The sequence below is a fragment of the Aquimonas sp. genome (assembly GCF_044377145.1).
GTDB lineage: Bacteria > Pseudomonadota > Gammaproteobacteria > Xanthomonadales > Xanthomonadaceae > Aquimonas.
On record NZ_JBILJQ010000009.1, the window covers coordinates 56,024 to 103,435 of the forward strand.

Below are 47,412 nucleotides of genomic sequence, written 5' to 3' on the forward strand. Positions count from 1 at the left end.
CCGCGTGAGCAAGACAACCAGCGGCGGCCGGGTCGACGGCGCGGACGGCTGTCTGCTGCAGGGTGATCACGATGATCCGCCCGGCTTTGGCAATGACTACTCAGGCATCGGCTGCCATTTCTGCCACCGCGTCGAGCCCAAGGGCCCCGCAGGCGAGCCGAACTTTCTTGAGAGTGGCGACATCTGGATCGACGATCTGGCCTGCGCGACCGGTAGTGGCCCCTGCCGCGCCGGCCCCTACGACTACAGCGACGGCACCAGCCCGCCACCGCACGCGTGGAAGAAGTCCGAGCACATTTCAAGCAGCGAGATGTGCGGCAGCTGCCACAACGTCACCTCGCCTCTCAACAATGGCGTTCCGGTGCGCACCCTGATTTCTCCAGCCGGCATAGACACCGGAATCGCGTTCCCGATTGAACGCACCTACACGGAGTGGCTGAAGAGCGACTACGGCACGGCCCTGTTCGCAGACGGTCTCGAGGCGGTGCCGGTGCAGAATCAGCCCGGCGTGAACGTGAAGCGCCAGCAGACCTGCCAGGACTGTCACATGGAGATCGCTCGCAGCGAAGACCCGCAAGAGCAATTCCTCGGCTGCTTCTTCGGGCCCAACCGCAACGGCAAGCTGTCGATCCACAACTTCTCCGGGGCAAATACCTGGGTTCCGAAGATTCTCAAGGGCGAGTTCCCCAGTCTGGGTCTGGATGAGGCCTTCGATCAGGCGGTGCAGTGGTCGACCGAGCTGCTGACCGAGCGCACCGCAACCATCGTGACGCGCGCGACGCGCAGCGGCGACGGTCAGGCCTTGGCCATCGAGGTTGAGGTCACCAATCTTTCAGGCCACAAGCTGCCAACCGGATACTCGGAAGGGCGGCGGATGTGGATCGAGCTTGAAGTGCGCGATGCTGGCGGCGCCGTGATATACAGCAATGGCGCGTGGAATCCGGCAACCGGTGAGCTGCAGCGCGACGCGCAGACCCGCGTCTACGAGATCAAGCAGGGCATCTGGGACCCGCAATCGGGTCAGTGCAAGATCACCGATGCGCAGGGCAGGGCGGTTTTCCATTTCGTCCGCAACAACTGCGTCGCCAAGGACAATCGCATCCCACCGCTGGGCTTCACCGGCGGCGGCGACATCGAGGTTGCGCCGGTTGCTGCCGTGTACCCGCCCGAGCGGCCGGGCTCGAATCGGCTGCGAAATGTCGATGTGGTCAGCGTGACCGCGCCGATTGCAGGCGCACAGGGCGCGCTGACCATTCGGTCGCGCCTGCATTATCAGACCGCCAGCAAGGAGTACATCGAGTTCTTGAGAGATCAGGCCGTGGAGCGCGGATTCCCGGCAGAGAACACTCTGTGTGCCGATGGCCCGGGGCGACCGTTCGACGTCGGCCCGCAAGCCCAGAGCCGCGGTGCCTATCTGTATTCGCTGTGGTCGAACCCCAGCTACGGCCGCTCGCCGCCGGTGATGGTGGACAGCGCGCAGGTCGTGCTGCCCTGACTTCTGCGCAGATGTTTCTCTCAACGTGACGCGGAGCACGTCATCTGCCGCGAAGTCGCTACATTGTGAAAGGCTGAAGACCATTTGAATCGAGGGATGCGATGCGCCAGTTGAAGTTCGTGTTGGGTTTGGTGGTCGCGCTGGGCGTGCCAGCTGCGCATGCTGTGGAAGATGTGAAGCCTGTGGCAGAGGCAAGCCAGCAATGGACAGTCTGGGGCGGCGAGCTGCGCTTCAACTGGAACCGGGACCTGATGTCCGACCTCGGTTTCCAGGTGGGCGCCGCTAGCCAGCGATTGGCTGTTGGCGACACTCCGCATATCGAGCGCGTTGCGTTGCGTGAAGCCGCCGGGCTTGAAATCCGGGTACGGAATTCGTTTGATTTCGCAGGCTTCGCTGGCGGACGGCTGCAGGCGCGTGGCGGCTTCGTTCTCGATTCCGCCAAGCTCACTATCGACCTGCGTGAGCTCGTGCTGCGTCCGGCCAAGGACAGTGCGCTTGGGCTGGACCTGATCGGCGCGGACGGCGAGGCCTGGTTCTACATCGATCGGCTGATGTACAAGCTGGAGGGCGGCGATTCTCCCCAGCTCAGCGTTCGCGCAATGGATCTTCGGATCAGCCCGCAGTTGGCAGCGCGCCTGGGTGATGCGCAGCTGGCCGGTTGGGTGGTTGCCGGTCTGGAAATGTACTCGCGTGTCGCAACGCCAGGCGCCGTCGTGGCCGCGCCGCAGGGCAGCAGCAAGTGGCACGGCACCGCCGCCCCGAACGGTGGGGTCTACGAGGCCGACGTGTTCATGCAGAGCTTCACCATGCAGTACACGCGCAAGCAGGCTGCCGCGGACGGCCCCGGCGGTCAAAATGGCGGCCTGGTGGTTTTCACGCCGAGCTCGACCCTGCGCAACAACCGCGGCACCGGCAACCTGGATGAGGCCAATCTCGCCAACCCGCTGCTCGCCACCGTCCCCGGCGACCCGCTGGGCACCAGTAGCGCGCGCTATGCGGCCGACGTTCCCTGGTACACCAAGTTCACAGGCAACTTCGCCCCGTACTCGAACGATCAGCATCCCTACTTGATTTGGAATCTGTATCGCGTGGACGCCACCGGGCGGATCGAGCAGGTGGGGCGTTCAGGCGTCAAGCACGCTTGGCTGACCACCAATAGCCCCTGCGACATCAACCCCGGCGACAACCACGTGCTCGGCCGCGGTTGTGTCGACACGTACGGCACCGGCAACAACGACAACATCAATGATCTGGGTCCGCGCGGTGAGATCATCCCTGCAAGCGGGATCTGGGGACGGTGCGGGTCGGTCCACGACAGAAATTGTGATGGCGCGCGCGACAACGGTTCCCCGTGTTCCAACGTTGCCGGTAGCGATTGCGCGACGTTCGCCTTTCGCCTGCCGGTGCGCGAAGAGTTCATCGATACCACGACCAACGCCGGCGCGACGTACTTTGCCGAGTCCTGGTACCTCGTTCGCGATGACATCAACATCCTCAACACGATGCAGTCGAGCCCGGTCAGCTTCAACTGGACGGGTAGCGCCTGGGCCATCAACAACTCGAATCCCCTGCGACTGGGTCCCGCCCTCGGTCGCTGGGTCGCGCCCGGCACTGCTCAGCCCAACGAACGCAGCGTCGACGTCAAGACAGCCGAGGGAAATCTGCGCGTAGCGCTGCGGGTGAACGACCTCGGCAATGGCCAGTACCGCTACGACTATGCTGTGATGAACCTCGACTTCGCGCGTGCTGTGACCGAGGGCGCCGAGCCCAATCTGCGGGTGTTGCGCAATAACGGCTTCAACCGATTTGAGTTGTCGTTCCCGGCTGCGGCGAATCTGGTGTCCACCGAGTTCGCTGACGGCGATGGCGATGCCAACAACAACTGGGCCGCCACTCGCGTGGGTTCAAGCATTGTGTGGGCGGCGACTGGCACCTCGACCGCGCCGGTCAACCCGCTGAACTGGGGCACGATGTTCCGGTTCTCGGTGACCACCACTGAGGCGCCGCAGTCAGGCAGCAGTGCGCTGGGTGTTGCCGAAGTGGGTTCGCCTGCGTCCGTTAGCGTCCTTGGCCTGCTGGTACCCGGTGTAACCAGCACCAGCCCCGACAGCGTGTTCTCGGACGGGTTCGAAACGCCGTAAAGGCGCGACACCCTGTGCTCAACGCAGGAGTCTGGCCTCGATGGCTGGGCTCCTGCGGGGCGTTGTCGACATGGTTGGGAGATCGATTGATCTCGGCGCGCCGCATGCTCAATCACGAAAACCCCGAGACGACAAAAGCCCGACCTTGACCAGGCCGGGCTGTCACGCACGAGCGCGAAAGCAGATCACTCAATTTCTGATGAAGTGCGGTCAGACCGTTAGCAGCCAAGCTTTTCGCAAGCTGACCGATGTCAACCGGCCTCAACTGGAGCTGGATCGGGGGAGTTACTTCATGCGGTAGGTGATGCGACCTTTGGTGAGGTCGTAGGGGGTCATTTCGACCTTCACCTTGTCACCGGTCAGGATGCGGATGTAGTTCTTGCGCATGCGACCCGAGATGTGGGCGGTGACCACGTGGCCGTTCTCAAGCTTCACGCGGAAAACAGTGTTGGGAAGTGTCTCCAACACAGTGCCTTCCATCTCGATGGAATCATCTTTGGACATTCGAACTCGTCGGTAGGGGGGCGGCTGCTGCCGCGGACAAGGGGCGCATTCTGCCACGTAGGCCCGCTGCGGAGAAGCTCGGCAGTTTCAGTCGCTGCCGAGCGCACTGCAGGCAAGCTCGCCGAAGTGTTCAAGCCAACTGCCGGCGCCCTTGCCGCCGGTGGTCAGAGACTGCAGGGCAGACAGAAACTGAGGGCGCGGAATCGGCGCGAAACCCAGCGAGGCGAGATGTTCCGACTCGACCTGGCCATCCAGCAGCGGCATGTCCCAGGCCTGCAGGCGCTGGCACAGGGACGCGATGACAAACTTCGAGGCACCACTGCGCAGGCTGAACATCGATTCGCCGAAGAACGTTTGACCCACGCAGATGCCGTACAGGCCGCCGATCAACTGACCGTCTTCCCAGGCTTCGATCGAATGTGCGTGCCCGCGTTGATGCAGGTCGATATAGGCGCGACGCATTGCAGGCACGATCCAGGTGCCACGCTGGCCGCGCCGGGGCAGCCGCGCGCAGTGCTCGATCACGCTGGCGAAGTCGCGGTCTGCGGTCGCTGTCCAGCGCTGCTTGCGCAGCTCACGGCGGAAGCGGCGGCTCAGGTGCAGGGCATCGGTAGCGATAACCATGCGTGGGTCCGGGCACCACCACAGCGGCGGCTCGCCGGGCGAGAACCATGGAAAGATGCCCTGCGCATACGCGCGCAGCAGGCGCTCGGGTTCGAGCCCGCCGCCCCAGGCCAATAGGCCGTTCGGATCACGCCACGCGCTCTCTGCAGGCGGGAACGGTGAGTCTTCCGAGGCCCCCAGTTCGGGCAGGCGCAGTCTCACGCAGCGGCCTCGTCGTTGCGGTATGGGCTGTGCGAAAGCAGCTCTGCGCGGTATCTCAACTGCCATTCGCGCTCACGCACGAGCGCATCGGCCACCGCGTCGTGAAACGCGGGTAGGGGCAGGTGATGGCTGGAATGGGTGACGGCTGGCAGAAAGCCGCGCGCCAGTTTGTGCTCGCCTTGTGCGCCCGGTTCGAAGCACTGCAGACCCTCGCGCAGACAGTACTCGATGCCCTGGTAGTAGCAGCACTCGAAGTGCAGGCCGGGAATGTCCTCGAAACATCCCCAGTAGCGCCCGTACAGAGTGTTGCTGGAGCGCAGGCACACAGCTGCAGCGATGACGTCACCCGCGCGCTCGGCCAGGACCAGCACCAGACCGCGTCCGAGCCGGGTGGCCAAGTGCTGGAAGAAGCCCAGATTCAGTGCCGGATGGTTGCCCTTCTGATCGAACGTACGCGCGTACAGCTGATGCGCCGTGGCGATCTCGGCGTGGCTCGCTTCGTCGCCGTGGACGATCCGCAGCGAGACCCCGGCTGCGGCGACCTGTGCGCGCTCCTGACGGATGTTCTTGCGCTTCTTGGCCTGCAGCGTGGCAAGGAAGGCATCGAAGCTCGCGTGCCCCGCGTTGTTCCAGTGGAACTGCAGATCGGAGCGCGCCAGCCAAGCCGGTGACGCGACTTCATCCGCGCGATGGAAGTTGATGTGCGCGCTCGACAGCGAGTAGCGTCGGCAGAAATCCTGCAGCGCCTTCAGCAGGACCGCGCGAAGTTCGTTGCGACCGGCAACCAGCAGCCGCGGCCCGCTCACCGGCGAATAGGGCACCGCCACCAGCAGTTTCGGGAAGTAGTCCATACCTGCGCGGTGGTAGGCGTCGGCCCAGGCGTGGTCGAACACGAACTCGCCGTGTGAGTTGGTTTTGAGATAGGCCGGCGCCGCCGCCACCAGCTCACCGGTCGTGGACTCGATCAGCAGGTGGTTTGGCGTCCATCCGTAACGGGGGTCCAGGCAGCCAGTCTGCTCCAGACCGCTCAGGAAGGCATGCGAGGTGAACGGGTCATCCTCACCGCGCAGTGCATCCCAGGCCGCGGGGTCGACGGCGGCGAGTTCGGTGACGAAGCGGATCTGCAGCGCCATGTGGGTCATGCCTTGGAAAACGCGCCACGAGCCTGTCCAAGCGGCCGTCAGTGGACAGTGAGCGGGCGCAGGTGCGGCCGCTCACGCATCTTCAGTGCGCTTCGGCGTCGAGAAATTTTTCCGCGTCCAGCGCCGCCATGCAGCCGAAGCCGGCGGACGTGATCGCCTGCCGATAGACCTGATCGGCGACATCGCCCGCAGCGAACACACCCGGCACCGAGGTCGCCGTCGCGCCGCCTTCGATACCGCTCTTGATCACCAGGTAGCCGTTCTTCATGTCGAGCTGGCCATCGAACAGCTGGGTGTTGGGTGCGTGACCGATAGCCACGAACACGCCGGTCAGGGCCAGATCGCGTGCCACGCCGGTATCGCGGCTTTTGATGCGCAGACCTGTGATGCCGCTGTTGTCGCCCAGGAACTCTTCAACCTCGTGGTTCCAGACGATCTCGACCTTGCCCGCCTTCTCCTTGGCGAACAGCTTGTCCTGCAGGATCTTCTCGGCGCGGAACTTGTCACGGCGATGCACCACCGTGACCTTGCGGCAGATGTTCGACAGGTACAGGGCTTCCTCAACGGCCGTGTTGCCGCCGCCGATCACCGCGACATCCTGATCGCGGAAGAAGAAGCCATCGCAGGTCGCGCAGGCCGACACGCCGCGTCCCTTGAAGGCGTCCTCAGACGGCAGGCCCAGGTACTTGGCGGTGGCGCCGGTGGAGATGATCAGCGCATCGCAGGTGTAGACGCCGCTGTCACCGGTCAGGGTGAAGGGGCGCTTGGAGAGGTCGGCGACGTTGATGTGGTCGAACACGATCTCGGTTTCAAAGCGCTCCGCATGCGCCTGCATACGTGCCATCAGATCGGGGCCGAGCAGACCATGCGCATCACCGGGCCAGTTGTCGACTTCGGTGGTGGTCATCAATTGGCCGCCCTGCTGCAGCCCCGTGACCAGAACCGGTTTGAGGTTGGCGCGCGCCGCGTATACGGCGGCGGTGTAGCCCGCAGGCCCGGAGCCGAGAATCAGCAGCTCACAGTGGCGGGTGGGCAGGGTGCGTGCGGTCATCGGAGATCTCCGCCGCGTCGGCGGCTTTGGCTGGTAGGGGACGTCTTGCAAGTCGGCAAGGATGGGGGCTGGGCTCGGAGCGTTCAAGCCGCGGAGCGCGGGAAAGGCGACCGGCGCATGCTTGCGCAGCATCCCGTACGGCGGACGAAGCCCGTGTAGAATCAGCGCTCAAGCGTAGGTTGATAAAGGACTTTCGAGCCCGTGGCGCGTGCTAAAGACGAGAATCGAAAGCCGGTGATTGCCGAAACCCGCGGCGGCCTGTGGCGCGAGGCGCTGGTGCTCGCGCTGGCCCCTGTGCTCCTGTATCTGCTGGCTTGCCTGTGGACCTGGAGCCCGCAGGACCCGGGCTGGTCGCGGATCGGCGAAGTGACCGGTGAAATCCGTAACTTCGGCGGTCTGGCCGGGGCCAAGTTCTCCGACATGGTGCTGTCGTTCTTTGGCCTGACCGCCTATGCGCTGCCGATCCTGATGGGGCTGGTTGCGGTGGTCGCCCTGCGTTCGAAAGCGGCTGACGAAGAAACTCCGCTGACGCCCGCCCTGCGCCTGATCGGTGTGGTGTTGTTCCTGGTATCCAGCGCTGCGGTTGCGGCGCTCAACTACGGCGCGTTCGCGAGCGAGCTGCCGATGGGCGCGGGCGGTGTGCTCGGCGGTCTGATCAGCACCTGGCTCACTCGCGGAATCGGCCTGCTCGGCGCCAGCCTTCTGCTGCTGACCCTGCTGCTGATCTCGATAACCTTGGCCACCGGACTGTCCTGGCTGGCACTGATGGATCGGCTGGGCAGTGCGGTGCTCTGGCTCGCCGAGCGTGGGCGCAAGCAGGTCGCCGCCGCGGGTGAGTACCGCGTGGCGCGTGCCGCAGTCGCTGAGCGCGAGGAAGTGCGTCGCGAGGACAAGGTCAAGCGCGCCAAGCGTGAGCCGGTGAAGATCGAACCGCAGCTGCCGGCGCCGGAGCGCAGCGAGCGCGCTCAGCGCGAGCAGCAGATTCCGTTGTTCACGGTTTCAGTCGGTGAGAACGGCGTGCTGCCGCCGCTGTCCTTGCTTGACGACCCCAAGCCGCAGCCGAAGGGCTATTCCGACGAGGCGTTGTCGACACTGTCGCGGCAGATCGAGTTCAAGCTCAAGGATTTCCGCATCGAGGTCAATGTGGTCGGCGTGTATCCCGGCCCGGTGATCACCCGGTTCGAAATGGAGCCCGCGCCGGGCATCAAGGGCAGCCAGATTTCGAGCCTGGACAAGGACATCGCGCGCGGCCTGTCGGTGAAGTCGGTGCGCGTGGTCGACGTGATTCCGGGCAAGTCGGTGATCGGCATGGAGATCCCCAATGCCAATCGCGAGATCATCTACCTGTCCGAGATCCTGCGTTCGCGCGAGTACGACAAGCTGGCCTCGCCCTTGGCGCTGGCGCTGGGCAAGGACATCGGTGGCCGGCCGACCGTGGTCGACCTCGGTCGCATGCCGCATCTGCTGGTCGCCGGCACCACCGGCTCCGGCAAGTCGGTAGCGTTGAATGCGATGGTGTTGAGCCTGCTGTACAAGGCCACCGCCAACGAAGTGCGGATGCTGATGATCGACCCGAAGATGCTGGAGCTTTCGGTGTACGAAGGCATCCCGCACCTGTTGGCGCCGGTGGTGACCGACATGAAGGAGGCCGCCAACGGCCTGCGCTGGTGCGTGGCCGAGATGGAGCGGCGCTATCGGCTGATGTCCGCGGTCGGCGTGCGCAACCTCGCCGGTTTCAACAAGAAGGTGCGCGACGCGGTCGAAGCCGGCCAGCCGCTGATGGACCCGCTGTTCAAGCCGAATCCCGAGCTTGGCGAGGCGCCGCGGGCGCTGGAGACCTTGCCCTACATCGTCGTGATCATCGACGAGTTCGCCGACATGATGATGATTGTCGGCAAGAAGGTCGAAGAGCTCATCGCCCGCCTGGCGCAGAAGGCGCGTGCCGCCGGCATCCACCTGATTCTCGCCACTCAGCGCCCATCGGTTGATGTGATCACCGGCTTGATCAAGGCCAACATCCCGACGCGCATCGCGTTCCAGGTCAGCTCCAAGATCGACTCGCGCACGATTCTCGATCAGTCCGGTGCTGAAACCCTGCTCGGACACGGCGACATGCTCTACTTGCCGCCCGGTACCGCCATGCCCGATCGCGTGCACGGCGCCTTTGTCAGCGATGAGGAAGTGCATCGCGTGGTCGACCACCTGCGCAAGATCAGCGGCGGCCCGGACTACCTCGAGGGCGTGCTCGATGAAGTCCAGACCATGGGGGACGGCGTGGTGGTCGGCGCCACCGGTTTGCCGGAGGACTTCAAGTCGAATGATCCCGAGGCGGACGCGCTGTACGACCAGGCCGTGCAGATCGTCATCGAAACCCGCCGCGCTTCGATCTCCGGCGTGCAGCGGCGACTGAAGATCGGCTACAACCGCGCCGCGCGCCTGATCGAGGCGATGGAAGCGGCCGGCATCGTCAGCTCGCCCGAGCACAACGGCGACCGCAGCGTGCTGATGCCCAATCGCAACGCCGACTGACGCCCCGTGCATTCGTTCGCCTCCGTCCTGTCCGCGGCAGCAGGACGGACGGCCGCGATTAAGCGCGGCGCACTCACACTCGGCGCGCCCTACCTGACCCGGAATTCCTCATGCGTCTGCTGATCGTCTGCACGCTGCTGCTGTCCAGCCTCACTGTCTCCGCGGCGGATGCCGATGACCTGCTCAACGATTTCACGCGTGACCTCAAGGGGCTTCGTGGCCAGTTCAGCCAGCAGGTGTTTGACCCCAACGGCGGCCTGAGCGAAACCTCCAGCGGCGCGATCGCGCTGGCGGTGCCGCGCCAGCTGCGCTGGGAATATGTCGAGCCTTTCCCGCAGCTGATCGTGGCTGACGGCGAACACCTTTTCATCTTCGACCCGGACCTGGAGCAGGTCACGGTGCGGCGTCAGGTGTACGAAGAACAGCAAAGCCCGCTGCTGGCATTGGTCGACCCCGAAGAGCGCGAACGTCAGTTCAAGCTGAAAGGCGCCGGCCAGCGCGACGGTCTCGACTGGATTGAGCTGGAGGCCAAGCAGGAGGAGGCGCCGATTCGCAACGCCCTGCTGGGCCTGTCAGGCGATCAGCTGCTGCGCATGCAGTTCACCGATTCGCTCGGCCAGCGCACCGATATCCGCTTCAGCGACTGGCAGCGCAACCCTGACTTCCAGCCTGGCGCTTTCCGCTTCGAGATTCCTGCCGGCGTCGACGTGGTGGGCGACTACACGCCTTCAGCTGAAGTGCTGCCGCTCGGCGATTGAAGTGCGCGAAGGCGACGGATCAAAACATGAGGCCCGCGCGATGCGGGCCTCATGTTTGCAACGGAGTTAGGAGGCGGGCTCGGAATCCCGAATCCCTATTTCCGGCTCTTCAGAACCGCCCCTCGAACAACTCGCGCCCGATCAGCATCCGGCGGATTTCGTTCGTTCCAGCGCCGATCTCGTAGAGCTTGGCATCGCGCAGCAGGCGGCCGGCAGGGTAGTCATTGATGTAGCCGTTGCCGCCCAGCGTCTGGATGGCTTCCAGTGTCACCTTCACCGCCGCCTCGGAGGCATGCAGCAGGCAGCTTGCCGCATCCACGCGTGAGCGCACGCCGCGGTCGTACTCGCGTGCCACCGAGTAGGCGAACGCGCGCGAGGACTGCACGGCTGTATACATGTCAGCGATCTTGGCCTGCATGATGCCGAAGCGGCCAATCGGTGAATCGAACTGGCGGCGCTCGCGCACATAGGGCAGCACGATATCCATGGCCGCCTGCATCAGGCCGATCGGGCCGCCGGACAGCACCAGACGCTCGCTGTTCAAGCCCGACATCAGCACACGCACGCCGAGGTTGACCTCGCCGAGAACGTTCGCGGCCGGAATTTCGCAGTTCTCGAACACCAGCTCGCAGGTGTTGCTGCCGCGCATGCCGAGCTTGTCGAGCTTCTGCGCGGTGGAGAAACCCGGCATGCCCTTCTCGACCAGGAAGGCGGTCATCGTGCGCGAGCCTTCCGACTTGTCTGCCGTTCGCATGTAGACGATCAGCACATCGGCATCGGGGCCGTTGGTGATCCACATCTTGCTGCCGTTGGCGACCCAGGTGTCGCCTTGAAGCACCGCGCGACAGGCCATCGAGCCGACCACGTCGGAGCCGGCACCGGGCTCGCTCATGGCAAGTGCACCGATGAATTCGCCGCTGCAGAGCTTCGGGATGAAGCGTTCGCGCTGCTCCGGCGTGCCGTGGTTGTACAGGTTCTGCACGCACAGATTGCTGTGTGCGCCGTAGGAGAGGCCGACCGACCCGGAGGCGCGGGAGATTTCCTCCATCGCCACCAGGTGAGCGAGATAGCCCATGCCGGAACCGCCCATCTCGGGCGGCAGGGTGATGCCGAGCAGGCCCATTTCACCGAGCTTCTGCCACAGGTCCATCGGGAAGGCGTTGTCGCTGTCGATATCGGCTGCGCGCGGGGCGATCTCGGCGGCGGCGAAACGGGCCACCGCGTCGCGCAGGCTGTCGATGTCTTCGCCGAGTTCAAAGGCTCGCATGGGCAGGTTCCTGTAGGGCAGGGCGGTGCGCAGAGCGCACCGGATCAAGGGGTTTGCAGGGTCGCGAGCATGCAGCAATGCGCATGCTCGCGACGTCATGAAGCAGCCGCTCAGCCCGCGCGCATGCGGCCCAGGAAGCGCGGCGCGGAGTTGCCCATGTGCGGTAGCTTGACCTTGCCGATGGTGTGAATGCGTTCCTCAGCCATGCGGTCGGCAGCCTTGTAGGTCGGCATGTTGTCGCGCGCGCTGATCTCGAAAATGCGGCCGAGGTTGTAATAGATCGTACGCATCATGCGCATGGCGCGCTCGCGGTTGTAGCCGTCGATCTCCAACGACACGTTCATCAGGCCACCGGCATTGACCGCGTAGTCCGGCGCATACAGCACGCCACGACGGTGCAGTTCATCGCCGATGGCATCGTTCGCAAGCTGGTTGTTGGCGGCGCCGCAGATGATCTGCGCCTTGATCCGATCCAGGGTCTTTTCGTTGATCGTGCCGCCCAGCGCGGTGGGCGAGAACACGTCGGCGGGGACGTCGTAGATTTCATCAAGCCCCACGGCCTCGCAACCGAACTCGTCGACCGCGCGCTGCACGGCTTTCTGGTTGATGTCGGTGACGAACACCTTGGCGCCGCGCTCGCGCAGCAGCTTGACGAACTCCATACCAACGTGGCCCACGCCCTGCACGGCGTAGCTGAACTTCTCGACCTCTTCATGGCCGTGCTTGAAGTTCAGTGCGGCCATCAGGCCCTGCAGCGTGCCGAAAGCGGTGAACGGCGAGGGGTCGCCGGAGCCGCCGTGGACCTGGTGGACGCCGGTGACGAACTCGGTCTCTTTCAGCACGTATTCCATGTCATTGACATCGATGCCGACGTCTTCGGCGGTGATGTAGCGACCGTTCAGCGAATTGACGAAACGACCGAAGGCGCGGAACAGCGCTTCGGACTTGTCCTTGTGCGGGTCGCCCCAGATCACGGCCTTGCCGCCACCGAGGTTCAATCCCGAGACCGCGGCCTTGTAGGTCATGCCGCGCGACAGGCGCAGCACGTCATTCAGCGCTTCCTCGTCACTGGCGTAGTTCCACATGCGGGTGCCGCCCAGGGCGGGTCCGAGCACGGTGTTGTGAATGGCGATGATCGCCTTCAGGCCGGCATCTGCGTTGTGGCAGAACACGACTTGCTCGTGGCCGGTGCGGGAAAGGGTTTCAAACAGCATTGGAGACTCCGGAAGGGGCGGGGGCACCCGGTGTGCGGGGACAGCCCGCGCGCTGCAGGCTGCAGTTGACGCGGGAAGCCGCCCATTCTAGCCCGCGAAATCGAGGGCGACACCCTGCGCTGCAGCGAGATTCGCGGCGGGAGGATGTCCGGATCCGGCGCCCGATTCCGTACTGTTGCGTACCGTGTGACAGACCAACAGCCGTTGACCTGCATGCACTCAACCCACCGGGAGATCTTTCCAATGACTCGTTCGATCATCGCTGTCGCCGCACTGCTGCTTGGTTCCTTCGTCGCCCCGCCGGCCTCAGCCGACGCCAAGGACGAAGTGGTTGCCGCCTGGGAGCGCGCGTTGGCGCACGGCAGCTATCGGATGCAGATGGAGACTGAGACCCGAGGCCGGGTGAACACCCAGCAGATGGACGTGAAGCTCCCCGGCAGTTTCCACATGCGCTCACCCGAGTCTGAAATGATCCTGCTGCCGCAGGGCACCTGGATGAAAGTCAACGGCAGCTGGATGCAGTTTCCGATGAACATGTCCAAGATCATCGAAGGCTATACCGCCGATGCGATCGAGCAGGGCAAGGCGTCGCTCACCGATGTCGAGCACCTGGGCGAGGCCGAAGTCGAAGGCTGCCTGGCCACTCGCTATCGCTACTCCACAAGCGGCAAGTTCATGGGCATGAAGAATGACAGTGAGGTCGAGATGGCGGTCTGCCAGGCCAGCGGCCTGCCGCGCCTGCTGACATCCAGAAGCGGCAGCAAGCGCCGCCCGGACACCCTGAGGATCGTCTACGACTTCGAGGCCGAGATCGACATTCGCGCGCCTCGCTGACCCGTCCGATCAGGCCTCGGGGCCGAGCTCGCGATCAATGTAGCGATGGATCTCGGCCTCGATCGGACTGCGCAGCGCCGACAGCAGGAAACCCAGTTTCACCAGCACATCCACTTTGCCGCGGCTGAGTGCGATGTTGCCGTTCACGCCCATCCTCTGAAAGTGCAGGGTGTTGCCTTCCCAAGTGCACTCGACCGAGAACTTCTCGGCCAGCCGTTCGGCGACATGGTCGATCGCGAGCTTGGCTTCCTTCATGGATTTGGTGTGCGTTCGGCAGATTTCGATACTCGGCATGGGGGCGGGCTCTGGCGTTTGCGGGGATGAGTACAGGTCGGCCGCGCAGCAACCTGAGGTTACGGGCGCGGAGGGTTCAATCGATGGTCTTGGTCGCCGACGAGTGACGGGTTAGCATGCCGCATGCGCTTCACATTTCCCAACGGCGAGCACCCCGGTGTCGAGCTTACGCGCGGCAGCCTGAGCATCGGTTCGGACGCGGACGACACGGTCTGCCTCGGTGATGCCGGACTCAAGCCCAGCCATGCCCGGATCGATCTGCAGCCCGAGCGCCGGGTGTGCATCCTGCGTCTGGCGCCGGGTGCACTGGCCTATCTGAATGCTCGCCCGGTGCGCTCACTGGCTCTTCTGCGGGCGGGTGATGTGGTGATGCTCAATCGGGTCCGGCTGTGCCTGCAGGGCGCGGTCGTGGCCGGCCCGGCGGCCGGTAGCGAGAGCGGCACCTTCGAGCCTCGCGATGGTGGGCCTCGTGTAGTGCTGCGCGGCGTCGCCGGCGTGTTCTTCGGGCGCAGCTACCGCTTTGAACCCACCATCAGCATCGGCCGCAGCGAGCGCGCGGATATCAGCGTCGACGAGGAAGGCTTGGCAGCGATTCAACTGCGCCTGCACTGGCTCGGTGACCGTTGTCTGATCCAGTCCGACGCGGCGGAGCCGAACTTCGAACTCAATGGTCAGGCGCTCAGTTCCGCCTTCATGATGCCGGGCGATCAACTGCGCGTAGGTTCCGCGCGCTTTGTACTCGAGGCGCCCGGGCTGCGCCCTGGGCGCCGCGATGATCCGCACACTCCGGTCAAGCCGATGCGCGCGGTCAGCCACGCCGACGTGCCCACGCCCCCGCCGGCAGCGGCCTCGGTTGCGGTGCAGAGCGGTTTCAATTTCGGCTGGCTGATTCTGGCTGCCGCCGCGATTGCCGGTGCCCTGCTGGTGCTCTTTGTGTACGCACCGCATTAGGCGCAGCTCGCGCGCGTTGGCTCAGCGGGTGGCGGGTGGCTCGCTGGAGATGTCCGGATCCGTGACCGCCCGACGCGCCAGCTGCGCTTCGCGGTGCGCGATGTAGACATTGGCGGTGAAGATGATCGCTGCGCCAGTGCCGATCCACAGGTCCAGGCGCTCGTCGAAAAGCAGATAGCCGGCGGCTGCCACCAGCGGCACCTGCAAAAAGCTGATCGGGGTGAGCATGGAGGCGTCGCCCAGCTTCAGCGCGCGCGCCCAGCACATATGTCCAGCGGTGCCAAAGAATCCAGCCAGAACGATCCATAGCCAAATGATGCCCTGCGGCGTCTCCCACACCCACAGCGCGGGCCCCAGCGACAGCGGCACCCACAGCAGCGTGGTGTAGAGAACAATGGCATCGGCTTTTTCGGTGCGCGAAAGGAATTTGATGCTGATCGCGACCGCGGCGCTGAGCGCTGCGGCGCAGAGTGCAACCAGCACGCCAGGGCTGAAGTCGGCGCCCGGACGAACGATCAACAGCACGCCGATGAAGCCCAGGCCGACCGCAGTCCAGCGCCGCGCACGCACCACCTCACCCAGCACCAGAACCGCGCCGATGGTGACGAACAGCGGCGTCGAGTACGACAGCGACACCGCCTGGGCCAGCGGCAGATTCACGATCGCCCAGAACCCGCACAGCATCGACACGATGCCGATGGCCGAGCGGAACGCATACAGCGAGAGCTTGCTGGTCTTGAGCAGCCCCGGGCCGTGCCGCAGCAGCAGGGGCAGGGCGAACGCCAGCCCGAACAGATTGCGGAAGAAGGCGATCTCGAACGGATGCAGCTGCGTCGACGCGAGCCGGATCACCACCGCCATGCAGCCGAACATGCACGCGCTGGCCAGCATCAACAGCACCGCTTTCCAGACCGCAGCGGCGGCGCGCGAACCGGCCGCGCTTTCGACGGGGCTCATTCGTCGGGCCGGAAGCGGGCGCCGACGATCAGCGGCTCGGGCTGCAAGACCACACCGAACTGAGATTCCACCGTGTCGGCGACCCGGCGCGCCAGCGCGAGCAGCTCGGCGCCGCTTGCGGATCCATGATTGACCAAAACCAGGGCGTGCTGCGCGGAGATTCCGGCGTCGCCCTCGCGAAAACCCTTCCAACCTTGTTGATCGATCAACCACGCAGCCGAGAGCTTCACCTGATCGGCGCGCGCTGCCGGAAACCGCGCGAGCTGCGGATGTCTGCTGGCGATGCGGGCAGCGATTTCGGCGGGCAGCTCCGGGTTCTTGAAGAAGCTGCCGGCATTGCCGACCTGGGCTGGGTCGGGCAGTTTGGTGCGGCGCAGCACAGTCACCGCATTGGCGACCTTTAGAGGTTCTGGCGACGAGCCCGACTCGATCCCACGTAGCGCTTCTTCGAGGCCGGCGTAGCCCAGCCTGGGATGCGCGTCGCGATGCAGCCGCAAGCACACCTGCAGGATCAGCCAGCGATCGGGCTCGCGTTTGAACACACTGTCGCGATAGCTCAGCGCCATCTCATCGGCGGTGAGCTGACACAGCTCGTCGCTGCCACGGTCGAGCGCACGCACCCAGATCAGGCTGTCACTCAGTTCAACGCCATAGGCGCCGATGTTCTGCACCGGCGCAGCGCCGACCGTGCCCGGAATCAGGGCCAGATTCTCGATGCCCCAGAGCCCGGCACCGCAGCAGGCGCGCACCAGAGCGTCCCAGTTCTCGCTCGCCCCGGCGATGACCTCGACCGCGCAATCGGCCGTTTCGATGAACTCGAGCCCGAACAGCTGCGGGTGGATCACGGCCGATGGATCTTTGACCAGCAGCAGGTTGCTGCCCCCACCCAAAATCAGCGGCTTCACCGACTGGCTGCGACAGTCCAGCAGCGCGGCGCGCAAGCTGTCGATATCGCCGCAGCGCGCGAATCGCTTCGCCCGCGCCGCAACTCGAAATGTGTTCAAGCCGGTCAGGTCGACATCATCAACCCAGATCGCGCCTGTGCTCATCGCGACATGCCGCGCACCGATTGTTCACGTCGCCGACGGATCGCGTCCACGCACTGCCGGATCAGAATCGGACCGCGATACACGAACCCGGTGTAGATCTGCACCAGGCTGGCGCCAGCCGTGACCTTGCCGACCGCATCGGCACCGGTGTGGATGCCGCCGACACCGATGATCGGAATCGAATCCGGCAGCTGTGAGCGCAGGTGGCGCAGCACATGGGTCGAGCGCCCATACAGCGGTTTGCCCGACAGGCCGCCGGCCTCACCCGCGCGGGGATGGCCCTCGACTGGCAGACGGTCGGTCGTGGTGTTGGTGGCGATCACGCCGTCCACGCGCGCCGCGGCCAGAATCAGGCCCATGCGGTTGATCTGCTCGTCGCTGAGGTCGGGCGCGATCTTGATCAGGATTGGTGTGCGTCGGCGGTGCTTGGCTGCCAGGCGCTCCTGCGCTTCGCGCAACTGGTTCAGCAGCCGATGCAATTCGTCGGCGCTTTGCAGATCGCGCAGACCGGCGGTATTCGGTGAGGAGATGTTGACGGTGACGTAGCTCGCAACCGGGTACACGCGCTCCAGACAGTACAGATAGTCCTCGAAGGCGCGCTCATTCGGCGTGTCCTTGTTCTTGCCTATATTGATGCCCAGCACGCCGCGGTAGCGGCTGCGTTCGACATTGGCGAGCAGGGCATTGACGCCTTCGTTGTTGAAGCCCATCCGATTGATGACCGCCGCGTGCCGCGTGAGGCGGAACATGCGCGGCTTGGGATTGCCGGCCTGCGGTCGCGGCGTGGTCGTGCCGATTTCGATGAACCCGAAGCCCAGCGCGCCGAGGGCATCGATATGCCCGCCGTTCTTGTCCAGGCCAGCGGCCAGCCCGACCGGATTCGCGAACTCGATGTCCCAGAGCTTCAGCGGCATCGGCTTGCTGCGCTGCGCAACCAGGGGGTTCAAACCCAGCCGGTACATCGTTGAAAGGCTTGCGAGTGCCAGATCATGGGCGCGCTCGGCGTCCATCATCATCAGGAAGGGGCGGGCGAAGCTGTACATGTGGATGCGCGCTCAGGGGAGGGGCGGCGGAAATGCCCGGATCGGGCGATGGATGTGGAAAGCCATCCGATACAAGGAGTGCCCCGATGCGGAAACGTCGCACACGAGCCTTCCACGACACGCAACGTTTGGTGCACCCCCGTGTAGCCCCAACGCCGGGCTGCGCGCGAGTACGCGCGCAGACCGGCGGATTTCGCTAGAAATCGAAGCGGATGCCCTGTGCCAGAGGTAGTGCATCGGAGTAATTGATGGTGTTTGTCTGCCGGCGCATGTAGACCTTCCAGGCATCCGAACCCGACTCACGGCCGCCGCCGGTCTCCTTCTCGCCGCCGAAAGCACCACCGATCTCGGCGCCCGAGGTGCCGATGTTGACGTTGGCGATGCCGCAATCCGAGCCCGCTGCCGACAGGAATTGCTCGGCGGCCTTCAGGTTCTGGGTGAAGATCGAAGACGACAGGCCCTGCGGGACCGCGTTCTGCATCTCGATCGCTTCGTCCAACGTCTTGAACTTCATCACGTAGAGGATCGGTGCGAAGGTTTCGTGCTGGACGACCTCATCGCTGTTCTGCAGGCCGGTGACGATGGCAGGCAGCACGAAGTTTCCGGGGCGGTTGATCGCTGTGCCGCCGGTCTCCACCGTGCCGCCGCTGGCCTTGGCCTTCGCGATCGAGGCCAGAAACTGCTGCACGGTAGCCTGACTGTTGAGCGGGCCCATCAGGTTGGCAGCATCGGTCGGGTCGCCAATCTTGCCCTCGACCTGCTTGTAGGCCTTGATCAAGGTGGCCAGCACGTTGTCGAAGATGGATTCGTGCACGATCAGTCGGCGCGTGGTGGTACAGCGCTGGCCGGCGGTGCCGACCGCTCCGAACACGATGCCCGGGATCGCCAGTTTCAGATCAGCGCTTTCATCCAGGATGATCGCGTTGTTGCCGCCGAGCTCCAGCAGGCTGCGGCCCATCCGGCGGGCCACGCGCTCGCCGACCGTGCGACCGACCTGGGTCGACCCGGTGAAGCTGATCAGCGGAATGCGCTTGTCGTCAACGAACTGCTGCGCCAGCTCGACGCCGGCGTCGTTGATCAGGAAGAAGATGTCGGGGAAGCCACCGGCACGCAGGGCTTCGTTGCAGATCTTCATCGAGGCGATGGCGGTCAGCGGCGTCTTGTTGGACGGCTTCCAGATGCAGACGTCGCCGCAGATCGCGGCGAGGAATGAGTTCCATGCCCAGACTGCAACCGGAAAATTGAACGCGCTGATGATGCCCACCAGGCCCAGCGGCTGGTACTGCTCATACATGCGGTGGCCGGGGCGCTCCGAATGCATGGTGTAGCCATAGAGCATGCGGCTCTGGCCGACCGCGAAATCGGCGATGTCGATCATTTCCTGGACTTCACCATCGCCCTCGGGTTTGCTCTTGCCCATCTCGAGTGCGACCAGCGAACCGAGCGCGTCCTTGTGCATGCGAAGCGCTTCGCCACACAGTCGAATTGCTTCGCCGCGGCGCGGCGCCGGAGTGGTGCGCCAGGTCTTGAACACGGCCTGGGCGCGCGTGATCACCGTTTCGTAGTCGGCAACGCTGCTGGCGTGCACTTCAGCGATGACTGCGTTGGTGGTCGGGTTGACCGATTGCAGCACGCCGGCATCGGCGGTAGACGACCACTCACCGTTGCCAAGATAGGTGCCGGAATTGACATCAGACAGGCCAAGGGCCTGAAGCAGCTGGGAGCTCATGCGGGGATTCCTGCTGGAAGCGAAGAGGATGTCGACGGCAAGCCTGCCGCAACTGACCGCGGAGTTTACTACAGGCCTGCAAACCCGTTCCCCGGGCTCGGCTGCCAGACTCCACCGACATTCACCTGCATGGCAGAATACGTGGCCTGCCCCCGTAGCTCAGCTGGATAGAGCGTCCCCCTCCTAAGGGGAAGGTCGTGCGTTCGAATCGCGCCGGGGGCACCAGGGTTTGGCGAAGGCGTTGGCGCAGCGATGCAGTTTCCGACGCCAACATAACGAAAAGGCCACCGCATGCGGTGGCCTTTTCGTTTCATGCCTCGTGGTGGAGCGGAGGAGGATCGAACTCCCGACCTTCGCATTGCGAACGCGACGCTCTCCCGGCTGAGCTACCGCCCCACGAGGCGGGGATCATAGAGGCAATGTCGCACGTCTGCCAAGTGCTCAGGCTGCCGCCGCAGCGCGGACACGCGTAGGCAGCAGAGGCACCAAGGTGGGCTCCAGCACTATTCGGCGCCAGCCAGACAGCTGTCTCGACCAGCGACCCTCACGCAGCAGGGTCTCTAGATGCCGGCGCGAGGCGAGCACCGATTCATGCAGGCCGAGCGCTTTGGCGTGCTCGGCGACCGCCGCCTGCAGCAGCTTCAGCTGTTCGCGCTCGGTGTTCTCGGGCAGGGTGGCCAGCGGGATGTCGAGTTCCTCGGGCGTCAGCGTGGCCATCAGCAGCTCGAACAGGTCGTCGCGTCGTCGACGCGGCGACTTCGGATTGCGATCCAAGGCGGCTTCGAAGGCTGTGCGGTCAGGGGGCGGGCGATTGACCAGATCCAGCGCGAGACCGGCATCCAGCACCCAGTTGCGCGGACGGTTCCCGCCACGTGCCAAGCCATCACGCCATAGCAGCAGGCGACGCAGTCGCGCCTGCGCTTCGGTCGGCAGGCCCTGAGCGGGCCGAAGAGCGAGGTGAGGATGCGGATCGTCGGGCTCGATGGCATTCGAGAGCATTCGCTCGCAGTCCTCGTCCAGCCAAGCGCGGCGACCCTGTAGATCCAGGGTTGACGCCAGCTGGCGGTGGGGTTCCAGCAGGTAGCGAACGTCGTCGGCGGCGTAGGTCAGCTGTGCTTGTGTCAACGGGCGCTTGAGCCAATCGGAGCGCGTCTCGCCCTTTTCCAGGACGATGTCGCACAGGCTGGCGACCAGACGCTGATAGCTCATGCCCGGGTCCATGCCGCACAGCCCAGCGGCCAGTTGGGTGTCGAACAGCGGCCGCGGTAGGGCTGCATAGGTGTGGTGAAAGGCCTGCAGATCTTCGCTCGCGCTGTGCATCACTTTGATGGTCGACGAGCCCAGGAACTCGACAATCGCCGGCGCACTGCCCAGCGCCGGAGCGTCCAGCAGCAGTACCTCTCCTGCACGACCCAGCTGCACAAGCGCAAGCTCGGGGAAGAAGGTCTTCTCGCGCATGAATTCGGTGTCGACCGCGACTGCGGGCTCGCCCGACCACGCGCTGAGGGTGTTCAGATCGGCAGGCGTATCAATCCACTGCATCGTCGGCTTCCAAGGCATCGGGGCGAAGACGATAGCCTACTTCTCCGCCGCACCTTTGAAGTGCATCACGTACGCGCAGTGCGAAGCCCCGCACTATCGCGGGTCGGCTTACGGCGCCCTAGTGATAGCGCTGTGATTCCGCAGTCCGGTTGCCGCATGATTGCAGTTCAGCCGCAGCCATCTAAAAACTCGCGCAGGGGCGAGGAGGAGGGAGAGTGTCAACGGTTCATTTTCGGGGGATCGCGGCGTCAGTCGTGATGTTGTTGGTATTGAATGCCTGCGGAAGCAGTGATGAAGCTGCTCCCGCATCAGCGCCGTCGCAGGCCGAGGGAGCTGCCAGCGCGGATCCTGCAGCGACCGGCAGCGGCGCCCAAACGGCAGGTGAGGCGCAGGGCGATGCGGGAGAGGGACAGGCGCCCGCGCGTCGACGGCTGATGGATGCCACGATGGCACAGGAGTGGACGCCCGAATTTGCCCCGCTGCTCAACTTCGATCTGGCGGGTACCCTGCGGAGCGCATCAGAAGCGTTGGCCGCCGGTCGACTTGAGCCGGGGGACGACACGGCGCTGGCCCTGTACACCTTGGTGCTGCAGAACGAACCGGACAATGCAGATGCCCGTGCCGGCATTGATGCGGTGGTGACCGCTCTGCTGCTGCGTGCAGATCAAGCGTTTGCGCAGGCGCGTTTCAACGAAGTCGTGCGAATCGTGACCACGGTGACGCGACTGCGGCCGGAACACCCCGAACTGGTGGTGCTGCGGGCCAAGCTTGATTCCGGGCGCGAGGTGGCGAGTCTGCTGGCTGAAGCGCAGCGGCTGGTCGAGGCCGGCAGTTTGGCCGCGCCCGAGGGCAACAACGCCGCCGAGATCTACCGCCAGATTCTGAGCCGTGATCCGAACAATCTTGGCGCGCAAGAGGGCTTGGCTCGCGTCGAAGCACTGCTGGTAAACCAGGCTGCATCGGCAGCGGAGTCTGGAAACTATCAGGATTCCGAGCGGATGCTGGCTGAGGCCGGACGCGTGAGTCCGGGCTCCGAGGCGGTACAGGATGCGAGCACCCGCATCGTGGAGCTGCGCGAGACGCGTGCGAAAGAGCTCATTGCCGAGGGTAACGCGGCGGTGGAGGCAGGGGATCTTGCCGTTGCGGAGCGAGCGCTGACCGAGCTTGAGGCCGAATCCGCGCAGGCGGAGGGATTGGAAGCACTGCGTACCCGCATCGAAAGCGCACGCAGCTACGCCAGCATGCGTCCGGGACAGAGCCTCTCGGATGCGCTCAGCTCGGGTGGATCGGCGCCGGAGCTGGTGGTGATTCCGCTCGGCAGCTACCAGATGGGCTCTTCAGAGGGCGAGGCGGACCGCAAGAGTAACGAGGGCCCGCGCTTTGTCGTCAGTCTGGAGCGTGGGTTTGCCTTGGCCCGTTCAGAGATCAGCGTCGGCCAGTTCAGGAGCTTCATCGGCGCCACCGGTTACGCGCCGAGTGCGAGCCAAAACGGCAGCTCGACGGTCTACGACGAACGCAGTGGCAGCATGGCGGCCAAGAGTGGCGTGAGCTGGCAAAGCGATCACAACGGCAAGAACGCCGCGGCGGATCTGCCGGTGATCCACGTCTCCTGGGTCGATGCCAAGGCCTATGCCGACTGGCTGTCGCGGGAAACCGGCAAGAGCTACCGGCTGCCTTCGGAAGCCGAGTTCGAATACGTGCTGCGCGCGAGCACCCAGACCCGCTACCCGTGGGGCGATGGCAACCCGAGCCGGCTGGTGGGCAATCTCACCGGTGACGGCGACCGCAGTGAGTCCCGCCGCAACTGGGTGAATGCGTTCCCGGACTACATCGACGGCTATTGGGGTCCTGCGCCGATACGGTCTTTCGAGGCCAATCGCTTCGGCATCCACGACATCAACGGCAACGTGTCGGAGTGGGTGGAAGATTGCTGGCATGACAATTACCAGCGCTCGCCGACCGATGGCAGCGCCTGGGTCAACCCGGGCTGCAATCGCCGCGTGATTCGCGGTGCTTCCTGGGCCAGCTCGCCGGATCAGGCGCGCTCTGCATTCCGCTTGACGGCCGCACCGACCACGACCAATGCACGGCTCGGATTTCGGGTCGCTCGTGATCTGTAGCTTGGCCTGAAATGGTCTGCATGGGCTGATAGTGAAAAGGCCGCCCCTTCATCAGGGCGGCCTTTTCGTTTGGATCCTCGCCGACGCGCGTCGGCTCCAGGATGTCAGTGATGCCCGAGCGGCTGCACCATCCGTTCGCGCAGCGCTTCGTCGGTCTCCGCTGCCGGCGGCTGCACCGCCTCAAGCGAGAAGCCAAAGGTCGCGGCGTCGTCAGCATCCAGGCCGTCGTAGGCGCGAAACTCGGCATCCAGTAGTGCCGCGCGCGCGGAATCCTCGCCGTCGAAGGGCACGCTGCGGCCGTCGCAGTCGAACACTTGCGCGACCCCGGATTCGAACACGCGCAGGCGCGCCCAGACCAAGGTCTTGCCGATCGTCGCTACCCACCACTGGGTGTCAATGCAGCTGCCAGTTTCGGTGTCACTCATATCTCGTTTCCTTCAAACCAGCCACAACACGGTCAGCGAACCGAGCCCACCGATGATCGCGCTCAGCAACAGAACCTGGGCGGGGGTGGCCAAGCCATTCAAGTTGCGATCTCCGTGCCTTCGAAACTCGCCCTTCAGCAGGTAGGCGAGGTAGCTGGGCGCAAACGCGTTGGCGCCGACCGTCTGCGAACGGTCCTGCAGATGACGGTAGGCGAGGGGGCCGAAGATCAGATAGCCGGCCACGCCTGACAGGCCGAGCCCGGTGGCGAGCAGCAACAGAAACATCGAGAGGATATCCATCGCCGAGTCTCTAGAAATCGGCGCTGCCAGGCGCGCGCGGGTAGGGGATGGCATCGCGGATGTTCGACAGCCCGCAGGTATACACCACGAGGCGTTCGAAGCCGAGGCCAAAGCCGGCGTGCGGCACCGTGCCGTAACGGCGGAAGTCGCGATACCACTGGTAGTGGTCGCGATCCAGCCCGAACTGGCCCATGCGCCGATCCAGCACGTCCAGACGCTCTTCGCGCTGGCTGCCGCCGATGATCTCGCCGATGCCCGGAGCCAGCACGTCCATCGCCGCGACGGTCTTGCCGTCGTCGTTCAGGCGCATGTAGAAGGCCTTGATGTGTTCGGGGTAGTTCATCACCACCACCGGGCGGCCGACATGTTCCTCGACCAGCCAGCGCTCGTGCTCGGTCTGCAGATCGAGACCCCACTCGACCGGGAAATCGAACTTGCGGCCGGCGCCCTGCAGCAGACGGATCGCCTCGCTGTAGTCGATGCGCTCGAAGGGCGCGTCGATGAAGCTCTGCAGGCGGGTGATCGCCGTCTTCTCAACGCGCTCGGCGATGAACGCCATGTCGTCGCCGCGCTCGTTGAGTACGGCCTTGAACAGATACTTCAGGAACGCTTCGGCGAGGTTGGCGTCATCATTCAGATCGGCGAATGCGATCTCCGGCTCGATCATCCAGAACTCGGCTAGATGCCGGGTGGTGTTCGAGTTCTCGGCACGGAAGGTCGGCCCGAAGGTGTAGACCTTGCTCAGTGCCAGACAGTAGGCCTCGACGTTGAGCTGGCCGGAGACCGTGAGGAAGGTCTCCTTGCCGAAGAAGTCGCGGCTGAAATCGATGGCGCCCTTGTCGGTGCGCGGGAGGTTGGCGAGGTCCAGCGTGGACACGCGGAACATCTGGCCGGCGCCCTCGGCGTCCGAGCTGGTGATGATCGGCGTGTTGATCCAGTAGAAGCCGTTCTCATGAAAGAAGCGATGCACCGCCTGCGCAAGACAATGGCGGATGCGGGTCACGGCGCCAAACAGGTTGGTTCGGGGCCGCAGGTGCGCCACCTCACGCAGAAACTCCAGCGAATGCGGCTTGGGCTGGATCGGATAGGTTTCGGGGTCTTCGACCCAGCCGACAACCTCGATCGAGCTGGCCTTGATCTCGTAGCTCTGACCCTGGCCCTGCGAGGGCATCAGTTCTCCGGTCGCGATCACCGAGCAGCCGGCGGTCAAATGGCGGACTTCGGCGTCGTAGTTGTCAAGTTCGATGCCTGCCACGACCTGGATGGCGTTGAAGCAGCTGCCGTCGCTGATATTGACGAAACTCAGGCCGGCCTTGGAATCGCGACGCGTACGTACCCAGCCGCGCACACTGACCGACTGGCCGACACTTTCACCGCCCGCCAGGGCGTCCACCACGCTGAGCACCGTCATAACGTCCTCGTTGATCTGTGTAGGTCAGGGTTTGCAATTGCTGCAAACAGCCCGCAATGATAGCGGATGACGGGCCACGGATCGGTCCAGTGCAGGGCCACTACTTCAGTTAAGGACACAAGCGCATGGGTATCCAACTTACCAACGCCGCTCTTGAGCGCGTTCGGGACTTCCTCAGCAAGGAACCGCAGGGTCTGGGCCTGCGCTTTGGTGTGAAACGCACTGGCTGTTCGGGCTGGGGCTACGTCATTGACGTGGCGCGCGAAATCGGCCACCAAGACTTGGTGATCGAGCAGGATGGAGTTCGGATCGTCGTCGACCCGATCAGCCTGCCGATGGTGGAAGGCACCGAGATCGACTTCGTGCGCCAAGGCCTGAACCACCAGTTTGCCTTCAACAACCCCAAGGCTGCGGCTGCCTGCGGCTGCGGCGAGAGCTTTACCACCGCCTGAGTCCTCAGCTTGTAAGGATGCCCCGGCTGCGCTATCGTAGCCGGCTTGATTTGGCCCTAGGCGAGATCAAGACCTTGCCTGACCGCCGCCGGCGGAAGGCTTTCGTCCGTGACAAACGTCCGGGCGTCATCCACAAGGAGCATCCATGCGTCACTACGAAATCGTGTTCATGGTCCACCCGGACCAGAGCGAGCAGGTTCCTGCGATGGTCGAGCGCTACAAGTCGTTGATCGAAAACGACGGCGGCGCCATCCATCGTTTCGAAGATTGGGGCCGTCGCCAGCTGGCCTACCCGATCGAGAATCTGGTCAAGGCTCACTACGTGCTGATGAACGTCGAAGCATCGCAGACGGTTCTGGACGAACTGGTTGCCGGCTTCCGCTTCAACGACGCCGTGCTGCGCCACATCGTCATCGGCCGTGACGGCCCGGTGACCGAGGCCTCGTTGATTCTGAAGAGCAAGGACGAGAAGCCCGAGCGTCGTCGTCGCGATGACGATTCCGACGGTGAGTCCGTGGGCGCCGAACGCGCCAGCGAAGAAGCCAACTGAGCCCGGAGCCCAAAATGTCCAAGTTCTTCCGCCGCCGCAAGTTCTGCAAATTCACCGCCGAAGGCGTGACCGAGATCGACTACATGGATCTCAACACCCTGCGCCAGTACATCACCGAAACCGGCAAGATCGTGCCCTCGCGGATCACCGGCACCAAGGCCAAGTACCAGCGCCAGTTGGCTTCCGCCATCAAGCGCGCGCGCTTTCTTGCCCTGCTGCCGTACTGCGACAACCATTGATCCGCGGGTTCGGGCCACGCGCCCGGACCGCGTCACCATGACATCGGACAGCCCCTCGGGGCTGCAGCGGCAAGCTCGCTGCTAACGATCAGGAGCTCCAAATGAAGTTGATTCTTCTGCAGAAAGTCACCAACCTCGGCGGCCTGGGCGACAAGGTCGACGTGAAGCCTGGCTATGGCCGTAACTTCCTCGTCCCGCAGGGCAAGGCTGTGCCCGCCACCGCCACCAACCTGGCAGAGTTCGAGGCGCGCCGCGCCGAGTACGAAGCCCGTGCGCGTGAGCTGTCGGCCGGTGCCGAATCGCGCCGTGATCGCTTGGAAGGCGCCACGGTCACCATCGCCGCCAACGCTTCGACCGAAGGCAAGCTGTATGGCTCGGTCGGCCCGCGCGACATCGCCGAGGCATTCACTGCCGCTGGCTTGCCGCTGGGTAAGAGCGAAGTGCTGATGGGCGAAGGTGCCATCCGCCGTACCGGCGAGTTCGAGGTTCTGGTGCATCTGCACGCTGACATCGAAGCCACGGTCAAAGTTGTGGTGGTTCCGGAAGCCTGATCGGCCTCGCCGTCTCAGGTTTCTCCCGACGGGCGCCGCGAGGCGCCCGTCGTCGTTTGAGACTTTTGCTGTGTTCGCGGCGCAGTCTCAGTTGCTGAGATATGCGCAGGTTATCCACAGCTTTGTGCGTAACGCCCCGCTGTCTGCGTTCCGTATGATCCCCACAGCGCGCCCGTGCCTCGGGGCCGACGCATTCTTTCCGACGAGATCGACCCCAGCCCATGGCCGCCGTGTTTCCCGGGCGCAAGCCCGACCGTTTTGCCGCCAACCATGACGAGCGTGTGGATGGCCTGCGGGTGCCACCGCATTCGATCGAGGCTGAGCAGGCGGTTCTCGGCGGGCTGATGCTCTCGGGTGAAGCTTGGGACAAAGTCGCCGACAAGTTGCAGGAAGGGGATTTCTATCGTCGCGATCATCAGCTGATTTTTCGTGCGATCGGTCAGCTGGCCGAGAAAAGCCAGCCCTGCGACGCCGTGACCTTGGGTGAGTGGTTCGACAGCCAGGGCGAATCCGAACTGATTGGCGGCGGCGCCTATATCGTCGAGCTCGCCAGCACTACGCCGAGCGCTGCCAACATCGCCGCCTACGCCGACATCGTCCGGGAGAAGTCGGTGCTGCGGCAGCTGATCGACATCGGCACCAATATCGCCAACGACGGCTATCAGCCTGCGGGCCGGCCGGCGCGCGAGTTGCTCGAAGTCGCCGAGCAGCAGGTGTTCCGGATCGCTGAGGCCGGCAGCCGCGGCCGGCAGGGCTTCCAAAGCATGCGAGCGGCGGTCAAGGATGCGTTCCGCTTACTGCAGGAGCGCTACCAGAACCAGGGCAAGGTGACTGGCCTGCCGAGCGGGTTCCTCGATTTCGACGAGCACACCGCCGGCCTGCAGCCCTCGGACCTGATCATTCTGGCGGCGCGCCCGGCCATGGGCAAAACCTCGTTCGCCCTCAACGTGGCCGAGTACGCAGCGCTCAAGACCAAGAAGCCGGCGGCGGTGTTCTCGATGGAAATGTCGGCCTCGCAGCTGGCGTTTCGTCTGATCTCCTCGCTTGGCCGGGTCAACCAGCAATCGCTGCGTACCGGACAGCTGGAGGACGAGGACTGGAGCCGCGTGACCCACGCGATCACGATGCTGTCCGACGCCAAGATCTTCATTGATGACACCCCGGCGCTGTCTCCGACCGAACTGCGCGCTCGTTGCCGTCGCCTTGCGCGCGAGCACGGTCTGGGCCTGATCGTCATCGACTACCTGCAGCTGATGCAGGTGCCCGGAAACAAAGAGAACCGCGCCACCGAAATTTCAGAAATCTCGCGCAGCCTGAAAGCTCTTGCAAAGGAGCTCAACGTGCCCGTGATCGCGCTATCGCAGCTGAACCGCTCGCTGGAAAGCCGCACCGACAAGCGCCCCGTCATGGCCGATCTGCGTGAGTCAGGCGCAATCGAGCAGGACGCCGACATGATCGTGTTCATCTATCGCGACGAGTACTACAACCCGGAGTCGGGCGAAAAAGGCGTGGCGGAGATCATTATCGGCAAGCATCGCCACGGCCCGACCGGCACGGTGAAACTGGCCTTCCACGGCAAGTACACGCGTTTCGACAATCTGGCGTCCAATGGCTACGCCGGGAGCTTTGAGTGAGCCGAGCGACATCGGCCACCATTCATCTTGATGCCCTGCGTCACAACCTCTCGCTGATCCGCCGGCGAGCCCCCGCCAGTCGGGTGATGGCGGTGGTAAAGGCGGATGGCTATGGGCACGGCCTGGAGCGCGTCGCGCAGGCCCTGCAGGGTGCCGATGCATTCGGTGTTGCGGCTTTGTCCGATGCGGAGCGACTACGCGCGGTCGGACTTTCGCAACGCGTCGTGCTGCTTTCCGGCCCCGACGAGTCGAGTGATCTGGGCCTGCTGCGTCGGCTGCACGTCGATGCGGTCATCCACCACCCCAGTCAGCTGGAACTGCTTGAACAGGACAGCGGCGGCGAGCCGATTCGCACCTGGCTGAAACTCGATACCGGTATGCACCGGCTCGGCTTTCCAGCGACGGACGCCCGCGAGGTTCACGCCCGGCTTCTCAAGCTGCCCGCAGTCCACCCGGACATCGTGCTGATGAGCCACTTCGCGCGCTCCGACGAGTTCGAGTGTGCGGTGACCGCGGAGCAGATCCGGCGGTTCGATGCTGCAGTTGCAGGGCTTGCAGGCGAGCATTCGCTGTCGAACTCGGCGGGTGTGCTGGGCTGGCCTGGGGCGCATCGCGACTGGATTCGCCCGGGCGGGGCCCTCTATGGCTTGTCGGCGGTGGAAGGCGCGACCGGTGAATCGATGGGTTTGGAGCCGGCGATGACCCTCTCGACCCGCCTGATTTCAGTCAAGCACATCGAGCCGGGCGATGCGGTGGGCTATGGCGGCGCTTTCGTAGCCGAGCGGCCGCTGCGTATCGGTATCGCAGCCATTGGATATGGCGATGGCTATCCCAGGCACGCGGGTTCGGGAACGCCTGTGAGCGTTGGCGGGCAGCTGACCCGCACCGTGGGCCGGGTCTCGATGGACCTGATGGCCGTCGACTTGAGCGACCTGCCCGATGCAGGCGTGGGCGCGCCGGTGGTGGCATGGGGGCGTGGCCTGCCGGTTGAGGTCGTTGCCCAATCGGCCGGCACTTTGGGCTACGAGTTGGCCTGTGGAATCACCCGGCGCGTCCGGTTTATCGAAGACTAGCCGGGACTTCGGCATCGCTCTGTGTGGCGCCGCAGTCAGCTCTGGATACGGTTCTTTGTGTTGTCAGCCAATCATTGCGCCTGATCAATTCTCGGCCCGGAACTCTCACTAGACTGCGGCGCTCACACCCTCGGGATGTATGCGCCATGGCCTACGAGATCTTTTCCAGCGAGCACCACAAGTGCATCGTTTTTCCGGATCTGGTGCGCGGAGATGACGGGGTTCAAGCCAACCAGTTTCTGGTGATCGACGGTGAACATTCCGCGCTGATCGATCCGGGCGGAGCCTTGCTCTACACGCCGCTGAACATGGCGGTGTCGCGTTTCGTCCAGACCCGCAACCTGACCTACATACTGGCTTCGCATCAGGATCCGGACATCATCGGTTCGGTCGACCGCTGGCTGATGTACAGCGACTGCACCATCGTCTGTTCCAAGCTGTGGGGCCGCTTCATCCCCCACAGCGTGCCGCACTACCAGAAGGGCGCTGGCGGCGACCGTTACATGCTTGTGCCTGATGAAGGCATGGACATCCCCATGGGCGCCAGCCACATCCGCGCCTTGCCGGCGCACTTTCTGCACTCAGTGGGCAACCTGAGCTTCTGGGATCCAGTCAGCCGGATCCTGTTTTCCGGCGACGTCGGCTCGTCAATGATCGCCGCCGGCATCGCCTATGCGCCGGTCACCGAATTCAGCCTGGTGGTCGGGCGGATGGAGGGCTTTCATCGGCGCTACATGGCTGGCAACCGGGTGTGCCGGCTGTGGGCGGGCATGGTGCGACGCCTGAACCCGAACATGATCGTGCCCCAGCACGGCCTGCCGATGCAGGGCGCGGCCATCGGCGATTTTCTGGCCTGGCTTGAGAATCTCGAATGCGGGATCGATTTGCTGACGCCGCTGAACTATCGGGTGGCTTGAAGGCGGGAGTTCGGGACCGGGCTTGAAGGCGGGCGATTCGCACGCTTGTCCACATCGAGAAAGACAAAGGGCCTGCTGTGCGCAGGCCCTTTGTCGACACGGATCGTTGCTGAAGAAGGCGGGACCAAAGGCTCTCAATCCCGCATCCCGCATCCCAGGCTCTGCTAGACGCCCTTGTGCTTCGCCAGCCGCAGCCACGTATCCACGACCGTGTCCGGGTTCAGTGATACCGACTCGATGCCCTGATCCAGCAGCCATTCCGCCAGGTCCGGATGATCGGACGGGCCCTGGCCACAAATGCCGATGTACTTGCCCTTCGCCCGCGCGGTCTGGATCGCCATCGACAGCAGCTTCTTGACCGCCGGGTCGCGCTCGTCAAACAGATGGGCGACGATGCCGGAGTCGCGGTCCAGGCCCAGGGTCAGCTGGGTCAGATCGTTGGAGCCGATCGAGAATCCGTCGAACATTTCGAGGAACTCCTCGGCCATCAGGGCGTTCGAGGGCAGCTCGCACATCATGATGATCTTCAAGCCGTTTTCGCCGCGCTTGAGCCCATTCTCGGCCAGCACCTCGATGACCTTGCGGCCCTCTTCCAGCGTGCGTACGAAGGGAATCATCACCCAGGCGTTGGTCAGGCCCATCTCGTCGCGGACCTTCTTCATGGCCTTGCACTCGAGCGCGAAGCAGTCGCGGAAACTCGGGTCGACATAGCGGCTGGCGCCGCGGAAACCGATCATCGGGTTCTCTTCGTGCGGCTCGTACTGGCTGCCGGCGATCAGGTTCGCGTACTCGTTGGATTTGAAGTCCGACAGCCGCACGATCACCGGATGCGGCGCGAACGCAGCGGTCAGCGTTGCGATGCCTTCGACCAGGCGCTCGACGTAGAAGCTCACCGGGTCTGAGTAGCCGGCCGACAGTTCATCGATCTTCGCCTTGATGTCGGCCGGCTGCTTCGAATACTCAAGCAGGGCCTTCGGGTGCACGCCGATCTGGCGCGCGATCACGAACTCGAGCCGTGCCAAGCCAATGCCCTGATGCGGCAGCTGGGCGAAATCGAATGCGCGCTCGGGGTTGCCGACATTCATCATGATCTTCAGCGGGGCAGGCGGCATGCGCTCCAGGTCTGTGACGATGCGCTCGAACGCCAGCTCGCCGTCGAAGATCAGGCCGGTGTCGCCCTCGGCACAGCTCACCGTGACCTTGGCGCCGTCGGGGATCTTGTCCAGTGCATCGCCGCAGCCGACCACGGCCGGCACCCCCAACTCGCGCGCGATGATCGCCGCGTGGCAGGTGCGGCCGCCGCGATTGGTAACGATGGCCGACGCGCGCTTCATCACCGGCTCCCAGTCGGGGTCGGTCATGTCGGCCACCAGCACATCGCCGGGCTCGACCCGGTTCATGTCCTTCAGCGAGCGGATGACCTTGGCCACACCGCTGCCGATCTTGTGGCCGATCGAGCGCCCCTGCGCCAGGATTTCGCTCTTGCCGGACAGATGAAAGCGCTCGATCTGAGTCGCGCGAGCACGTGATTTCACTGTCTCCGGGCGTGCCTGCACGATGTAGAGCTTGCCGGTGACGCCGTCCTTGGCCCACTCGATGTCCATCGGTCGGCCGTAGTGCTGCTCGATGGTCAGGGCCTGCCGCGAGAGCTCCTCGACATCGGCATCGGAGATCGAGAACTGGCGCTTCAGCGCATCCGGGGTGGGCTCGATACGCACGCGTTCGCCGGGCTGATCCGAGTACACCATGCGCTGCTGCTTCGCGCCGATCTGGCGTCGCAACACCGCGTGCTTGCCGGCGCGAAGGGTGGGCTTGTAGACGTAGAACTCATCAGGGTTGACCGCGCCCTGCACGACCATTTCGCCGAGACCGTAGCTGGAGGTGACGAAGACCACGTCGCGGAACCCGGATTCGGTGTCGAGCGTGAACAGCACGCCCGAGGCGCCGACATCCGAGCGCACCATCAGCTGCACGCCGGCCGACAGGAAAACGTCCTCGTGCTTGAAGCCATGATGGACGCGGTAGGCGATGGCGCGGTCATTGTAGAGGCTGGCAAACACCTCCTTCACCCGATGCACGACTGCATCGAGGCCCACCACATTCAGATAGGTTTCCTGCTGGCCAGCAAAACTCGCGTCCGGCAGGTCCTCAGCGGTGGCGGAGGAGCGCACGGCCACCGCAACTTCAGCCACGCCGGCCTCAGAACACATCCGCCCATAGCCCTCGCGAACTGCGGCATCGAGCGCCCGCGGTAACGGCGCCTCGATCACCCAGCCGCGGATTTCCTTGCCAGCGATCGCCAGCGAATCGACATCCTCAACATCCAGTGCCGCGAGCTTGGTCTGAATACGCTCGGCCAGATTGTTCTCGGCGATGAATTCCTGGAATGCTGACGCCGTGGTTGCAAAGCCTCCGGGCACCGACACGCCCAATCCGCTCAGATGGCCGATCATCTCGCCTAGCGAAGCATTCTTGCCGCCCACCTGGGCGAGATCGGACAGGCGAAGCTCATGCAGCCAGAGCACGTGCGCGTTCAAGGGGCGACTCCTGATTTGGAAGGGGGTTCAAAGGGGGAGGGCAGGGAAGAACTGTGCGCCTGATCGCATGCTGCAGTGCGACAGCGCAGGGCGCGTATGATGCTGTCCGCGTCCGACGGGCACAAGTCCAATTCCAGTCCAGTCGTGCATAAGTTTTTCAGATCAAGGGGATAGCGATGAGTGGGCCGCGGCCTGTGTTCTTCATTTCGGACGGCACCGGCATCACGGCTGAGACCATCGGCCATGCCCTGCTGACCCAGTTCGAGGGCGTGAACTTCGAGACCCAGCGAATCGCCTTCGTCGACACCTACGACAAGGCGCAGCTCGCGTCCGAGCGCATCCGCCAGCGCGGCGCGCATTGTGGGCTGCGCCCGATCGTAGTGAACACCGTCGTTGACGGCACGCTCACTGACATCATTGCCGAGAGCGGGGCGCTGATGCTCGATGTATTTCGTCCCTTCATCAGCCCGCTTGAGTCGGAGCTGGCCGAGCCGCGTCAGCCGCGGGTCAACAAGGCGCATGCGATGGTGGACTACAAGGCCTACGAGGCGCGCATCAATGCCACCAACTATGCGCTGACGCATGACGACGGCATGGACGTGCGCTACGACGATGCCGATCTGATTCTGGTCGGGGTGTCGCGCTCCGGCAAAACACCGACCTGCCTGTATCTGGCCCTGCACTTTGGCGTGCGTGCGGCCAACTATCCCCTGACCGAAGAGGATCTGGAAAACCGCGAACTGCCCAAGCGCCTGCGACCGTTCCGCAAGAAGCTGTTCGCGCTGACCATCGACCCGGAGCGGCTGCGCCAGGTTCGCGAGGCGCGGCGGCCCGGCAGTCGCTACGCGAATCTGGAGCAGTGCAAGTCCGAGGTGTCGATCGCCGAGGCCTTGTACCGTCAGGAAAATCTGCCCGTGCTCAGTACCACCCATACTTCGATCGAAGAGATCGCCAGCAAGGTGATGTCGACCTTGGGCATCGAGCGCCAGCTGTACTGACTTCGTCCACGCAGCGCTCTCCCGGCTGCATGTTAGGCTCGCGCGCATGTCCAGACTCTCCGTCCTTCCCGTATCCGCCTTGCCCAATCGCCTGGGCCTGCTGATGGATCGCTATGCCGACAACTACTGGCGGCTGATCAGTCTGTTCCCGGTGCTTGAACTTGTGGAAGGAAGCTACCGCTCCAGCGTGGGCGATGGTCTCGATCTGCAGCTCGATGTGATCGCCCGCCACAGCTACACGATTGAGCTTCGGCTTACCTATGCATTGGTGGACGCCGGCACTGGCCAGATGGATCCGTCGGCGATGCTGCGGCTCTATACCGATGCTCGATTGGCTGAAGTCACTCACTGCGAAGTCAGTCAGCGCTGGCAGGACCTGTTGGGCCTGCGAGGCATGGCACGGGCGATGATCGATCAGCGTATGCGGATGAACAGTTTTCTCGGGCGCTGGCTGGAGTACCTGGGGGAGCAGGGTCATGGCCGTTTCAGCCTGAGCGAAGCATCGAACGATCATTTGGATCTGCAGGTTCACGCATCAGGGTGAGCTCGCGAAACTCCCTCGATCAAAAGGCTTGACGGTTTCGTATTTCATCTCTAAAATTTTCGACTCTCCAGCACGTGGGGCCATAGCTCAGCTGGGAGAGCGCTACAATGGCATTGTAGAGGTCGCCGGTTCGATCCCGGCTGGCTCCACCACTTCCTAGTCCCCATCGTCTAGAGGCCTAGGACACCTCCCTTTCACGGAGGCGACCGGGGTTCGAATCCCCGTGGGGACGCCAAGCGTCAAACAAGAGGGCCTCGCGAAAGCGAGGCCTTTTTGTTTCGTCCACACGTGTTGAATGCTTGGCAGGCGTTCCGCCGCCGCGTCTGGCGCAGGTGGCACGTGCAATCGTGACGACGGGCGGAAGGATCCGAACGCGGTGATTGTGTTACTAAGCCGCTCCGTTGCAGGTAGCGCCGAGGCGAGCGAGTTCCAGTTGTCTGCGCCAGCGCAGGCTCAGCGTTTGACGACGTGCTCGCCGTTGATCCAGGTCGCCACCGCTTCAAGCTCCGGGCTCAGCTGCACCAAGTCTGCATACACGCCGACCTCGATGCGTCCGCGCTCGCGTGCTCCCAGAAAGTCGGCCGGGTAGGTGGAGGCCATGCGCAGCACCTCATCCAGCGGTAGGCCGCTCTGAGCGAGGCAGTTGCGGACCGCGAGCGACATGTCGAGACAAGCGCCGGCCAACACGCCCTGCTCGGTTTCCAAGCGTCCGTTCCGCACATGAACTTTGCGGCCATCGAGCACGAACTCATCGATGTCGCTGCCTACCGGCGACATCGCGTCGCTGACCAGGAAACAGCGTCCGGGCCTCATCTGCACGGCCAGCTGAAGACTGGCCGGGTGCAGGTGATGACCATCGACAATCAAGCCGCACCACACCGCGCGATTCAGCAGCGCTGCACCCAGCAATCCCGGTGCGCGCCCGGCCAGCGACGGCATTGCGTTGAACAGATGGGTCACACCGCTGAGGCCAGCCGCAAACGCTGCAAGGGCTTGCTCGAAGCTGGCCGCACTGTGGCCTGCGGAAAGACGAATTCCTGCATCGCACAGGCGTTGAATCTGTGCGGGGCGGATGTGCTCAGGCGCCACCGTTATCAGCAGGTGCTGCAGGCCATGCGCGCAGAGAGCTCCGATGTCGTTGTCGCTGGGCTCGCGAAAGTGCTCTGCGCGATGCACGCCGCGACGCTCCGCCGCAAGAAACGGGCCCTCCAGATGCAGTCCGAGCAGGCCCGGCGTGCCTATTGCCAGCGCATTCCGCGTGGCCTGAACGGCCTCGGCGGTGGCGCCGGGCGTGTCGCTGATGAGTGTGGCCAGAAACCCGGTGGTGCCGAAGTGTCGATGTGCGGCTGCGATGCGCGCCAAGGCCTGCGGGCTGCGGTCGTCGTTGAACAGCACCCCGCCGCCGCCATTGACCTGCAGATCGATAAACCCGGGCGCAAGGATCGCATCGCCCAGCTCGATCCTCTGCTGAGCGTGCGGCGCACCGGCGGCGCTGCCGACCCATTCGACACGGCCAGCGCTCACGCCGACCGCCCCTGCCTCCAGCCAGCCGTGACCGGTCAACACGCGGTCTGCGCAGATGAGCTGCTGCATCACACGGTTTCCGTCACCTTGTTGAGATGTGGCGGCTGGTCGGGGTCGCGCCCGCGGGCGAGCGCCAGCGCATTGGCGGCACGATAGAAGCTGCAGATCTGTAGCAAAGGTGCGCAGGCCGGGTGGGCCGACTCGATCACGGGCAACGCGCCCGGGCCGTCCGGATCTGCACACAGCACTTGCGCGCCGCGCGCGGAGAACTCGCGCGCAACCTCCAGAGTGCCGGAGCGACTGGGATCGTTCTGCGCGAACACCAATACCGGAAAACCCGGACCGACCAGGGTCATCGGCCCGTGCCGGACTTCGGCGGCACTGTAAGCCTCGCCGTGGAGGGCGCTGGTCTCTTTGAGTTTGAGTGCGGCCTCTTGAGCCACGGCGAGCCCGGGGCCACGGCCAAGTACGAACAGATTGCTCGCGCCCACGAGCGCTGTGCTGAGTGCTGACCAGTCAAGCTCGAACGCCTGCGCCAGCTGCTCTGGCAGGCGCTCGAGCGCGGATCGCAGGCTCGACGACTCCGTCCAGTGCGCACAGATTTGCAGCACGCTGGCGAGGGCGCAGATGAAGCTCTTGGTCGCTGCGACGCTGCGCTCGGGGCCCCCGTGCAGCGGCAGCAGCAGATCAGCCAGGCGCGCCAACGGCGACTGTTCATCGTTCACCAAGGCAACTACCTGTGCGCCGCCGCGGCGTGCCGCTTCCGCCTGCGCGAGGAGATCCGGGCTGCGCCCGGACTGGCTGATGGCCAAAAACACCGCCCCCTGTAGGCGAAGGTCGGTCGCATAGACCGAGCTCACGGAAGGCGAGGCCGACAGCGTGGGCGTGGAGGTCAGTGTTTCGATCATGTATTTGGCGAAAGTCGCGGCGTGATCCGAGCTGCCGCGGGCTGCCGTCACCAGCACCGTTGGAGGGCGCTTTCTGAGATTCGTTGACCATCGTGAGACATCTGATTCATTTCCTGCCAGAAGTCGCGCAACGGCGACTGACGCTTCCTTCGATTCCAGGAACATGAGCGAGGGGGTGGGCATGTTGGGCCTTTGTTGGGGGCTCAGGGATGAAATTACGCTACCACAAGCAAACCAAAAGGCGAGTATTTGGCAATAATCGGCAGAGTGGTATCTATGTGGACTCTTTGGTGGATCGCCTTCATCGTGGCTCGGCATTGCCGACGCGGCTTGATCCGATCGTTCCATCGGAGCATGGACCCTTGACTGGACTGTGCTGCAGGGCAACAAGTACATCGTAGTGTGACGTTTATCACTATAGAGGACAGCTTCGGTGCTATCGTTGTCATGCCGTTGCGGAGGGGCGCCACGGCACCTTCGCCGCCGCGTACCGGAATCCGGTTCGCGTGCACGCCAACGCTCACGGAGCCGCTGCCATTGAACGGCGAACGGCTCCGCACCCACCGGGGAGACACTCACATGCGCGCATTGCTGCAAGGCCTGGCTGCTGCCGGCCTCTCATTCCTGCTGCTCGGGCCACAGCCCGCCCAGGCCCAGACCGTCAGCTGCGAAGGCGTAGCGGCCTGGCAAGCCAGCACGATCTACCAGCCGGGCAATCGCCTGGTCTACTCGGGCCGGCTCTACGAAGCGGTGATTCCAATCTGGAACGCTCCGCCGACCCATTGTCCGAGCTGCGGGTGGTATCGCGATCTCGGCGCCTGTGGATCGGTAGGCGAGAACCAGCCGCCCACCGTCAATCTGAGTGCGCCGGGTGCCGGTGACAGCTTCGCCGCTGGCAGTGCCATCACGCTCGCAGCAAACGCCAGCGACAGCGACGGCAGCGTGGCGTCGGTCGAATTCTTCCGGGGCACGGTATCGCTGGGCGTGGATTCCAGCGCTCCGTACTCGGTGGTTTGGAGCAATGCGGCCGCCGGCAGCTACAGCCTGACTGCGGTGGCCCAAGACAACCGCGGCGCGCGCACCACGTCGGCGGCGGTCGCCGTTACTGTGACGCCGGGCACCGATACGGTGCCACCGTCGGTGCCGGCATCGCTTGCATCTCCCAGCCAGACCACCAGCAGTATTGCGCTGAGCTGGAGCGCTTCCACCGACAATGCCGGTGGTACGGGTGTGGTCGGCTACGAAGTCTGGCGCAACGGAGCACGCGTCGGTCAGCCGACCACGACCAGCTTCAACGACACCGGGCTGACCGCCGACACCGCTTACAGCTACCAGGTGCGCGCGCGCGACGGCGCCGGCAACCTCTCGGCCCTGAGTGCCGCGCTCAGCGCGCGCACGCTTCGAGCGGCACAGTGCACTGCGGTGCCAGCGGTGCCCAGTGGCTTGGCATCACCCTCCCAGACCAGCAACAGCATCAGCCTGAGCTGGAGTGCGGTGAGCCCGCCGTCGAACTGCAGCATCCAGTACCGCATCTACCGCGGCGGCACATTGCTGGACACGGTCGCCACGCCGAACTTCACTGCGACCGGCCTGAGCCCCGATACGGCGTACAGCTTCACCGTGGCGGCAGTGACTGCAGCCGGTAGTTCGGCGCAAAGCGGTGCGCTGAGCGTGCGCACGCGTCCGCAGGTCGTCGGTGGTCAGCGAGTCACCGCGTACTTCGTGCAGTGGGGCATCTACGCCCGCAACTATCTGGTGCGCAACATCGCCACCAGCGGCACCGCCGAGCGCATTACCCACATCAACTACGCCTTCGGCAATGTCCGTAACAACCGCTGCGAGGTTGGCGTCAACCAGCCTGCAGACGGCAACACCGGTGCGGGCGGTGACGCCTGGGCCGACTACGGTCGCAGCTTCAATGCAGCACAGAGTGTCGACGGTGTTGCCGATACCTGGGATCAGCCCCTGCGTGGCAGCTGGAACCAGCTGCGCAAGCTGAAGCAGCGCAACCCCGGGCTGAAGGTGCTGATCTCGCTCGGTGGCTGGACCTGGTCGCGCGGATTCTCGGACGCGGCACGTCCGGAGAACCGGGTCGCGTTCGTACGCTCCTGCATTGATGCCTACATCCGCGGCAACCTGCCGGTCGTGGACGGTGCGGGTGGCGTCGGTGCGGCGGCCGGGGTATTCGATGGCATCGACATCGACTGGGAGTACCCGGTCGCTTGCGGCCTCGCCTGCGGACGCCCTGAAGACCGCGAGAACTTCACCGGCTTGCTGGCGGAGTTCAGGCGGCAACTCGATGCCATCCGTCCCGGGCTGGAATTGACCGTCGCGGTGGGTGCAGGCGTCGACAAGATCCGGGTTACCGATCCGGGCCAGTATCACCAGTACCTCGACGCCATCCTGGTCATGACCTACGACTTCAACGGCGCTTGGGAGCCCAAGACCAACCACCACTCGGCTCTGTTCCGCCCGGCGGCTGAGCCCAACACCGGCGACCGGCTGCTCTACAACACCGACGACGCACTGAACGCCTTCCTGCAGCGCGGAGTGCCGGCCAACAAGCTGCACATCGGCATTGGATTCTACGGTCGTGGCTGGACCGGCGTACCGAATGTCAACAATGGCCTGTACCAGAACGGTCGCGCCGCGACCGGCACCTATGAGGCCGGCATCGAAGACTACAAAGTGCTGCAGAACCTCAATTGGCCGAGTTTCCGCGACAGCCAGGCCGGCGCGCACTGGATCTTCAACGGCAACACGTTCTGGAGCTTCGACGACCCGCAGACGGTGCGCGACAAGATGAGCTATGCGCGCCAGATGGGTCTGGGTGGCGCCTTCTTCTGGGAGCTCTCGGGCGACGACGCGCAAGGCAGCCTGTCGCGCGCAGTGCACGAAGGGCTGCGCAACTAGCGGTTGACTAAATCGATCCGGCGCATGTGGGCGAGCATTCTGAGCCCCTGGGTCTGCACCTTGTCGCGCTTCGAGCTCGCAGGCGTGCAGGCACCCTCCAGCCCGCAGCGCTGTATCGACGCTTGGCGATCCCCCTGCGGAAGGTGATTGCCCTCCGCAGGGGGATCTGCACCGATCCATCGCAGCTGCGCGCCGCGTTCTGCACCGCAGTTATCAGCGACGTATTCGATTGCTTTCCTCCGTGCGCGAGCACCGCTCGCGCCATCCATTCCACTCGGCCTGCGCGTGGCGCGCAGGTCAGGAGATTCCTCATGTCTGCAAACAAGCCCCTGATTCACCCGATGGCCTTGAGTCTGTTCGCGCTCACCGTCGGCCTTGCGGTCGCACCTGCTCAGGTCGCTGCGCACGGTTCGATGTCGGTGCCGGCCAGCCGCGTGTACTACTGCGCCCAAGGCAATATCGAGAATCCTGCCGATCCCGCCTGCCGTGCCCATGTGCAGCAGTTCGGCACCCAGGCCTTCTACAACTGGAACGGCGTCAATCAAGCCAATGCCGCGGGCAATCACCGCGCCGTCGTGCCCGACGGCAAGCTTTGCAGCGGCAACAACGGCATGTTCCAGGGCTTGGACGCCGTGCGCGACTGGAAGGCGCAGCCGATAGCGCCCGATGCGAGCGGCCGCTTCCAGTTCGAGTTCCGCGCGCCCGCCGCGCATTCGACGCGGGACTGGATTTTCTACATCACCCGCGCCGGCTGGGACGGCTCGCGCGCGCTGCGCTGGGACGATCTTGAGGAGTTCTGTCGGCTCGGCAACGTGCCGCTGTCGCCGGGCAATATCTACCGCATGAACTGTCCGCTGCCGCAGCGCGCGGGTCGCCACGTGATCTACAACGTCTGGCAGCGCTCCGACAGCACCGAGGCCTTCTACACCTGCGTCGACGTCGAGTTCACGGGTGGCGTCAACACCACCTGGGCCGAGCTCGGCGCGCTCAGTGCACAGAACGCACTGCCTGAAGGTTCGACGGTGAGCCTGCGCTTGTTCAATGCGCAGGGCGGCGATGTCGGGCGCGTCAGTCATCGCGTGGCGGCGGGGCAGGGCGCGGCCAGCGAGTGGCCGTATCACTTCGCGCTGACGGTAAACCAGACTTCCGGCGATGCGCGCATCGGGGTGCTTGAGGCCAGCGGCCAGATCGTGCCGCAGCGCAGCGCCACCGCCAATCGCGTGTTTGCGCGGCGCACGCTGAACTTGAACCACCAGATCGACATCCAGTTGCCCGATGTCGGCGTGCTGCCACCGGTGTCGCGCATCAGTGCCAGCACCACTGCAGTCGTTGGTGCGGGCGTGGACGAGCTCTCGGCCGCGCAGTCCAGTGATCCGGCCGGGCGGCCCTTGAGCTACAGCTGGAGCCTGCTGTCAGGCGCGGGCCAACTCAGCAGCGAGACGGGCGTCAGCACGCGACTGACGCTGGCAAATCCGAGCAGCGCGCAAACCCTGCAGCTGCGTTTGCGCGCATCCAACGGTACGGCCAGCGCCGATGCGACGGTGTCGATCCAGCACAGCCCCGCCACCGGCGGCGGCGACTACGATCACGTCTATCCGCAGGGACTGGGCACCTACCAGGCCGGCCAGACGGTCGTACTCGGCAGCGACGGCCAGCGCTATCGCTGTCGTCCGTTCCCCAATGGCGGCTGGTGCAACATCAGCGGCACCGCGTACGCGCCGGGCAGCGGCTGGGCCTGGCAGGACGCGTGGACGCGGCTGTAGCGATCGGCACCTGAGAGCCTGTCCAGATGCGAGATTCGGCGGGTGACTGAACAATGCCCGGAGTGTTGGACACTCCGGGCATTGTCGTATTCAGCCTTCGCGTCCGGGCCGCACCGGGGTGGTGGAGCCACGCGCCACCAGGCTGGGGCTGAAGCCGCAGTTGCGTGGTGGCGGTGCGCTCTCGTCGCGGTCCACTTCCTCGATCAGCATGCGGCCGGCGGTGCGGGCGATCTCCTGGGTGTCCTGACGTGCGGTCGTCAGCGCTGGCCAGGACTGCTTGGAGAACGGGCTGTCCTCGAAACCCGCGATCGACAGATCGAAGGGCACATTGACCCCGATCGAACGCGCCGCAGCGAGCACTCCGGCGGCGATCTCGTCGTTCGAACCGAAAATCGCCGTTGGCGGATTGGGCAGCGCCAGCAACCGACGCGCGGCGCGGAAGCCTTCGTCGAAGCTGTAGTCGCCCTGCACCACGAGTTCGGGGTCCATGGAGACACCGTAGTCGCGCAGGGCTTCTTCATAGCCCTTGTAGCGTTCAGGGCTGGAACGATGCTCGGGCCCGCCCCAGATGAAACCGATTCGCTGATGCCCCATCTGGATCAGGTGGGTGGTGATCTCCCGCGCCGCGCTGCGGTCGTCCACATACACGCACAGGTGCCCGTCCTGCGGATCGCTGCTGGCCGAGATCAGCCGCACCAGCGGCACCTTGGCCGCAGTCAAGGTCTGCACCAGCTCGTCGCGTTCGGACATCGGCGGTGCCAGCACCAGGCCTGCAAGGCGGTTCTGACGGACCAGCTGCACCAGCTCCTCGGCCAGCGTCGGCGAGTTGGAGTCGCAGGGATGGATCTGCAGGCCGTAGCCGAACTCGCGGCAGACTGACAGTAGGCCGTTCTGGACTGCGATCACGTAGTACGGGTTGGGGTTGTCGTACACGACGCCGAGTGCATACGAGCGCATGCCGCGCAAGCTGCGCGCGGAGAGATCCGGACGGTAGCGCAAGACCTCGATTGCCGCTTCCACGCGCTGCCGCGTGCTGGCCTGCACCGAGGCCTCGTGATTGATGACCCTGGAGACGGTCTTGACAGAGACGCCGGCCTTGGCCGCGACGTCCTTGATGGTGGGGATATGCAATCCGGTGGTTCCCGAGCTGTGGGGGCCGCACGCATTTCTGCGAAGCGGCCCGGGCGTGACGGGGATGCTAGCAGAGCCCGGCTTGCGGTCGCGGGCAAGTGGCCCCGTACAAAGGTGTCGATGCCCCGCCAGCCGCCTAAGGCGCGTGCTGGCGCTATCAGCCGGGGCGCGCAAGGTTCGACCGACGGCAAACCTCAGCCTGCGGGCTGCTGCAGCGGCTGCGGTCGAGCCGGAATCTCGTCCACGCCCACCCGGCAACCGAGCAAGGCGTAGTAGAGGATGTACAGGTAGCACGGCACCGTGATCGCCACGAACACCCACTGGAAGTCGTAGAGATCCTTCAGATAGGCATACGCGCTGGGGATCACCGCGCCGCCGGCGATGCCCATGATCAGCAGCGCCGAGCCGCGTTCGGTCAGTGCGCCGAGGCCGCGGATGGCCAGCGGGAAGATCGCCGGCCACATCAGCGCATTGGCCAGGCCGAGCAGGGCGACAAAGATCACCGAGGCGTATCCGGCCGTCAGCAATGCGCCGATGCTGAACACGATGCCGGTCACCGCTGAGACCGCCAGCGCGCGCTCCTGGCTGATCCAGCGCGGGATGGCGATGATGCCGGCGACATAGCCGACCAGCATCGCGGCCAGTGTCAGCGAGGTGAAGTACTTGGTCTCATCGGCGGGCAGGCCGTGTGCCCGGCCATAGGTGCCGATGGCATCACCGGCCAGTACCTCGACACCGACGTACAGGAACAGACAGAACGCACCCAGCCACAGGTGCGGATAGCCACCGAGCCCGCGCTGGCGCGCGCCTGACGAGGCATTGGCCAGCTCGGGCCGCAGATCCGGCAGCGGCGAATACAGAATGCCCACCGACAGCAGGGCAAGCAGGGCGGCCATGCTCATGTAGGGCCAGTAGATCTGCGCGGCGAAGCTGTTGAGCAGGGCCTCGCGGGTCGCTGCATCCGGACCTTGTGCCAGTTGAGCCTGGATCTCGCCGAGCCCGCGCAGGGCGACCGCGCCGATCACGATCGGCGCCAGCACGCCGGCCAGCTTGTTGCAGATACCCATGATGCTGATCCGGCTGGCCGCGCTTTCAAGTGGACCGATGATGCTGATGTACGGATTGACCGCAGTCTGCAGCAAGGCCAGGCCCGAGCCGATAGTGAACAGGCCGGCCAGCGCGGCCGGATAGTGGCGTGCGGTGGCGAAGTGGCCGAACACCACGCTGCCCACCGCCATCACCAGCAAGCCCAGCGCCATGCCGCGCTTCATGCCGGTGTGTTTGAGGATCGAACTCGCCGGCAGGGCCAGAAAGAAGTACGCGATGTAGAACGCGAAGGTCACCATGAAGGCCTTCCAGTCGGCATCCAGATCGAAGGCCAGCTTGACGAACTCGATCAGCGGCCCGTTCAGCCAGGTAACGAAGCCGAAAATGAAAAACAGCGTGCCGATGATCACCATGGCGCTGCCGTAGCTGGCGCCGGGTTGTGTTGTTTTCACGTGTGTCTCCTCCCCGTGAGTGTCGATGCGCCCCGTCGCCGCAGCAGCGGCGCCCCACGGAGCGAATTGGGGTCGATCATGCCTAACGATGTCAATCTTGTCGATGGCTGCGTCATAACGATTTTCGGCGCTTCTGAAGAAGGCATTCGGCTTGGGCGCGTTCTCCCATGATCTCTCGGTCTTGCTGCGGTCAGGGGCTGTGTCGACCAGCCTGTGCACATTAAAGACAGGATCTTGACAACGTAATCATGATACGGACAGACTCGCCCCACGCTCAGTCGAGAGCCGGGGGAACGGTATCGGCAGGGCGCGGGGAGGGGTTGCCCTGTGGGCATGTCGCTGTGGTTGATGGCGATCCATGTCGCGTGGCGTCCACGAGAGTCGGCGGGCGATCCGTCATCACATCCAAGGCGCAGGAGCGACCGCGGAGCGCGGCGTATCCGAACAAGCGCTACACCCACAAGTGGGAGCACAGCAATGACCAAGAGCAGAACGATCCTCGCGATGAGCATCGCCAGTGCGCTGGCCTTCGGCGGCCCGACGCAGGCACAGGAGACGCGCGAAGATGCCGCCGAACTCGATGCCATCGTCGTCACCGGTATCCGCGGCAGCCTGCAGCGCTCGCTGGACAGCAAGCGTGATTCCGATTCACTGGTCGAGGTGATCACCGCCGAAGACATCGGCAAGATGCCCGACAAGAATATCGCCGACACCCTGCAGCGGGTGCCCGGCATCAACATCAGCTCTGCCAGCGCAACCGAAGGCGGTTTCGACGAGAACGACCGCGTCAGCATGCGCGGTACCAGTCCGAGCCTGACCCAGACGCTGATCAACGGCCATTTCGTGTCTTCGGGCGACTGGTTCGTGCTCAACCAGACCGGCAGCGTCGGCCGCAGCGTCAGCTACTCGCTGCTGCCCTCCGAACTGGTCGGCGAGATCGTCGTCTACAAGACCGCGCAGGCCAGCCAGGTCGAAGGCGGCGTGGTCGGCTCGATCGATATCCGTACCCGCAAGCCGCTGGACTTCAGCAAGGATCTGAGCATCGAGGCATCGATCGGCGGCGTCTATGCGGACCTTCCGGACAAGTACGCGCCGCAGCTCTCGGCGTTGTTGAACTGGAAGAACGCGCAGAGCAACTTCGGCGTGATGGTGCAGGGCTTTTCGGAAGAGCGGCATCTGCGGCGTGACGGGCAGGAGATGCTCGGCTACGACACCATCGCACCCGGCAGCCGCATCGCCCAAAGCAATCCGGATCTGTCAGGCGTGGCGTATCCGGTGCTGATCGGCTCGGCCCTTTTTGAGCAGGAGCGCAAGCGCACCGGCGGGTTGGTCACCTTCGATCTTCGTCCCAATGACGACCTGTCGCTGAGCCTCACCGCGTTCACCTCGAAACTCGATGCCGACAACTACAACCGCAACCTGCTGCTGTGGAACAGCCGCATCCTCGCAGGAGGACAAGGGCAGGCACCGCGCGCGGGTTACGTGGTACGCAACGGCACCTTGGTACAGGCCGAATTCGATCCCATCGCCGGCAACGCGTACGCCGTCTACGACCAGATCTCGCGCCCGGGTTCGGGTTCTTCCAGCCGCTTCGTCAACCTCGACGCGGCTTTCCGCGCCAGCGATGCGCTGAGCTTCGAAGGCAAGGTCGGGCAGTCGCGTGGCCGCGGAAAGACGCCGACCCAGGATGTGGCCGAATGGGATATGGGCATCGGCAGCGGCGCCAGCTATCGCTTGAATGGCCTCAACGGCGCCGCCGACTGGTCACTGCGCAACTGGGACGTCAGCTCGCCCAGAAACACTCCGCTCGACTGGATCTTCGGCGCTCAGAACGTCAATGTTCGCGACGAATCGACCTGGGCCCAGATCGATGGTGACTTCGTGTTCGCCCATGACACCCTGCGCCAGCTGCAGTTCGGCCTGCGTTGGAACGAGTCCGAACGCAGCGCTTTCGGAGCGATCGGCCAGGGCCCGGCCTGTTCGAACGGTGACGCCTTCAACTGGAATCCGGCCACCTTCAATTGCCCTGATCCGGCGACCTCGCCGTTCAACCCGGCCAACTTCCCGCAGGGGTTCACGCTGTACCCGGGCGACTACGCCAATGGCATCGGCGGCAACTTCCCGCGCGCGATCTGGCAGTACTCGCCCGAGCAGCTGGCCGAGTTCAATCGCCGCTTCACAACGCGCAATCCGGTCAGCCGCGCCTTCTGGCAGGGCGACTACGGTCTGCAGGAAGACAGCACGGCCGCTTACGTGCAGCTCGACTTTGGCGGCGCGAGCTGGAGCGGCGATGTCGGCCTGCGCTATGTGCGCACTACGTCCGAGGCCTTGGTGAACGTTGCTGCCACCGCTGGCACCCCAGGCGCCGTGACCAGCTCGGCGTTCGGCCCCTACCTGCCAACCCTGTTCTCGAAGAGCTACAACGATTTGTTGCCAAGCGCCAACCTGCGTTTCGAGGTGAGTGATGACAGTGTGCTGCGGAACGCGTCAACCCCTTTGAGACAGCCTGTTCACCAGATAGCTGTCATTCGTTCTCCTGAGTGGCGGATTCGCTCATGCTTGCGATCTCGTTGCTTCCGAGTTCACTGGGCAGGGTCA

General features: G+C 64.5%; 39 protein-coding genes and 4 tRNA genes (1 of these 43 running past the window's edge). 22 read left to right on the forward strand and 21 right to left on the reverse strand.

The features are described 5' to 3' along the window. Together ACIQ7H_RS04835 and ACIQ7H_RS04840 are read left to right on the forward strand one after the other, a co-directional pair. A protein-coding gene (locus ACIQ7H_RS04835) for a hypothetical protein (protein ID WP_395788952.1) crosses the window boundary here: on the forward strand, positions 1 to 1,495 show its 3' portion. 350 nt of this gene lie to the left of the window's left edge; only the last 1,495 of its 1,845 coding nucleotides appear in the window; its start codon lies beyond the left edge, outside the window; the stop codon is at positions 1,493 to 1,495. A 101-nt stretch (positions 1,496 to 1,596) separates the two neighbouring features. Beyond that, a complete protein-coding gene (locus tag ACIQ7H_RS04840) occupies positions 1,597 to 3,636 on the forward strand; it encodes a hypothetical protein (RefSeq protein WP_395788954.1) in 2,040 nt (679 codons plus the stop codon). A gap of 285 nt (positions 3,637 to 3,921) precedes the next feature. On the opposite strand, the gene infA is transcribed toward ACIQ7H_RS04840, so the two are convergent. The 4 genes from infA to trxB form a co-directional block, all read right to left on the reverse strand. After that, positions 3,922 to 4,140 carry a translation initiation factor IF-1 gene (gene infA / locus ACIQ7H_RS04845; RefSeq protein ID WP_091239265.1) on the reverse strand — a complete coding sequence of 73 codons (219 nt, stop codon included), beginning with the start codon at positions 4,138 to 4,140 and terminating at the stop codon, positions 3,922 to 3,924. A gap of 87 nt (positions 4,141 to 4,227) precedes the next feature. Further along, positions 4,228 to 4,965 carry a leucyl/phenylalanyl-tRNA--protein transferase gene (gene aat, locus ACIQ7H_RS04850; protein ID WP_395788957.1) on the reverse strand — a complete coding sequence of 246 codons (738 nt, stop codon included), beginning with the start codon at positions 4,963 to 4,965 and terminating at the stop codon, positions 4,228 to 4,230. Next, positions 4,962 to 6,098 carry a GNAT family N-acetyltransferase gene (locus tag ACIQ7H_RS04855; protein ID WP_395788959.1) on the reverse strand — a complete coding sequence of 379 codons (1,137 nt, stop codon included), beginning with the start codon at positions 6,096 to 6,098 and terminating at the stop codon, positions 4,962 to 4,964. The genes aat and ACIQ7H_RS04855 overlap by 4 nt, the downstream gene beginning before the upstream one ends. A gap of 91 nt (positions 6,099 to 6,189) precedes the next feature. Further along, on the reverse strand, positions 6,190 to 7,158 hold the full coding sequence (gene trxB, locus ACIQ7H_RS04860) for a thioredoxin-disulfide reductase (protein ID WP_395788961.1): 969 nt from the start codon (positions 7,156 to 7,158) through the stop codon (positions 6,190 to 6,192). A gap of 201 nt (positions 7,159 to 7,359) precedes the next feature. Between trxB and ACIQ7H_RS04865 the strand changes: the two genes are divergently transcribed. Then, positions 7,360 to 9,687, forward strand: coding sequence for a DNA translocase FtsK (locus tag ACIQ7H_RS04865; protein ID WP_395788963.1), 2,328 nt, complete (start codon positions 7,360 to 7,362; stop codon positions 9,685 to 9,687). A gap of 110 nt (positions 9,688 to 9,797) precedes the next feature. Beyond that, positions 9,798 to 10,445 carry an outer membrane lipoprotein carrier protein LolA gene (locus ACIQ7H_RS04870; RefSeq protein WP_395788964.1) on the forward strand — a complete coding sequence of 216 codons (648 nt, stop codon included), beginning with the start codon at positions 9,798 to 9,800 and terminating at the stop codon, positions 10,443 to 10,445. Between the two features lie 109 nt (positions 10,446 to 10,554). On the opposite strand, the gene ACIQ7H_RS04875 is transcribed toward ACIQ7H_RS04870, so the two are convergent. Next, positions 10,555 to 11,712, reverse strand: coding sequence for an acyl-CoA dehydrogenase family protein (locus tag ACIQ7H_RS04875; protein ID WP_395788966.1), 1,158 nt, complete (start codon positions 11,710 to 11,712; stop codon positions 10,555 to 10,557). 110 nt (positions 11,713 to 11,822) lie between these two features. After that, positions 11,823 to 12,926 (reverse strand): Glu/Leu/Phe/Val dehydrogenase dimerization domain-containing protein, encoded by a 1,104-nt coding sequence (locus ACIQ7H_RS04880; protein ID WP_395788968.1) that lies wholly within the window; start codon positions 12,924 to 12,926, stop codon positions 11,823 to 11,825. A gap of 243 nt (positions 12,927 to 13,169) precedes the next feature. Between ACIQ7H_RS04880 and ACIQ7H_RS04885 the strand changes: the two genes are divergently transcribed. Then, positions 13,170 to 13,760: a hypothetical protein gene (locus ACIQ7H_RS04885; RefSeq protein WP_395788970.1), complete on the forward strand. Its 591-nt coding sequence runs from the start codon at positions 13,170 to 13,172 to the stop codon at positions 13,758 to 13,760. Between the two features lie 9 nt (positions 13,761 to 13,769). Here the strand turns inward: ACIQ7H_RS04885 and ACIQ7H_RS04890 are convergent, their stop codons facing one another. After that, a complete protein-coding gene (locus ACIQ7H_RS04890) occupies positions 13,770 to 14,054 on the reverse strand; it encodes a polyhydroxyalkanoic acid system family protein (protein ID WP_395788972.1) in 285 nt (94 codons plus the stop codon). 123 nt (positions 14,055 to 14,177) lie between these two features. Between ACIQ7H_RS04890 and ACIQ7H_RS04895 the strand changes: the two genes are divergently transcribed. Beyond that, on the forward strand, positions 14,178 to 15,005 hold the full coding sequence (locus ACIQ7H_RS04895; protein ID WP_395788974.1) for an FHA domain-containing protein: 828 nt from the start codon (positions 14,178 to 14,180) through the stop codon (positions 15,003 to 15,005). A gap of 21 nt (positions 15,006 to 15,026) precedes the next feature. Here ACIQ7H_RS04895 and ACIQ7H_RS04900 read toward each other — a convergent pair whose 3' ends face one another. The 4 genes from ACIQ7H_RS04900 to ACIQ7H_RS04915 form a co-directional block, all read right to left on the reverse strand. Then, on the reverse strand, positions 15,027 to 15,962 hold the full coding sequence (locus ACIQ7H_RS04900; RefSeq protein WP_395788976.1) for a DMT family transporter: 936 nt from the start codon (positions 15,960 to 15,962) through the stop codon (positions 15,027 to 15,029). Then, complete coding sequence (murB, locus tag ACIQ7H_RS04905; protein ID WP_395788978.1) at positions 15,959 to 17,011, reverse strand: UDP-N-acetylmuramate dehydrogenase; 1,053 nt, start codon at positions 17,009 to 17,011, stop codon at positions 15,959 to 15,961. Before murB ends, ACIQ7H_RS04900 begins: the two co-directional genes overlap by 4 nt. Continuing rightward, positions 17,008 to 18,054 (reverse strand): quinone-dependent dihydroorotate dehydrogenase, encoded by a 1,047-nt coding sequence (locus tag ACIQ7H_RS04910; protein ID WP_395788980.1) that lies wholly within the window; start codon positions 18,052 to 18,054, stop codon positions 17,008 to 17,010. Before ACIQ7H_RS04910 ends, murB begins: the two co-directional genes overlap by 4 nt. Before the next feature lie 196 nt (positions 18,055 to 18,250). Continuing rightward, positions 18,251 to 19,783: an aldehyde dehydrogenase family protein gene (locus tag ACIQ7H_RS04915; protein WP_395788982.1), complete on the reverse strand. Its 1,533-nt coding sequence runs from the start codon at positions 19,781 to 19,783 to the stop codon at positions 18,251 to 18,253. A 148-nt stretch (positions 19,784 to 19,931) separates the two neighbouring features. Between ACIQ7H_RS04915 and ACIQ7H_RS04920 the strand changes: the two genes are divergently transcribed. Further along, a tRNA-Arg gene (locus ACIQ7H_RS04920) sits at positions 19,932 to 20,008 on the forward strand. A gap of 95 nt (positions 20,009 to 20,103) precedes the next feature. Here the strand turns inward: ACIQ7H_RS04920 and ACIQ7H_RS04925 are convergent. Next, positions 20,104 to 20,179 (reverse strand) — tRNA-Ala (locus tag ACIQ7H_RS04925). Between the two features lie 45 nt (positions 20,180 to 20,224). After that, positions 20,225 to 21,325, reverse strand: a complete 1,101-nt coding sequence (gene rnd / locus ACIQ7H_RS04930) for a ribonuclease D (RefSeq protein WP_395788984.1) — start codon at positions 21,323 to 21,325, stop codon at positions 20,225 to 20,227. 434 nt (positions 21,326 to 21,759) lie between these two features. On the opposite strand from rnd, the gene ACIQ7H_RS04935 reads away from it, so the two are divergent. After that, the gene (locus ACIQ7H_RS04935; RefSeq protein ID WP_395788986.1) at positions 21,760 to 23,445 is read left to right on the forward strand and encodes an SUMF1/EgtB/PvdO family nonheme iron enzyme; all 1,686 of its coding nucleotides are present in this window, start codon (positions 21,760 to 21,762) and stop codon (positions 23,443 to 23,445) included. A 104-nt stretch (positions 23,446 to 23,549) separates the two neighbouring features. On the opposite strand, the gene ACIQ7H_RS04940 is transcribed toward ACIQ7H_RS04935, so the two are convergent. Genes ACIQ7H_RS04940 through asnS form a run of 3 tightly spaced genes read right to left on the reverse strand, consistent with a single transcriptional unit; the run spans position 23,550 to position 25,581 of the window. Continuing rightward, positions 23,550 to 23,870 carry a hypothetical protein gene (locus ACIQ7H_RS04940; protein ID WP_395788988.1) on the reverse strand — a complete coding sequence of 107 codons (321 nt, stop codon included), beginning with the start codon at positions 23,868 to 23,870 and terminating at the stop codon, positions 23,550 to 23,552. A 12-nt stretch (positions 23,871 to 23,882) separates the two neighbouring features. After that, positions 23,883 to 24,170, reverse strand: coding sequence for a hypothetical protein (locus ACIQ7H_RS04945; protein ID WP_395788990.1), 288 nt, complete (start codon positions 24,168 to 24,170; stop codon positions 23,883 to 23,885). Positions 24,171 to 24,180: 10 nt separating this feature from the next. After that, positions 24,181 to 25,581: an asparagine--tRNA ligase gene (gene asnS, locus ACIQ7H_RS04950; protein WP_395788992.1), complete on the reverse strand. Its 1,401-nt coding sequence runs from the start codon at positions 25,579 to 25,581 to the stop codon at positions 24,181 to 24,183. Between the two features lie 125 nt (positions 25,582 to 25,706). On the opposite strand from asnS, the gene ACIQ7H_RS04955 reads away from it, so the two are divergent. From ACIQ7H_RS04955 to ACIQ7H_RS04985, 7 genes are all read left to right on the forward strand, one after another. Next, positions 25,707 to 26,033 (forward strand): HesB/IscA family protein, encoded by a 327-nt coding sequence (locus ACIQ7H_RS04955; RefSeq protein WP_395788994.1) that lies wholly within the window; start codon positions 25,707 to 25,709, stop codon positions 26,031 to 26,033. A gap of 145 nt (positions 26,034 to 26,178) precedes the next feature. Further along, positions 26,179 to 26,583, forward strand: coding sequence for a 30S ribosomal protein S6 (gene rpsF / locus ACIQ7H_RS04960; protein ID WP_395788996.1), 405 nt, complete (start codon positions 26,179 to 26,181; stop codon positions 26,581 to 26,583). Positions 26,584 to 26,597: 14 nt separating this feature from the next. Next, a complete protein-coding gene (gene rpsR / locus ACIQ7H_RS04965; protein WP_395788998.1) occupies positions 26,598 to 26,822 on the forward strand; it encodes a 30S ribosomal protein S18 in 225 nt (74 codons plus the stop codon). A 101-nt stretch (positions 26,823 to 26,923) separates the two neighbouring features. Next, positions 26,924 to 27,373, forward strand: coding sequence for a 50S ribosomal protein L9 (rplI, locus tag ACIQ7H_RS04970; protein WP_395789000.1), 450 nt, complete (start codon positions 26,924 to 26,926; stop codon positions 27,371 to 27,373). A 221-nt stretch (positions 27,374 to 27,594) separates the two neighbouring features. After that, positions 27,595 to 29,007 (forward strand): replicative DNA helicase, encoded by a 1,413-nt coding sequence (locus ACIQ7H_RS04975; protein ID WP_395789002.1) that lies wholly within the window; start codon positions 27,595 to 27,597, stop codon positions 29,005 to 29,007. After that, positions 29,004 to 30,080, forward strand: coding sequence for an alanine racemase (alr, locus tag ACIQ7H_RS04980; RefSeq protein WP_395789004.1), 1,077 nt, complete (start codon positions 29,004 to 29,006; stop codon positions 30,078 to 30,080). The genes ACIQ7H_RS04975 and alr overlap by 4 nt, the downstream gene beginning before the upstream one ends. A 23-nt stretch (positions 30,081 to 30,103) precedes the next feature. After that, positions 30,104 to 30,997: an MBL fold metallo-hydrolase gene (locus ACIQ7H_RS04985; protein WP_395789006.1), complete on the forward strand. Its 894-nt coding sequence runs from the start codon at positions 30,104 to 30,106 to the stop codon at positions 30,995 to 30,997. Positions 30,998 to 31,161: 164 nt separating this feature from the next. Here ACIQ7H_RS04985 and ppsA read toward each other — a convergent pair whose 3' ends face one another. Continuing rightward, positions 31,162 to 33,534, reverse strand: coding sequence for a phosphoenolpyruvate synthase (ppsA, locus tag ACIQ7H_RS04990; protein WP_395789008.1), 2,373 nt, complete (start codon positions 33,532 to 33,534; stop codon positions 31,162 to 31,164). A gap of 176 nt (positions 33,535 to 33,710) precedes the next feature. Between ppsA and ACIQ7H_RS04995 the strand changes: the two genes are divergently transcribed. From ACIQ7H_RS04995 to ACIQ7H_RS05010, 4 genes are all read left to right on the forward strand, one after another. Continuing rightward, complete coding sequence (locus tag ACIQ7H_RS04995) at positions 33,711 to 34,532, forward strand: pyruvate, water dikinase regulatory protein (protein ID WP_395789010.1); 822 nt, start codon at positions 33,711 to 33,713, stop codon at positions 34,530 to 34,532. 46 nt (positions 34,533 to 34,578) lie between these two features. Continuing rightward, positions 34,579 to 35,076 carry a DUF1249 domain-containing protein gene (locus ACIQ7H_RS05000; RefSeq protein WP_395789012.1) on the forward strand — a complete coding sequence of 166 codons (498 nt, stop codon included), beginning with the start codon at positions 34,579 to 34,581 and terminating at the stop codon, positions 35,074 to 35,076. A 76-nt stretch (positions 35,077 to 35,152) separates the two neighbouring features. Then, a tRNA-Ala gene (locus ACIQ7H_RS05005) sits at positions 35,153 to 35,228 on the forward strand. Between the two features lie 7 nt (positions 35,229 to 35,235). Beyond that, positions 35,236 to 35,311: transfer RNA gene (locus ACIQ7H_RS05010), tRNA-Glu, on the forward strand. Positions 35,312 to 35,529: 218 nt separating this feature from the next. Here the strand turns inward: ACIQ7H_RS05010 and nagA are convergent. Next, entirely contained in the window at positions 35,530 to 36,669 is a 1,140-nt protein-coding gene (nagA, locus tag ACIQ7H_RS05015) for an N-acetylglucosamine-6-phosphate deacetylase (RefSeq protein ID WP_395789014.1), read from the reverse strand. Next, positions 36,669 to 37,691, reverse strand: coding sequence for an SIS domain-containing protein (locus ACIQ7H_RS05020; RefSeq protein WP_395789026.1), 1,023 nt, complete (start codon positions 37,689 to 37,691; stop codon positions 36,669 to 36,671). Before ACIQ7H_RS05020 ends, nagA begins: the two co-directional genes overlap by 1 nt. 396 nt (positions 37,692 to 38,087) lie before the next feature. On the opposite strand from ACIQ7H_RS05020, the gene ACIQ7H_RS05025 reads away from it, so the two are divergent. Together ACIQ7H_RS05025 and ACIQ7H_RS05030 are read left to right on the forward strand one after the other, a co-directional pair. Beyond that, positions 38,088 to 40,421 carry a glycosyl hydrolase family 18 protein gene (locus tag ACIQ7H_RS05025; protein ID WP_395789016.1) on the forward strand — a complete coding sequence of 778 codons (2,334 nt, stop codon included), beginning with the start codon at positions 38,088 to 38,090 and terminating at the stop codon, positions 40,419 to 40,421. A 311-nt stretch (positions 40,422 to 40,732) separates the two neighbouring features. Next, positions 40,733 to 42,184, forward strand: coding sequence for a lytic polysaccharide monooxygenase (locus tag ACIQ7H_RS05030; RefSeq protein WP_395789018.1), 1,452 nt, complete (start codon positions 40,733 to 40,735; stop codon positions 42,182 to 42,184). 90 nt (positions 42,185 to 42,274) lie between these two features. Here the strand turns inward: ACIQ7H_RS05030 and ACIQ7H_RS05035 are convergent, their stop codons facing one another. Next, entirely contained in the window at positions 42,275 to 43,315 is a 1,041-nt protein-coding gene (locus ACIQ7H_RS05035; RefSeq protein WP_395789020.1) for a LacI family DNA-binding transcriptional regulator, read from the reverse strand. Between the two features lie 194 nt (positions 43,316 to 43,509). After that, the gene (locus tag ACIQ7H_RS05040; protein ID WP_395789028.1) at positions 43,510 to 44,775 is read right to left on the reverse strand and encodes a sugar MFS transporter; all 1,266 of its coding nucleotides are present in this window, start codon (positions 44,773 to 44,775) and stop codon (positions 43,510 to 43,512) included. Between the two features lie 516 nt (positions 44,776 to 45,291). On the opposite strand from ACIQ7H_RS05040, the gene ACIQ7H_RS05045 reads away from it, so the two are divergent. Further along, the coding region (locus ACIQ7H_RS05045) for a TonB-dependent receptor (protein ID WP_395789022.1) at positions 45,292 to 47,412 on the forward strand (2,121 nt) is incomplete at its 3' end.

What these genes read in the sequence shown, in the direction of transcription:
- ACIQ7H_RS04880 (WP_395788968.1), bottom strand. Translation starts at nt 12,926, where the DNA reads ATGCTGTTTGAAACCCTTTCCCGCACCGGCCACGAGCAAGTCGTGTTC.
- infA (WP_091239265.1), bottom strand. Translation starts at nt 4,140, where the DNA reads ATGTCCAAAGATGATTCCATCGAGATGGAAGGCACTGTGTTGGAGACA.
- ACIQ7H_RS04910 (WP_395788980.1), bottom strand. Translation starts at nt 18,054, where the DNA reads ATGTACAGCTTCGCCCGCCCCTTCCTGATGATGATGGACGCCGAGCGC.
- rpsF (WP_395788996.1), top strand. Translation starts at nt 26,179, where the DNA reads ATGCGTCACTACGAAATCGTGTTCATGGTCCACCCGGACCAGAGCGAG.
- ACIQ7H_RS04995 (WP_395789010.1), top strand. Translation starts at nt 33,711, where the DNA reads ATGAGTGGGCCGCGGCCTGTGTTCTTCATTTCGGACGGCACCGGCATC.
- ACIQ7H_RS05025 (WP_395789016.1), top strand. Translation starts at nt 38,088, where the DNA reads ATGCGCGCATTGCTGCAAGGCCTGGCTGCTGCCGGCCTCTCATTCCTG.
- ACIQ7H_RS04900 (WP_395788976.1), bottom strand. Translation starts at nt 15,962, where the DNA reads ATGAGCCCCGTCGAAAGCGCGGCCGGTTCGCGCGCCGCCGCTGCGGTC.
- ACIQ7H_RS05030 (WP_395789018.1), top strand. Translation starts at nt 40,733, where the DNA reads ATGTCTGCAAACAAGCCCCTGATTCACCCGATGGCCTTGAGTCTGTTC.
- ACIQ7H_RS04975 (WP_395789002.1), top strand. Translation starts at nt 27,595, where the DNA reads ATGGCCGCCGTGTTTCCCGGGCGCAAGCCCGACCGTTTTGCCGCCAAC.
- rpsR (WP_395788998.1), top strand. Translation starts at nt 26,598, where the DNA reads ATGTCCAAGTTCTTCCGCCGCCGCAAGTTCTGCAAATTCACCGCCGAA.
- ACIQ7H_RS05040 (WP_395789028.1), bottom strand. Translation starts at nt 44,775, where the DNA reads ATGGTGATCATCGGCACGCTGTTTTTCATTTTCGGCTTCGTTACCTGG.
- nagA (WP_395789014.1), bottom strand. Translation starts at nt 36,669, where the DNA reads ATGCAGCAGCTCATCTGCGCAGACCGCGTGTTGACCGGTCACGGCTGG.
- ACIQ7H_RS04940 (WP_395788988.1), bottom strand. Translation starts at nt 23,870, where the DNA reads ATGAGTGACACCGAAACTGGCAGCTGCATTGACACCCAGTGGTGGGTA.
- ACIQ7H_RS04915 (WP_395788982.1), bottom strand. Translation starts at nt 19,783, where the DNA reads ATGAGCTCCCAGCTGCTTCAGGCCCTTGGCCTGTCTGATGTCAATTCC.
- murB (WP_395788978.1), bottom strand. Translation starts at nt 17,011, where the DNA reads ATGAGCACAGGCGCGATCTGGGTTGATGATGTCGACCTGACCGGCTTG.
- ACIQ7H_RS05000 (WP_395789012.1), top strand. Translation starts at nt 34,579, where the DNA reads ATGTCCAGACTCTCCGTCCTTCCCGTATCCGCCTTGCCCAATCGCCTG.
- ACIQ7H_RS04885 (WP_395788970.1), top strand. Translation starts at nt 13,170, where the DNA reads ATGACTCGTTCGATCATCGCTGTCGCCGCACTGCTGCTTGGTTCCTTC.
- asnS (WP_395788992.1), bottom strand. Translation starts at nt 25,581, where the DNA reads ATGACGGTGCTCAGCGTGGTGGACGCCCTGGCGGGCGGTGAAAGTGTC.
- ACIQ7H_RS04875 (WP_395788966.1), bottom strand. Translation starts at nt 11,712, where the DNA reads ATGCGAGCCTTTGAACTCGGCGAAGACATCGACAGCCTGCGCGACGCG.
- ACIQ7H_RS04870 (WP_395788964.1), top strand. Translation starts at nt 9,798, where the DNA reads ATGCGTCTGCTGATCGTCTGCACGCTGCTGCTGTCCAGCCTCACTGTC.
- ACIQ7H_RS04855 (WP_395788959.1), bottom strand. Translation starts at nt 6,098, where the DNA reads ATGGCGCTGCAGATCCGCTTCGTCACCGAACTCGCCGCCGTCGACCCC.
- rplI (WP_395789000.1), top strand. Translation starts at nt 26,924, where the DNA reads ATGAAGTTGATTCTTCTGCAGAAAGTCACCAACCTCGGCGGCCTGGGC.
- ACIQ7H_RS04890 (WP_395788972.1), bottom strand. Translation starts at nt 14,054, where the DNA reads ATGCCGAGTATCGAAATCTGCCGAACGCACACCAAATCCATGAAGGAA.
- ACIQ7H_RS05020 (WP_395789026.1), bottom strand. Translation starts at nt 37,691, where the DNA reads ATGCCCACCCCCTCGCTCATGTTCCTGGAATCGAAGGAAGCGTCAGTC.
- ACIQ7H_RS04895 (WP_395788974.1), top strand. Translation starts at nt 14,178, where the DNA reads ATGCGCTTCACATTTCCCAACGGCGAGCACCCCGGTGTCGAGCTTACG.
- rnd (WP_395788984.1), bottom strand. Translation starts at nt 21,325, where the DNA reads ATGCAGTGGATTGATACGCCTGCCGATCTGAACACCCTCAGCGCGTGG.
- ACIQ7H_RS04945 (WP_395788990.1), bottom strand. Translation starts at nt 24,170, where the DNA reads ATGGATATCCTCTCGATGTTTCTGTTGCTGCTCGCCACCGGGCTCGGC.
- trxB (WP_395788961.1), bottom strand. Translation starts at nt 7,158, where the DNA reads ATGACCGCACGCACCCTGCCCACCCGCCACTGTGAGCTGCTGATTCTC.
- ACIQ7H_RS04955 (WP_395788994.1), top strand. Translation starts at nt 25,707, where the DNA reads ATGGGTATCCAACTTACCAACGCCGCTCTTGAGCGCGTTCGGGACTTC.
- ACIQ7H_RS04935 (WP_395788986.1), top strand. Translation starts at nt 21,760, where the DNA reads ATGGATGCCACGATGGCACAGGAGTGGACGCCCGAATTTGCCCCGCTG.
- ACIQ7H_RS04840 (WP_395788954.1), top strand. Translation starts at nt 1,597, where the DNA reads ATGCGCCAGTTGAAGTTCGTGTTGGGTTTGGTGGTCGCGCTGGGCGTG.